The organism is Pseudomonas sp. M5A4_2d, assembly GCF_053345295.1.
The window spans coordinates 56,231-113,901 of sequence record NZ_JBKEZW010000003.1; the positions used below are offsets into that span (position 1 = coordinate 56,231).

Genomic DNA, 57,671 nt, shown 5'->3' on the forward strand with positions numbered 1-57,671 from the left:
AGCTCGCGGCCGAAGCCCAGGAAGGTCTGGAGCAAAAGCTGCCGCTGTTGTTCTTCAGCCTGCACGAAACCGACACCCCGACGCGCCTGGCCGCCGTGCGCGCGGGCGGCCAGGAATTCCTCACCGGCACGCTGGAAGCCTCCAGCCTGCTGGAAAAGATCGAAGTGCTGACCTGCGTCGCGCAGTACGAGCCTTATAAAGTGCTGATCATCGACGACTCACGCGCCCAGGCGTTGCACACCGAGCGCCTGCTCAACAGCGCCGGCATCGTTACGCGCACCCTGATCGAGCCGATCCAGGCCATGGCCGAGCTGGCGGACTTCCAACCGGACCTGATCATCCTCGACATGTACATGCCCGCCTGTACCGGCACCGAACTGGCCAAGGTGATTCGCCACAACGACCGTTATGTCAGCGTGCCCATCATCTACCTGTCGGCCGAAGACGACCTGGACAAGCAGTTGGACGCCATGAGCGAAGGCGGCGATGACTTCCTCACCAAGCCGATCAAGCCGCGCCACCTGATCACCACCGTACGCAACCGCGCCGCCCGCGCGCGCAATCTCAAGGCGCGGATGGTGCGTGACAGCCTGACCGGGCTGTACAACCATACCCACATCCTGCAATTGCTCGAAGACTGCAGCTTTCGCGCTCGCCGCGAGAACAAGCCGCTGAGCTTTGCCATGCTCGATATTGACCATTTCAAACGGGTCAATGACAGCCACGGCCACCCCATGGGCGACCGCGTCATCAAGAGTTTGGCGCTGTTCCTCAAGCAGCGCTTGCGCAAGACCGATTACATCGGCCGCTACGGCGGTGAAGAATTCGCCATCGTGATGCCCGACACCGACCTGGAATCGGCCTGCAAGGTGCTGGATGAAATCCGCGGGCGTTTTGCCGAAATTCACTACCCCGCCCAACCCCAGGACTTGTGGTGTACCTTCAGCGCCGGGCTGGTGGAGCTGTGCGACGACTCCGACAGCCTGATGATGGCCGCTCAGGCAGACGAGGCGCTGTACCGCGCCAAGGGCGCGGGACGTAACCGTGTACAAGCCGCACGCACGTCAAAGCAAAGTGCCACCTTTTCACCGGAATTCACTGAATCCGTCATAACCCTGTAATGAAAACGCAATAACTTCAGGCACTTATCTTTTGCTGTCGGTTGAAACCACGCATGCGCCTGAAGCTGCTGACCAATCTGAATACCCTTCTTCTAGTGGCCGTGTGCCTGGCACTTGGGGCGACGCTGTGGTGGTCGCAACGCGCACTGGAACGACCTTACTGGCTGATGGAACGCTACCTGGGCTTGTCGCAAACCTTCCAGAACCAGGCAGCACGCAATATCGACGACTACCTGGCCAGTGGCGACGCCTTGCGTTTGAGTGGCGCCAGCCAGAGCCTGGAAAACCTCTTGCAGCACCTGGATGAATTGCCCGCCGAGCTGGCGCAAACCCTGCGTCCCAGCCTCGCGGATCTGGATGCCTTCAGCAAAACTGACCTGCTCGCCGCCGGCAAACTGGCCGGCGACCCGCAAGCATTGCTGCTGCAAGCCGAGCGAGAATTGAGCGCGAACCTGGAGCAACTCAGCCAGTACGCCATGGGCGTCAACTCGCCCGAGGCAGCCCGTTACTTGCCGCCACTGCTGGCCGCTTCCCAGCACCTGGGCAAGCTGTCCCTGGCACGCGACAAGCTGGTGAGCAGCGGGCGCGCGGAATTGGCCGATGACGTAGAACGCGAAGTCGCCAGTATCCGCACCCAGGCCGACCTGTTGGCGCAGTTACCGTTGCTTGGCGTAAAGGCCAGCGCGGAATCCAGTTCTGATGACTTTTCAGCCATGATGGGCCTTGAAAACAGCGAAAAAGCCGACGTTCAGGACACGGGGGTCGACCTCAAGCGCGAGCTCAACAGCCTGCTGACCCGCTACCCCGCCGAACTCAAGCGCACCCGTGACCAAATCCAGCAGCGCACCGCACTGGCTGCCGGCACCCACCTGAAAATCGCCGCGGTACAACAATCCATCGCTGGCCTGGAACCCGTGGTGCGCGCGCAACACGCCAGGATCCAGGGTGAAGTACGCCTGATGCAAGGGGTGATGATCGGCCTGATCCTGCTGATCGCGCTGCTGATCGACACCCTGCAACGGCGCCTGGCGCGGGTGCTGACCAACCTGGCACCGGCCCTGTCCACCTGGGCCGAAGGCGACTTCAGCCAGCCGATTGCCCTGGGCAAGACCAACCGTGAATTGCACGATATCGAAGCCTCCCTTAACCGCTTGCGCGCCTACCTGGTGGACCTGGTGGGCACTATTCGCGGCAATGCCGAGGAAGTGGCCGGCAGCAGCCGCGCCCTCGCCGAGCTGAGCAGTGGCCTGCATGACGGTGCCGAGCGCCAGGCCGGTGATACCGCGCAGATCCGTGATTCCCTGGGTGAACTGGAAGCCACCATCCAGCAAGTGGCCGGGGATGCCAGCCAGGCAGCCGGCGCCAGTCGCAGCGCGGGTCAAGCCGTGGAACAGGGCCAACGCGTGATCGGCCTGAGCCTGACCGGTTTGCATGCGCTGGTCGGTGAAGTGCAGCAAAACGCGCAGATGATCGAAAAACTCGCCGAAGAATCCGCCACCATCGGCGGCGTACTGACCGTGATTCGCTCGATTGCCGACCAGACCAACCTGCTCGCGCTCAACGCGGCCATCGAGGCAGCGCGGGCCGGTGAAGCCGGGCGCGGGTTTGCCGTGGTCGCTGATGAAGTGCGCTCACTGGCCCAACGCACCGCCGGCGCCACCGCCGAGATCCAGGGCCTGATTGCCGGCCTGCAATCCGCGGCCCACCAATCGGTGCAAGGTATGCGCGCCCAGGTCGAACACGCCGAAGCCACTGCGCAGCAAGCCCAGGCAGCCGACGGCGCCTTGGATGAAATCGTCGGGGCAATCCAGACGATTTCCGACACGGCAGTGCGCATCGCCGATGTGACCGCTCAGCAGAGTGGTGCCGTCAGTGAAATTCGCGATAACAGCGAACGAATCCATCAGTTGGGTGAGGATAATCTGCTGCGTATTAGCCAGGGCCGTCGCCAGGGCGACCACCTGCTGGTGCTGGGTGGGCAGCTCAATACGGCTGTGCAGGCTTTCCGCGTTTAATCCGCTCCAATGCCATGCACAGATCACAATGTGGGAGCGGGCTTGCTCGCGAATGCGGTGGGTCAGTCAATTCATTTCTTACTGATCCACCGCTTTCGCGAGCAAGCCCGCTCCCACATTGGATCTCCTGAGACTTCAGGACCGTGCTACCAATGACCGGAATCCGGGCCACAGTCACAAATTTCGCGCAATCCTCGCTAATTGTGCTGCCTACTGCATAGAACTGGACAGTCACAAACGCTTTGCGGCATAGTCGCCGAGTTCTGCCGTACCCACATCAATAACAAGGAACAGCCGATGGCGACCTTACTGGTTCTTCACGGACCCAATCTGAACCTGCTCGGCACCCGCGAACCGGGCGTCTACGGGGCAGTCACCCTCGATCAGATCAACCTTGATCTGGAGCGACGGGCACGTGAAGCCGGCCACCATTTGCTGTACCTGCAAAGCAATGCCGAGTACGAATTGATTGATCGCATCCATGCCGCGCGCGGCGAAGGCGTGGACTTTATCCTGATCAATCCCGCCGCTTTTACGCATACAAGCGTTGCATTACGTGACGCGCTGCTGGCGGTGAGCATCCCATTTATCGAAGTGCACTTGTCGAACGTGCACAAACGCGAAGCTTTCCGCCATCACTCTTACTTCTCCGACGTAGCGGTAGGAGTGATCTGCGGCCTTGGCGCCAGCGGTTATCGACTGGCCCTGGAGGCCGCCCTGGAACACATTGAACAACCGGCCAAGCGCCCCTGACCGACCCTTGGGAGTTGATGATTCATGGATATCCGTAAAGTTAAGAAACTGATCGAACTGCTGGAAGAATCCGGTATCGACGAGCTGGAAATCAAGGAAGGCGAAGAATCCGTACGGATCAGCCGTCACAGCAAGACCCCGGCCCAACAGTTCTACGCGCCACAGATGCAAGCTCCAGCGCCTGCTGCCGCTCCGGCCGCCGCACCTGCTGCCGCTGCTCCAGCCGCACCTGCTGCGCCTGTGTTGAACGGCTTCGTGGTCAAGTCGCCAATGGTCGGTACGTTCTACCGCACCCCGGCACCGACCTCGCCAGCCTTCGTTGAAGTCGGCGCAACGGTGAAAGTGGGCGACACCATCTGCATCGTTGAAGCGATGAAGATGATGAACCACATCACCGCTGAGAAAGCCGGCGTCATCGAATCCATTCTGGTAGAAAACGGTCAGCCGGTTGAGTACGACCAGCCGCTGTTCACCATCGTTTGAACCGCGGAGCGCCTTCGATGTTGAAACCTGCGAAGAAACTGCAAAAAGTCCTGATCGCCAACCGCGGCGAGATTGCGCTGCGTATCCTGCGCGCCTGTAAGGAAGAGGGCATCAAGACCGTCGCTGTTTACTCGACGGCCGATACTGAATTGATGCACGTGAAACTGGCGGACGAAAGCATCTGCATCGGCCCGCCACTGGCCACGAACTCGTACCTGAAAGTCTCGAACATCATCGCGGCCGCTGAAGTGACCGGCGCTGATGGCATCCACCCAGGCTACGGCTTCCTCGCGGAAAACGCCGACTTCGCCGAGCAGGTGGAGAAATCCGGGTTTGCCTTCATCGGTCCGAAAGCCGAAACCATTCGCCTGATGGGCGACAAGGTATCGGCCAAAGACGCCATGATCGCTGCCGGCGTGCCAACCGTTCCAGGTTCCGACGGCCCGCTGCCTGAAGACGAGGCAACCGCCCTGCGCATTGGTCGCGAAGTCGGTTACCCGGTGATCATCAAGGCCGCCGGTGGCGGTGGTGGTCGCGGCATGCGCGTCGTGCACAAGGAAGAAGACCTGATCGAAGCCGCCAAGCAGACCCGCTCCGAAGCGGCTGCGTGGTTCGGCAACCCGATGGTCTACCTGGAAAAGTACCTGACCAACCCACGTCACGTGGAAGTGCAGGTGCTGTCCGACGGCCAGGGCCACGCCATCCACCTGGGCGACCGCGATTGCTCGCTGCAACGCCGTCACCAGAAGGTACTGGAAGAAGCGCCGGCACCGGGCCTGGACGAAACGGCTCGCCAGGAAGTCCTGGCTCGCTGCGTCAAGGCGTGCATCGACATCAACTACCGTGGCGCCGGTACCTTTGAGTTCCTCTACGAAAACGGTCGTTTCTACTTCATCGAGATGAACACTCGTGTGCAGGTAGAGCACCCGGTTTCGGAGATGGTCACCGGTATCGACATCGTCAAGGAGATGCTGAGCATCGCCGCCGGTAACGTGCTGTCCTTCACCCAGGACGACGTGAAGATCCACGGCCACTCCCTGGAGTGCCGGATCAACGCCGAAGACCCGAAAACCTTTATCCCAAGCCCTGGCCTGGTCAAGCATTTCCATGCGCCCGGCGGCAACGGCGTACGTGTGGATTCGCACCTGTACAGTGGCTATAAGGTTCCGTCCAACTACGACTCGCTGATCGGCAAGCTGATCACCTGGGGCGCGACTCGCGACGAGGCCATGGCCCGTATGCGTAATGCCCTGGACGAAATCGTGGTTGACGGCATCAAGACCAACATCCCGCTGCATCGGGACCTGGTTCGTGATGAAGGCTTCTGCGAAGGTGGTGTGAACATTCACTACCTGGAACACAAGCTGGCTAACCAGTAAGTGCTCCACCCAACAAAGCCGCCTTCGGGCGGCTTTGTTGTTTGTGGAACACCGTTTTTTTCTGGGCAGACACATTACCCCTGTGGGAGCGGGCTTGCTCGCGAAGGCGGTGGGCCAGCGGGAACATAAGGCGACTGACCCGACGCCTTCGCGAGCAAGCCCGCGCCCACATTTGGACCGAGTGCGGTCAGTGGTGTCGTCTTCTGCCCGCCGCTCGCGTAAACTTGCGCGCTTTCGCGACCCAGCCGTCGCACACTCATTTTTTTCAAAGGTGCCCGCCATGCCTTGGCTGCAAGTCCGTCTCGCCATCAGCCCAGAACAAGCCGAAACCTACGAAGACGCTTTCCTCGAAGTGGGCGCTGTCTCGGTCACCTTTATGGACGCCGAAGACCAACCGATCTTCGAACCCGAACTCAACACCACGCCACTCTGGTCCCACACCCATTTGCTGGCCCTGTTCGAAGACGGCACCGATGCCGCCGCCGTGCTGGCCCATATGGAACTGCTCACCGGCGGCCCGCTGCCGGAGCATCACAGTGAAATCATTGAAGACCAGGACTGGGAACGCAGCTGGATGGACAACTTCCAGCCCATGCGTTTCGGCCAGCGCCTGTGGATCGTACCCAGCTGGCACGCCGCCCCCGAACCGGAGGCAGTCAACCTGCTGCTGGACCCGGGCCTGGCGTTCGGCACCGGCACTCACCCCACCACCGCGCTGTGCCTGGAATGGCTCGACGGCCAGGACCTGACTGACTGCAACGTGCTGGATTTCGGCTGTGGCTCGGGGATCCTGGCGATTGCCGCGCTGCTGCTGGGCGCCAAGGAAGCTGTCGGCACCGACATCGACGTGCAAGCCCTGGAAGCCTCCCGCGACAACGCCGGGCGCAACCATATTCCTGAAGGCAAATTCCCACTGTACCTGCCGGAGCAATTGCCCCAGGTACAGGCCGATGTGCTGGTGGCGAATATCCTCGCCGGGCCGCTGGTGTCCCTGGCGCCGCAGTTGTCGAGCCTGGTCAAGCCAGGTGGGCGTTTGGCGCTGTCGGGCATTCTCGCCGAGCAAGGCGAAGACGTGGCGGCAGCCTATGCTCAGGACTTTGAGCTGGACCCGATCGCGAACCGTGACGGCTGGGTACGCATCAGTGGTCGTCGGCGCTAGAATGGGCGCCTGCCTGAATCGGATGGCCGCATGACTGACAGTTTCGTCACCCAGTGCCCGCATTGCCAAGCCCGCTTTCGCGTCAGCCACGCTCAATTAAGCGTGGCCCGTGGCGTGGTGCGCTGCGGCTCGTGCCTGCAAGTGTTCAACGCCGCTCGCCAGTTGCTGGAGCAGCGTGCCGGTGCAACTGCGCCGCAAGTTACACAGCCAGCTCCCGCCGAGCCAGCCGCAGGACAGGCTCCCGAGGCAGCCCCCCAGACACCGCGAGCCATCAGCCAGAAGCAGTGGACCGCCGAAGAGCTGGACCTGGACAACCTTGACCTGGACGAAGAACTGGCCAAGCTGGAGCGCCGCGAGATTCAGCACACCCTGCCGCCAGGCGCGGAGCGTCGCCAAGCAGGTGCCGACCGTCGGCAAAAGGAAGATGCCCTCAGCGCCAGCCGTGACACCGTCAAGGCCGAGGAAGAAAAGTGGGCCGCCAGCCTGTTCAGCGAACCGCCCGAGGAGCGCGTCCAAGCCCCCGAAGACGAACCCGAACCGGTCAAGGCACCTGCGACCAAGCAGCGTACCGAGCCGTCCATGTCGTTTCATATTGACGACATTGACGATGAACCCTCGCGGCACTCGACGCCTGACGATGACGATATCGACCCGCCGTTCACGCCGCTGACCGCTGCCGCGGACGAGCCTGAACCCGAAGAACGCCCACAACCGCGTCGCCAACGCCCACGCCCGGAAGCCAGCGTTCACGACGATGTACTCCAGGACCTGGAAGACGACCCACTGCATCTTTATGCGCAGAAACGTCCGTCAGGCTGGGGCCGTCGTCTCATCTGGACACTCCTGGTATTGCTGGCTGCCGCTGGCCTGGCGGGCCAGTACGTCGCCTATCAATTCGGCGACCTTGCCCGCCAGGACGCTTACCGCCCCTGGTTCCAGCAACTGTGCCCAACACTGGGCTGCACCGTGCCATCACGGGTCGATATCGCGCACATCAAGAGCAGTAACCTGGTGGTGCGCAGCAACCCGGAGTTTGCCGGGGCGCTGGTGGTGGACGCCATCATCTATAACCGTGCGACGTTCTCCCAGCCTTTCCCGCTGCTGGAGCTGCGTTTTGCCGACTTGAACGGCAGCCTGATTGCCAGTCGTCGCTTCAAACCCGGCGAATACCTGAGTGGTGAACTGGCCGGTGTAAGCGAGATGCCTTCACAGACCCCGATCCATATCTCCCTGGACATCCTCGACCCAGGCAATAAAGCCGTGAATTACAGCCTGAGTTTCCACTCGCCCGAGTGAGCCGGTTCACGCTCCGAGGTTTGACGGCAAATTATTGACTGCCCCGCCACCTACCAAACCGGTGGCGATAAAGAAATAACTGTTCAGATTTTATCCAATTCAGCCTTTATCCAGTCATCGAGAGCGGGTATCATGCCAACCCTTTTTCGAACTCTAATGATCCGGCCCCACAACAGGGAAGTCCTATGTCGGCGGTACGCATCGGCCCATACACATTGCCAAACGGTTTGATTCTCGCCCCGATGGCGGGCGTCACCGACCAGCCCTTTCGTCAGCTGTGCAAGCGTTTGGGCGCGGGTCTAGTAGTCTCTGAAATGGTCACCAGCGACATGAGCCTGTGGAACACCCGCAAATCGCGGATGCGCATGATCCACGAAGGTGATCCCGAGCCCCGCTCGGTACAGATCGCCGGTGGTGATGCACAAATGCTGGCGGATGCAGCACGGGCCAACGTTGAGTTGGGCGCACAGATCATCGACATCAACATGGGCTGCCCGGCCAAGAAGGTCTGCAACAAGGCCGCCGGTTCCGCGCTGTTGAAAGATGAGCAATTGGTCGCCGAGATCCTGCAGGCCGTTGTCGCCGCAGTGGATGTGCCGGTCACCCTGAAGATTCGTACCGGTTGGGACCGGGACAACAAGAACGGCCTGACGGTGGCGAAGATCGCCGAACAGGCAGGCATTACAGCGTTGGCGGTGCACGGCCGCACCCGCGCCGACCTTTACACCGGTGAAGCCGAGTACGACACCATTGCCGCGATCAAGCAGGCGGTGTCGATGCCGGTGTTTGCCAATGGCGATATCGACTCAGCCGAGAAAGCCCGGCGCGTGCTGCACGCAACCGGTGCCGATGGCTTGTTGATTGGCCGGGCCGCCCAGGGGCGGCCATGGATTTTTCGTGAGATCGAGCATTTTCTGCGTACCGGCGAAGTGTTGCCGGCACCGGAGCTGATCGAGGTGGAACGTATTCTGCTAGAGCATCTGGCCGCCCTGCACGCCTTCTATGGAGACGTGATGGGAGTACGCATTGCTCGCAAGCATGTCGGCTGGTATCTCGCAACCTTGCCGGGCGCCAGGGAGTTTCGCGCCCACTTCAATCGTTTGGATGATACGGAAGCACAGTGCGCCAACGTTCGTGAGTTTTTCAGCGAACGTTACAAGAGCCTGGGGACAGGGGACGGAGAGGGGGTGGCCGCATGACGATGATGACCGAGACTTTAGTGAGTGGAACAACACCCGTGAGCGACAACGTCAATTTGAAACAGCACCTGAACACGCCGAGCGAAGAAGGCCAGACCCTTCGCGGGAGTGTCGAGAAGGCGTTGCACAATTATTTCGCCCACCTTGAGGGCGCTTCCGTCACGGACGTGTACAACCTGGTGCTCTCCGAAGTCGAAGCGCCCTTGCTTGAAAGCGTGATGAACTACGTCAAGGGCAACCAGACCAAAGCCAGTGAGCTGCTGGGCCTCAATCGTGGCACCTTGCGCAAAAAGCTCAAGCAGTACGATTTGCTGTAAGCATTCAATCAAACCAGAAAGGCGCCCGCGTAAAAACGGACGCCTTTTTTGCTGACTCCTTTGCTTTAGATGGAAATTGAAATGACCGACCAGACTACCCGCCTGCCGATCCGCCGTGCCTTGATCAGCGTCTCCGACAAGACCGGGATCCTCGAATTTGCCCGGGAGCTGGAAGCCCTGGGCGTGGAAATCCTCTCCACGGGCGGGACCTTCAAACTGCTGCAGGACAACGGCGTGGCCGCAGTAGAAGTCGCGGACTACACCGGTTTCGCAGAAATGATGGACGGTCGAGTCAAGACCCTGCACCCGAAAATCCACGGCGGGATCCTCGGTCGTCGCGGTATCGACGACGCCATCATGACCGAACACGGCATCAAGCCGATCGACCTGGTGGCCGTTAACCTTTACCCGTTCGAAGCCACCATCAACAAGCCAGGCTGCGACCTGCCGACCGCCATCGAAAACATCGATATCGGCGGCCCGACCATGGTTCGCTCCGCGGCCAAGAACCACAAAGACGTGGCCATCGTGGTTAACGCCAGCGACTACGCCAACGTGCTCGAAAGCCTGAAAGCCGGCGGCCTGACCTATGCCCAGCGTTTCGACCTGATGCTCAAGGCGTTCGAACACACTGCCGCCTACGACGGCATGATCGCCAACTACATGGGCACCGTGAACCAGGCCGCCGACACCCTCAGCACAGAAGGCCGCAGCCAGTTCCCGCGCACCTTCAACAGCCAGTTCATCAAGGCCCAGGAAATGCGCTACGGCGAGAACCCGCACCAGAGCGCGGCGTTCTACGTGGAAGCCAAACCGGCCGAAGTCGGCATCGCCACCGCGACCCAACTGCAAGGCAAAGAGCTGTCCTACAACAACGTGGCCGACACCGACGCCGCGCTGGAATGTGTGAAGAGCTTCGTCAAGCCGGCCTGCGTGATCGTCAAGCACGCCAACCCGTGTGGCGTGGCCGTGAGCCCGGACGCTGAAGGCGGTATCCGCCAGGCGTACGAACTGGCCTACGCCACCGACACCGAATCCGCCTTCGGCGGCATCATCGCCTTCAACCGCGAGCTGGATGCAGAAACCGCCAAAGCCATCGTCGAGCGTCAGTTCGTCGAAGTGATCATCGCCCCTTCCGTGAGTGAAGAAGCCCGCGCCATTGTGGCCGCCAAAGCCAACGTGCGCCTGCTGGCCTGTGGCGAGTGGTCGGCTGACCGCGCTGCTGCCTGGGACTACAAGCGCGTCAACGGCGGCTTGCTGGTACAGAGCCGCGACATCGGCATGATCGGCAGCGAAGACCTCAAAGTCGTCACCCAACGCGCCCCGACCGAGCAAGAGATCCACGACCTGATCTTCGCCTGGAAAGTCGCCAAGTACGTTAAGTCCAACGCCATCGTCTACGCCAAGAACCGCCAGACCATCGGTGTCGGCGCCGGCCAGATGAGCCGTGTGAACTCGGCACGTATCGCCGCGATCAAGGCTGAGCACGCGGGTTTGCAAGTCGCCGGTTCGGTGATGGCTTCCGACGCGTTTTTCCCGTTCCGCGACGGCCTGGACAATGCTGCGAAAGCCGGTGTTACCGCCGTGATCCAACCGGGCGGTTCGATGCGTGATGCAGAAGTGATTGCCGCAGCCGACGAAGCCGGTATCGCCATGGTGTTCACCGGTATGCGCCACTTCCGTCACTGATTGATTTGATACCAAGCGGGCACTGGCTTGACAGGGGAGCTGGCTTGCCTGCGATAGCATCACCTCGGTGTGCATGACACACCGAGGTGCCTGCATCGCGGGCAAGCCCGGCTCCCACAGAAAAGCGGCTCACAGTGCTCCCAAGAATTGAGCATCATCCGAGGTTTTTTGAAATGAATGTTTTGATCATTGGCAGCGGTGGCCGTGAACACGCCCTGGCCTGGAAAGTTGCCCAGGACCCGCGTGTCCAGAAAGTTTTCGTCGCACCCGGCAACGCCGGCACCGCCATTGAAGCCAAGTGTGAAAACGTCGCCATCGACGTGCTGGCCCTGGAGCAGCTTGCTGATTTTGCCGAGAAAAACGTTTCCCTGACCATCGTCGGTCCGGAAGTGCCGTTGGTTGCCGGCGTCGTGGACCTGTTCCGCAGCCGTGGCCTGGATTGCTTCGGCCCTACCGCCGGCGCTGCACAGCTGGAAGGTTCCAAGGCGTTCACCAAGGATTTCCTGGCACGCCACAAGATCCCGACTGCCGACTACCAGAACTTCACCGAGATCGAGCCGGCCCTGGCTTACCTGCGTGAAAAAGGCGCACCGATCGTGATCAAGGCCGACGGCCTGGCCGCCGGTAAAGGCGTGATCGTTGCGATGACCCTGCAGGAAGCCGAAGACGCCGTGCGCGACATGCTCGCCGGTAACGCTTTCGGTGAAGCCGGTTCCCGCGTCGTCATCGAAGAGTTCCTCGACGGCGAAGAGGCCAGCTTTATCGTAATGGTCGACGGCAAAAACGTTCTGCCGATGGCCACCAGCCAGGACCACAAACGCGTCGGCGACGGCGACACTGGCCCGAACACCGGCGGCATGGGTGCTTACTCCCCTGCCCCAGTGGTCACCGCCGAAGTACACAAGCGTGTGATGGACCTGGTGATCTGGCCGACCGTGCGCGGCATGGCCGACGAAGGCAACGTGTATACCGGCTTCCTGTACGCCGGCCTGATGATCGACAAAGCCGGTAACCCGAAAGTCATCGAGTTCAACTGCCGCTTCGGCGACCCGGAAACCCAACCGGTGATGCTGCGCTTGCAGTCGAGCCTGGTGCTGCTGGTGGAAGCGGCCCTGGCCCAGGCGCTGGACAAGGTTGAAGCACAGTGGGACCCACGTCCGAGCGTCGGCATTGTGCTGGCGGCCGGTGGTTACCCTGCCGACTACGCCAAAGGCGATGTGATTGAAGGCCTGGACGCAGCTGCTACGCTGGAAGGCAAGGTGTTCCATGCCGGCACCGCGCTCAAGGATGGCAACGTTGTAACCGCAGGTGGCCGTGTGTTGTGCGCCACCGCAATGGGTGCCAGTGTCGACGCCGCGCAACAACAGGCGTACAAACTGGCCGCGAAAATCGACTGGAAAGGTTGCTTCTACCGCACAGACATCGGCTACCGCGCCATTGCCCGTGAACGTGGCGAGAACAGCTGAACAGCTACACTTGAGTAGCTATCCGTTCGGTTAGGCAAGGGCCTCTGGCCCTTGCCCTACACATGTCGCCCCGCGCATAGTTAACCCGTGCATCAACCTACGAAGGGATTTCGCCGTGCGCTGGCTCAGGATCGCCATAGGTTTCACAGTCAGTTTGCTGACCCTGCTCTGCTTGTTCCCGGCCCAGGCCGCCGCGCAAGGCAGTGGTTGGGCAGTATTGCTTGATGAACAGGCCGACCTGCAGTTGAGCGACATTCGCTCCCCCCGCTACACCAATCAATTCAGCCCCATCGAACTGGACCGGATTACCGCCGCGGAGCCGGACGGTGCGTTGTGGGTACGCTTCAAGCTGCAACCCGGCAAGCACGAGCAAGTGCTGCGGGTATTCGCCCCGGACCTGTCCCACCTGAGCCTCTATGTACTGGACGGCGACACCCTGGTGGAACAACAAAGCACCGGCACTCGCCAACCCCAGGCGGAACGCCCGCTGCCCAGCAGCGATTTCATGCTGCCGATGCCCCAGAGCCAGAAGCCTCTGGAGGTGTATCTGCGCCTGGTCTCGGAACACGAGCTGCGCCCCTATATCACCCTGGAACCGGCCGTACTCGCCGCCGCCGATCAGACCCAGACACTGATCTACGGCCTGCTGTTCGGCTGCCTGCTGATGCTGATCCTGCACAACCTCACACGCTTCGCTTACCACCGCTCACGCAGCAGCCTATGGCTGGCGGCCTGCGAGCTGCTGTTGATGCTGAGCCTGGCATTGCTGCTCAACCTGGTGGGGCCGTGGCTGCCGAACTGGCACGCGATCCAGACCCCGGGCGCCTACCTGGCCCTGCTGCTGACCGCCCCCTGCGGGTTGATGTTTGCCTACCGATTCTTCATGCCTTTGGGCCCGCACCCGCTGAACAAGCTGTTGATGGCCGACATCCTGCTGATCGTGCTGTGCGGCCTGCTGCTGTTGTTCGTCAACACCTTGCCGCTGAACATCATCACCTACGCCCTGGTGGCCCTGGCCGGGCTGAGCATGTTGTTTGTCTCGGCCTGTCACTGGCAGAAAGGCTACCGGCCGGCACGCTTGTTCGTGGTAGCGATGGTGGTGTTCAACATCGGTACGCTGATCATCCTCCCTGCCCTGCTCGGCCTGACGCTGGTGGCGCCGCAAGGTTTGATTGTCACGTTGCTCGGGTTTATCTGCCTCAGCGGCCTGCTGATGAGCCTGGCCCTGGGCGAACGCCAGCGCGCGATTGTCGAGGCCCGCTTCAGCCTCAGCCGTGATCTGGCGGCCAGCAATGCCGAAATCGCCGCCAAGGCCGAGTTCCTGGCGAAGATCAGCCACGAAATCCGTACGCCCATGAACGGTGTGCTGGGCATGACCGAGTTGCTGCTGGGCACGCCGCTGTCGGTGAAACAGCGTGACTACGTGCAAACCATCCACAGCGCCGGTAATGAACTGCTGACGCTGATCAACGAGATCCTCGACATCTCCAAGCTGGAGTCCGGGCAGATCGAGCTGGACGACGTGCAATTCGACCTCAACGCCCTGATCGATGACTGCTTGAGTATCTTCCGCGCCAAGGCCGAACAGCAGAACGTCGAACTGATCAGCTTCATCCAGCCCCAAGTGCCGCGAGTGATCAGCGGCGACCCGACGCGCCTGCGCCAGGCACTGTTAAGCCTGCTGGAAAACGCCCTGCAAAAAACCGATGAAGGTGAAGTGCTGATCGTCGTCGCCCTCGACGAACGCAGCACCAAGCCGCGCTTGCGCATTGCCGTGCAGGACAGCGGCCTGCCGATGGAGGCCGCCGAGCGCGACGCGTTGCTGCACAGCGAACTGCACAGCAAGAACTTCCTCTCGGCCACGCGCTTGAGCGGCCACCTGGGCCTGGTGATCGCGCGTCAACTGATCCTGTTGATGAACGGCGAGTTCGGCATCAAGAGTGGCAGCCACCAAGGCAGCACCCTGTGGCTGACCCTGCCATTGGACCCGGAACGCCTGGAGCATCCGACGTCCGACCTCGACGGCCCGCTCAAAGGCGCCCGGGTATTGGTGGTGGACGACAACGACACCTGCCGCAAAGTGCTGGTGCAGCAATGCACGGCCTGGGGCCTGAACGTCAGCGCCGTGCCGTCCGGCAAAGAGGCCCTGGCGCTGCTGCGCACCAAAGCTCACCTGCGCGATTACTTCGACGTGGTGCTGCTGGACCAGAACATGCCCGGCATGACCGGTATGCAACTGGCGGCAAAGATCAAGGAAGACCCGAGCCTTAACCACGACATCCTGCTGATCATGCTCACTGGCATCAGCAATGCACCGAGCAAGATCATCGCGCGCAACTGCGGCATCAAGCGCATCCTCGCCAAACCGGTGGCTGGCTACACGCTCAAGACCACCCTGGCCGACGAACTGACCCAGCGCAGTAAAGGCGCCGTGCAGCCGCGCCCCGCCCTCAGCGCACCGACAGCCGTGACCGTGCCCAGCGACTTCCGCATCCTGGTGGCTGAAGACAACAGCATCTCCACCAAAGTGATTCGCGGCATGCTGGGCAAGCTCAACCTTAACCCGGACACCGCCAGCAACGGTGAAGAAGCGCTGGAGGCGATGAAAGCCCAGCGTTACGACCTGGTGTTGATGGACTGTGAAATGCCGATCCTCGATGGCTTCTCCGCCACTCAGCAACTGCGGGCGTGGGAAGTCAGCCACCAACGCATTCGCACACCGGTGGTGGCACTCACCGCACACATCCTCTCGGAACATAAAGAGCGCGCGCGCCAGGCCGGGATGGATGGGCATATGGCCAAGCCAGTGGAGTTGTCGCAGTTGCGCGAGCTGGTTGAGTTCTGGGTGGCGCAGCGTCAACAAAAACAGGAACACAGCACCGTTTCCTGACCTGAAATGCAACCGCCCCTGTGGGAGCTGGCTTGCCTGCGATAGCGGTGTATTAGCGACAAGCCAGTTGCTTGACATACCGCTATGGCAGGCAAGCCAGCTCCCACATTTGCCCGGTTGCGCCTGATAGACTCCGCAGACTTCTCCCATCGCGAGCCGCCCCCCATGCTCCATGTGTTATTCAGCGTTTACCTGAAGATGCTGGTGCTCTACAGCCCGTTCTTTGTGCTGTCCTGCTTTATCAGCCTGACCCGTGGTTATTCCAGCAAGGAACGCAGGCGCCTGGCCTGGAAAGTGGCGTTGGCGACGCTGGTGTCGAGCGTATTGCTCTACCTGTTTGGCCGGGTGATTTTCAGTGTGTTCGGCATCACCGTGGACGCCTTTCGCATCGGTGCCGGCAGCGTGCTGTTTATCTCGGCTCTGGGCATGGCCCAGGGCAAATCAGCGGTGCAGACCGACAATGTGCAGCAAGACGTGACCATCGTGCCGCTGACCATCCCCCTCACCGTTGGCCCCGGCACCATCGGTGCGCTGCTGGTGATGGGCGTCAGCCAGCCGCATTGGGATGACAAGATCACCGCCATCCTCAGCATCGCCCTGGCCAGCCTCACGGTGGGCGTGGTGCTGTATTTGTCCAACCGTATCGAACGCATTCTCGGCGACCAGGGCTTGCAGATTGTCAGCCGGTTGATGGGGTTGTTCGTGTGCGCGCTTGCCGCGCAGATCATCTTTACCGGGGTACGCGGCTACCTGGTGCCTTAAATCCGATACTGGGCGATTGCCGACTGCACCTTGTCTCCCGCGCTTTCGCGCATCAACTGGAGGGTCTTTTCGTTGACCACCGAGGTATTCAGCACCAGGCAGGTCTGCCCGCTGAAGGCCTCGAACGAGGCGCTGTCCCACTCCAGAAACGGCAAGCCGACCTGCTTGCTCACCCCGTGACTGCTGTAAGTCACTAACACCATCATCACTTCGCCGTCGGTCTCGGCACAGGAGGCCAAGCCGAAATCACCGCCCTGATGCACCGTGCTGTTGCGCTTGAACAGCTCGAATGAAGCGGGTTGCTGCTTCATGGCCTCCAGTGCGTCGGCCGCCAGCTTCGGCAACGCCGCGAGCAGCGGCCCGGCCAGTGATGTCGACGCCAGCATGGCCGCGATGATATTAAGCGCCGCCAGTTGCACCGTCAGGCCCTTGCCCGAGCTTTTGACCCGCTCGAAGCGGCTGCGCACCGGCAGCCAGCCCAAGCTGATCATCACCTTGATAAACTCGTCGTACCACGCCTCCGTGCCGCGGTTTACTTTCAACACATCGCTGACATAACCACTGGCCAGCAAGTAGCTTTTGCGGATGTACTCGCGGTTCAGCGCAGACATACCCTCGATAAACGAGATCACACCATTGTTCACCACTGCCGCATTGCAATCATCCTCAGTGTCCAACGCCAAGGAGGGCGTGATTGCCGGTGCCCCTGGCAGCTTGTAGGCGGCAATCAACTTGCGCCTCTTCGCACTGATGATCCTTTTGTGATATCGCTCCATTTCCCGTTCTCCACAAGCACCCCACATGGGGCTTGCTCCCACACTAGTCGAGTGGCAGGTGGGCTTGCCAGACGACAAACATCGCTTGGCACACCCTCCGAAAAAGCGCCCCCCAGCAATAACGAGGCGCCCGCGCGGGCCTTCCGTCTTTCAGCGACAAAAAAAGAAAAAGCCCCGAATAACGGTAGGTTTTCACCCAGCGTTACTCGGAGCTTTCTTGCGTACGACAGACCGCTTTCAGCAGGCAGGTTTCTCGCCATACCAACGCGGCGTGTACACCCACTCCCCGCCACCGGCCCGCGCAAACACGCAGGTGGTGGACGAGCCAATCAGCACCATGGTGCGCATGTCGACCTGCTCAGGCGTCAGTTGCCCAAGCGTGGTGACACGCAGGGTCTGGCCTGGGCGGCCGATGTCACGCCCCAGCACTACCGGCGTCTGCGGCGTGCGATGCAAGGCGACGATTTCCAGGGCGCGCCCCAGTTGCCAAGGCCGCGAGCGCGAGATGGGGTTATAGAACGCCAGGGCCAGGTCGGCCTGGGATGCAAGGTCCAAGCGCTTTTCGATGATCGACCAAGGCTTGAGGTTGTCCGACAGCGACATCACGCAGAAGTCATGCCCCAGCGGCGCACCCGCTTGAGCGGCGGTGGCCAGCGAGGCCGAGACGCCCGGCAGAATCTCCAGGTCGACTTGATGCCAGGCCGGGTCGCTCGACTCGTGCAAGGCCTCGATGACAGCAGCTGCCATCGCAAACACTCCGGGGTCGCCGGACGACACCACCACCACTGAGCGCCCTTGCGCAGCCAGCTCAAAGGCATGACGCGCGCGCTGCATTTCTTCGCGGTTATCGGTGCAATGCTGCACCTGGTCATCGCGGAACGGCCCGGCCATGCGCACGTAGGTTTCGTAGCCCAGCACATCGGTGCAGCGTGCCAGTTCAGCCTTGACGGCCGGGACCATCAACTCGGCCGCGCCCGGGCCCAGGCCAATCACCGCGAGACGCCCACGCGGACGGCCGACGAGCGAAAGGTCCAGAGGTTGTTCTGCAACGCTGATAACGATGTCCGCGTCTTGCTCCACGTCAGCGAAACGCAACGGCACCCCTAATTCCAATGCAGCGTCGGGCAAGGAAGCGTCGGCCATTTGCGTAGCGCTGGCCAACAGGCAGGCCAGGGATTGCACAGCAATGCCGGCATGGTGCAACGCCGCACGCACACGCTCGGCCAACTGCGCACCAGGCTTACAAGTGACGCACACCGTCTTCGGGTAAATCAGTAATTCGTTGTCCGCCGGCACACGCAGGGCGCTGCCCACGTGAATCGCCAAGCGTGCGTGCTGATCCTGCGGCAGATTGGCCTGGTCCAGCCAGGGCGCCGCGCCTTCAATGCGCACGCTTTCTCCGGCGAGCAGGTCGGAGACGAAGCGTTTGCCCAGCTCCAGGTCGGCCAGTTGGTAACCCGCGGGCGGGTTGAGCAGGCAAGTGCCGAAACGCAGCTCGCCGCTGGTAGTGATTGCAGCGGCTACGCCCAACGCTGCCGCGATGTCTCGCGCCATGACGTTCACACCGCCCAGGCCACCGAGCAACGGCACCACGGCACTGCCATCTTCAGCGACGGCCAGCACTGCTGGTTCTTCACCCTTTTCGAGCAATAGCGGCGCCAGGGTGCGGATGACGATGCCGGCCGCGCACAGGGCGATCAACGGCGTGCCTTGTTGATAAAGCTGGCGCAAGGTTGCGCCGAACTCGCTGTACGTGTGGTCCGCACCTTCAACCCGTCCGGCCAGGCCATGGATCAGCGCGCCCGGGTAAACCTGTTGAATCTTGCGCGCAGTCGCCAGGCTGCCCTGGCCCAGAATGACAATCGCCGGGCACATCAACCTTGCCACCTTTCACCCGGCACGATGATCAGCGAGAAGTACGGCGAAGACGCCGGGTCGACCTGATCCAGTGCCACGATTTTCTGGTTAGCCATGGTCGCGCGCTCCACGTAGAGCGCGCGCTCGGCCAAACCGAGTTCTTCCAGCACCTGGCGCACCTTGGGGAAGTTGCGGCCCAGCTTCATGATGACCGCCGCATCGGCATCCGCCAGGCGCCGCTTGAGGTCGTCAGCGGGCAACACACCGGAGAGCACCGACAGACTCTGATTGCGATACACCAACGGTGCGCCGAGCACCGAGGCGCCGCCGAGCATGGAGCACACGCCAGGGATAACTTGCGCGTCATAACGCTCGGCCAGACGGTCGTGCAGGTACATGTAAGAACCGTAGAAGAACGGGTCGCCTTCGCAGATCACCGCCACATCACGGCCGGCGTCCAAGTGCGCGGCCACGTCCATGCTGGCAGTGTCGTAGAAGTCGCTGATGATTTGTTCATAAGACATCGGTGCCGGCAGCACTTCCGTGGTCACCGGGTACACCAGCGGCATCAGGGTCTGCTGCGCCACCAAGTGGTCTTCGATGATGCCGAAGGCATTGCCCTTCTTGCCCTTGGCCACGAAGTACGCAACCACCGGCGACTCGCGTAGCAGGCGCAGGGCCTTGAGGGTAATCAGTTCCGGGTCGCCGGGGCCCACGCCCAGGCCAATCAACCGTCCACGTGCCTGCATTATTCGACCTCCGTGGCCAAGGCGTTGACCGCGGCGGCGGCCATGGCACTGCCGCCAAGGCGGCCTTGCATGATCACGAACGGTACGCCACGGCTGTCGGCCGCCAGCATCGCCTTGGATTCGGCGGCGCCGACAAACCCCACCGGGAAACCCAGGATCAATGCCGGTTTCGGCGCGCCGGCGTCGAGCATTTCCAGCAGGTAGAACAAGGCGGTCGGCGCGTTGCCGATCACCACCACGCTGCCTTCCAGGTGCGGGCGCCACAGCTCCAGCGCAGCGGCCGAACGGGTGTTGCCCAATTCCCGCGCCAACTCCGGCACGCTGTCGTCGCGCAAGGTGCAGATCACTTCATTGTTGGCTGGCAGGCGCGCGCGGGTCACGCCTTCGGAGACCATTCGCGCATCACACAGAATCGGCGCGCCGGCGGCCAGCGCCTCGCGCCCGGCCTTGCCGGCACCGATGGAGAACTGCAGGCCGTCGATGGCCTCGACCATGCCGCACGCATGAATCACCCGCACCGCGAGTTTTTCCAGGTCGGCCGGGATGCGGTCCAACTTGGCTTCCGCGCGAATAATGGCGAAGGAGTTGCGATAGATCTCCTGACCGTCGCGGATGTAATCAATCATCGGTGTTGCTCCGTGAGCGTGCGCGTAACAGGGCGCCCGCCGCTTCAATGGAAAGAGTGCGTGCGTGCAGCCGGCCGAAACCTTGCTCGGCTGCATCGCGAAAATAGAGGTCGTAGTGGCCGGGACTAACCGCCAGCAAGGTGACCGGCGCGACATGCGCCGCGGCGCAGGAACGCAGGCAGCCGGACAGGTGCACGTCATGACCCGGTTGCAGGGCGGCCAGTTGCACGGCGTCGGCCTTGGTGTCGGCCAGGCCTTTGCCGCAGCCGCTTGAGCCGGTGCAGGCGATCATGCGTGCCAGCGGTTGCTCGACTGAGCAGAGAAAGCCCAGCTGCTGCAGGCGATCTGTGACGGTGGCGGCGTTATCGGTGTGTACGTTGGGCAGCAGCAGACCTTGCCAGGGCGTGAAACGCAGCGTGCCGTCGCCGTAGTCACTGGCCAGTTTGGCGGCGCCCTTGAGCATGCTCGAGTCCAGCCGCCCCAGCGGTGCAACGGCGGCGACGTAGACGTAATCTTTTTGCCTCTGTGGATAAGTACCCAGATGCAGCAGAGCCCCACTGGCCGGGCGCTTGAAACCATCAACCGGCAGCAACGGCAGGTTCAGACGGTTCAGGAAGTTATCCACAGGCAAATGCCGCATCCGGGTTTGCGCAGGCGTCGCCAGGTCGAGAAACAGCTCCAACACCGCCACCACCAACGCATGGCCCTGCGCCAACGGCACGGCGGCCAGCGGCGCATCCAGCCCAGGGCAGCCGGCCAGACCGAACGCAAGCAGTGTCTCGCCCTCGCGTTCAAAGGCCGACAGCCACAGGTCATGGTGGTGTTCAAGCATGGCCAGGGCTTCGCCGCCATCCAATTGCACGGCGAACTTGGCCGACAGCTCATGGAAGCGTGGATGGTTTTGCAGCGTGGCGAGGATCTGGTCGGCCAGCGGGCGGGTGTCGAACAGCATGTACGGGTCGATACCGGCGCTGGGGCTGAGCATCAGGTTGCGCACGTCGTCACCGGCGGCGTTGTTCGGCCCCAGGTCTGCAGCAAGGAGCATTGCAATCAAGGCGTCCTGCTCGGCGCCGATCCCGCGAATCTGCACGTTGGCGCGGTTGGTCGCCTCGATCACCCCGCCCGCATAGGCCTGGGCGGCGTCCGCCACCGCATGGGCCTGGAGGACGCTGATCGAACCGCCGGCCAATTTGATCCGGCAAATGCCGCCATCCAACGCCTGGACGATACGCAGCAACCCCGGACAAGCCGAGGGGCGCAAGGTATTCAGAGCAGGCGTTGGGTTCACGGGGCTACCGGTTGACGGGTAAAGGCGCGGTATTATGCCTGCTTTGTCCGGCGGCATGAAAAGCCTGCCCGTCGGATGTCGTTCAAGGAATTCATATGTCGCCCTGGCTGACGGTAGTAGGCATCGGTGAAGACGGCTTCAAGGGGCTGGGTAAAAATGCCCGGCATGCCTTGTTGCGCGCCTCTCGAATTATAGGCGGCCAACGTCAGTTGGATCTCTTGCCGGTGTGTATTCGTGGTGAACGCCAGCTGTGGCCGAGCCCGTTTTCCCTGGAGCCGGTGCTGGCACGGCGAGGCGAACCGGTGTGTGTACTGGCCAGCGGCGACCCAATGTTCTACGGCGTGGGAGCCAGCCTGGCGCGGCAGCTGGCGGCTGAGGAGTTGCTGATTTTGCCGGCGCCATCTTCCGTGTCCCTGGCGGCGGCGCGGTTGGGTTGGCCGTTGCAGGAGGTGGTGATCGTGTCTGTGGTCGCTCGGCCGCTGGCGGCGCTGAATGCGCACCTGGCCAGCGGTGTGCGCCTGCTGGTGTTGAGCAATGACGGGCGCAGCCCTGCGGCGATTGCCGCGCTGCTGGTTGAGTCCGGGTTCGGGCCAAGCCGTATCAGCGTCTTCGAACACCTCGGCGGTGCGGATGAGCAGCGTATTAATAGCGTGGCTCAGGACTGGCAGCAGGCCTCGGTGGCCGATTTGAATGTGGTCGCCATCGATTGCCTCGCCGACGCCAATACCCCACGCCTGTCGCGCCTCGCCGGTCTGCCGGATGCGGCGTTCAAGCACGACGGCCAACTGACCAAGCGCGATGTGCGGGCCATGACGCTCGCGCGCCTCGCGCCCATGCCCGGCGAATTGCTCTGGGATGTAGGCGCGGGGAGTGGCTCCATCGGTATCGAATGGATGCGCGCGCACCCCAGTTGCCGTGCGCTGGCCATCGAAGCCGACGAAGGCCGCCAAGGCCTGATCGAACACAACCGCGACGCACTCGGCGTACCCGGTTTGCAATTGATTCGTGGCAAGGCGCCGGACGTGCTGCACGGTTTGGAAGCACCGGACGCGATCTTCATCGGCGGCGGCGTCACCCGCGACGGCGTGCTCGACACCTGCTGGCAACACCTGCGCCCCGGCGGGCGCCTGGTCGCCAATGCCGTGACCCTGCAAAGCGAAATGACCCTGATGGCCTGGCGCGCCCAACAGGGCGGCGAACTGACCCGCATTCATGTGGCGCAGGCCCAGCCGCTGGGTGAGTTCGACACCTGGCGCCAGGCGTTGCCAATCACCCTGCTGGAAGTGATCAAGCCACTATGAAACGCATCCTGCTGCTGGGCGGCGTGACTGAAGCACTGGCCATTGCCCGAACCCTGGGCCCGGAGCACATCTATAGCCTGGCGGGCGTGGGCCGCGTGCCGACGGACCTCACGTGCCAAGTGCGTGTCGGCGGTTATGGTGGTGTTGAGGGCCTCGCGCAGTTTGTTCGTGATGAACACATCAGCCTGATTCTCGACGCAACCCATCCGTATGCCGCCCAGATCAGCCGGAACGCCGCCGAGGCTGCAAGGGTGTGTGGCATTCCTTGCTGGGCGTTGCGCCGCCCGGCGTGGCAACCGCAGGCAGGCGATGACTGGCGTGAGGTCAGTGATTGGGCTGAGCTGGTTGACGCGTTGAAGCCCTTCAAGCGCCCGTTGTTTACGCTGGGGCGCGAGCCGTTACAGCATCTTGATGAAATCCCCGCCGACCAATTCTGGACGCTGCGCGCATTGGATGTATATCCGGGAAATGCGCGCTGTGAAGTCATCGGCGCGCGTGGGCCGTTTCTGATCGAGGACGAGCGCGCGTTGTTTGAGCGGCGTGGGATTGATGTGCTGATCAGCAAGAACAGTGGCAGTGCGGCCACTGAGCCGAAGCTGGAAGTGGCGCGCGAGTGTGGGGTGCCGGTGCTGGTGTTGAAGCGGCCGGTGCTGGCTTCTGTGGATCGGGAGCTTTTGTCGCCCCAAGAAACCATCGATTCGTTGGCAGATTTCATTCTATAGATCAGGATCATCCGCCAGCCTCTGTCACATCTATTTGTTACCTCAAGGGATGGCAATGAACCAACCACCTCTCGCTTTGGGCCATCCAGGTCAAATGCAAGGTTGCAACTTAGCGCATTGGCCGAGGCGAGTGTTTCGCTGAGGTTGACCAACAGGTCTTCGGTGCTTGTTCCGTCAACCACGGTGAATAGCCGTACAGGGGGATTCGATGTGAGTGATGTTTTAGTCATGGTGACGCTCCGTAAAAATGGATAGAGGCGTCTGGAGATGCGGGCCGCGACGCCCGACCGCTGAGTGTGCAGCGGTGTACGGAGACTAGAGATGCACCTTCCTAGGGACAACCTTAAATCCTTGTCGGAGGTTTCTGTAGAAGGCTCCCACATTCGGGTTATATGGAGGCTCAACAAGATGCTTCCTACATGAGTACCGGAACCTGCTGACTACCGAGAAGCGCATATCCTTGGCGATGATCCTCAACCTTTCGTCTATCGACGTTAAACATGAGGTTCACCCTATGGCTAAAAACCCCCGCGCGCGGCGCTCAACTCGGCCTGTTGAACTCAGGATTATCGAACACATAAGCGCGAACCCCGAGTTGGCGCACGCGCTAGGCCTGGAACCCAACGCCATGGATTGGGTTGCTCCTGAAGTTACTGCTCGACGCCATCAACGGCTGGAAAAAGCGCCACCCCACTGCGATCGAACAATAACGTTCAGCCCTTTCAATGTTCTTGACCATCTTCATACACAGGAGGATATGGAGGCTTATCTGCAAGCGTGCGTCGAAGAGGACCCAGGCGATGGCTCATTGATCAGGAAAGCACAGGAGAACATTGCTCGTGCGACTCGCAAAAAATCATCCCAAAGCTAACGGGCGCCTGACACTGGCGAGTTTGCAGCTAATATGAGACTGCGACACCAAACCACACCGCGCTTTTTTACTTATCGTTACCGATCAGGCTAAATACCCACCTGATCGCTTAACCCTACGGATTGTCCGCCATGGCCCGTCAACGCTTTGCAATTGCCTGGATCGCCTGCTTTGCAGTGCTGTTCAACGCCTTTGCCATGCCGATGGCCAGCGCGATGCAGCAGTCTAAAGACCCTATCCAGCAATTGCTGTGGGGCAGCTTTTGTTCGTCCAATGGCGCCAGCCTGAAAACCATTGCCCTGGGCAAACTGGAAATTCCGGCGCCGCAGCAGGACGATCATTCCACCATGCAGCATTGCTGGTGCTGCTCGGGCTCACCGCCGCTGGTGGCGTTGCCGGGGCATGTGCCGCAGTTGTATGTCACACGGTTCGACCCGGTGCAGAGCTTGCCGCCGCCGTCACTGCAAGCCCCTACCCCGCGCCAGCAATGGCCGAGCCTCAACCCGCGCGCCTCTCCAACGGTCTGATTTCTTCGCAAGTGAACTGCGTTTAGAACCGTTCTGGAGAACTGCCATGCTCAAATCTTCCCTGCTTCTGGCTGCGTTGTTGCTGCCGGTGTGTGTTGCTGCCAATGCCGATGACTACAAGGCCGGCGACCTGCTCGTCAGCGCCCCCTGGTCCCAGGAGTTGCCACCCAATGCGCCCACAGTTGCGGCGTATTTCGTGATTCATAACACCGGTGTTGCCCCGGACCGCCTGCTCAGTGTCGAAACGCCAGTAGCGGACAAGGCCGAGCTGCATGAGCATGTGATGCAGGGCGACTTGATGAAGATGCAACAAGTGCCCAGCGTTGCCGTACCGGCCAAGGGTGACTTGACCTTCGCACCGATGGCGTATCACGTGATGTTACTGGGCCTTAAGGACCGCAGCCTGTTGGTCGATGGCAAGCAATTCCCACTGACCCTGACCTTCGAAAAAGCCGGCAAGGTACGCGTGGAAGTCTCGGTACAGAAAGCGCCGCCGATGGCTGGCCACGAGCATATGCACGCTCAATAGGCCAACCTCGATGGGCGCCCCACGCGCCAGGTTATCCCCGCAGCGCCGCAGGCCCATGAGCCTGATGCGCGGCAGTTGGATCAGCCTGTTCGCCATGCTGATGATCTTTATCGGTCCGCTGATTTCCCAAGCGATGCCGATGGATCATCACGCCGGTATGTCGATGAGCATGTCCATGGACATGCCCGGCTGCCATGGCGAACCCAAGCCAAGCAAAGCGCCGGACGAACACCACGTCCTCTGGGAAAAGTGCGGCTATTGCAGCCTGCTGTTCAGTTGCCCGGCCCTGCCAGGCAGTGTGTCCTATGTCACCCTCGGCACCCCGCCGTCGGCTACCGCCCTCACTCCCGCCCCGCGCCTGGGCCATGCCCGGCAGAGCATCTTCCCCGGCGCCCGCAGCCGCGCCCCGCCCATCGCCTCGTAAACACCTCATCGCGTTACTTCACCCCGGCCGACTTTAGACAGACAGCCGCAGGCTGCTGGCCGTGTTGTTTACGAATGATTGATGGAATTTTTCATGTCCAGGTTTTCTGCTGACACCCGTTTGGGATGCACCCCTGTTTTTGCTGTTCTGCTTGGCACATTGTTGGTGCCACATGCACAGGCTGAAGATCACGAACTAAGCCCCACCGTCATCACGGCGATCGCTCCCAGCTCGCCGCTGACCGTTATTACCAACCCAAAAGACCCACGCCAACCGGTGCCGGCCAGTGATGGCGGCGACTACCTCAAGACCATCCCGGGCTTCGCCCTGGTGCGCAACGGCGGTACTAACGGCGACCCGGTGCTGCGCGGCATGTTCGGCTCGCGCCTGAATATCCTCACCAACGGCGGCGTGATGCTCGGCGCCTGCCCGGGCCGAATGGATGCGCCCACCTCATATATCTCGCCGGAAACCTACGACAAGCTCACCGTGATCAAAGGCCCGCAAACCGTGCTCTGGGGCCCGGGCGCGTCGGCCGGCACCATCCTGTTCGAGCGCGAGCCGGAGCAGTTCGGCGAGTTGGGCACGCGGGTCAACGCCAGTGTGCTGGGCGGTTCCAACGGGCGCTTCGATAAAGTCATCGATGCCGCCGCCGGTGGCCCATTGGGTTACGTGCGAGTGATCGGTAACCAGGCGCACGCCGACGATTACAAAGACGGCAATAACCACACCGTCGCCTCGCGCTACGACAAGTGGAACGGCGACGTCGCCGTCGGTTTCACCCCTGACGCCGACACCCTGCTGGGACTCACCGCCGGGCGTGGCGATGGCGAAGCACGCTACGCCGCGCGCGGCATGGACGGTTCGCAGTTCCTGCGGGAAAGCCTGGGGCTGCGCTTCGAGAAGTCCAACATCGGTGAGGTGCTGGATAAGGTCGAAGCCCAGGTTTACTACAACTACGCCGACCACGTGATGGACAACTACAGCCTGCGCACACCGTCGGGCACCGGGATGATGGCTGGCCCCATGGCCTCCAACGTCGACCGGCGCACCTTGGGTGCGCGGATCAAGGCAACCTGGCGCTGGGCCGATGTGCAACTGATCGGCGGCCTGGATGCGCAGACAGACGAACACCGCAAACGCATGGGCATGGGCGTCGATACCTATAAGGATGTGCCGCGTAACAAGGACGCCAATTTCCATAATTACGGTGTGTTTGGCGAACTGACCTGGTACGCCGCGGACCGCGACCGCCTGATCACCGGCGCGCGCCTGGACCGCGCCTCAGCCAAGGACTTCCGACAAACCAGCGGTTCGGGAACGATGGCCCGGCCCAACCCGACCGCCGACGACACACGCGCCGACACCTTGCCATCGGGCTTCGTGCGTTATGAACACGACCTGGCCGACACGCCCACCACCGTCTACGCCGGCCTGGGCCACTCGGAACGTTTCCCGGATTACTGGGAGCTGTTTTCCCCCAACACCGGCGCGGTGGGTTCGGTGAATGCCTTCGACGGCGTGAAGCCAGAGAAGACCACCCAGCTCGACTTTGGCGCCCAATACAAAACCGCCGACCTCGAAGCCTGGGCCTCGGGTTATGTCGGCCAGGTGCGCGATTTCATCCTGTTCGACTACAAGCCCGGAATGATGGGCACCACTTCCCAGGCTCGCAATGTCGACGCGCGGATCATGGGCGGCGAACTCGGTACGGCCTACAAGTTGACCCGTCACTGGAAGGCCGACGCCACGCTCGCCTATGCCTGGGGCAAGAACAGCAGCGACGGCAAGGCACTGCCACAGATGCCGCCGTTGGATGCACGTTTCGGCCTGACTTATAGCCAGGATGACTGGAGCGCCGGCGCCTTGTGGCGAGTGGTCGCGGCGCAAAACCGCATCGACCAGAACAAAGGCAACGTGGTCGGCAAGGACTTCGATAAAAGCGCCGGCTTTGGCGTGTTCTCGCTGAACGCCGCGTACCGCATCAATAAAAACTTCAAGGTCAGCACCGGCGTCGACAACCTGTTCGGCAAAGCTTACGCCGAGCACCTGAACCTGGCCGGCAATGCCGGGTTCGGCTACCCGGCCAACGACCCGCAAGCCATCAAGGAGCCGGGACGCACGCTCTGGACCAAAGTCGATATGAGTTTCTAACAGCATCGGGAGCAAGCCCCCTCCCACATTTGAATGTATTCACAAATCAAAATGTGAGAGGGGGCTTGCTCCCGATGGCGGCATAACTGACCCAAAAAAAATAATGCCTTGCGGAGCACCCTGATGACCACTCAAAAGATTTCCTTCTACAACCTCGCTTGGCGCTGGCACTTCTACGCCGGGCTCTTCGTTGCCCCTTTCATGGTGCTGCTGGCCCTGACCGGCATCATCTACCTGTTCAAACCCCAGCTAGACCCATTGATGTATGGCGACCTGCTCAAGGTGCAAAGCGCCGAGCACGCCTTGAGTGCCGACGAACAATTGCAACGGGCACAGGCAGCCTTCCCCCAAGGCAAAATCAGCAAGTACCTGCCGCCTGCCGACGCCACCAGCAGCGCGCAATTTGTGATGCATGAGGGCGGGCGCGAAGTGACGGTGTTTGTTGACCCGTATCGCGGCACCGTACTCGGCGAACAAGATGCAAAAAACAACCTGCAAGCCATCGCCCGGGCACTGCACGGTGAGCTGATGATCGGCACCGTGGGTGATCGCCTGGTGGAGCTCGCCGCCGGTTGGGGCGTGATGCTGGTGGTGTCCGGCGTGTACCTGTGGTGGCCTCGCGGCACGTCGTCGGCCGGTGTGTTGTGGCCACGGTTCAGCCGTCGCGGCCGTGTGTTCTGGCGCGACATGCATGCGGTTGCAGGCTTCTGGGGCGCGGCGTTTTTGCTGGTGATGCTGCTCAGCGGCATGACTTGGACCGGCTTCTGGGGCAAGCAATACGCCGACCTGTGGAACACCTTCCCGGCGGCGATGTGGAACAACGTGCCGCAGTCCGACCAGCAGGCACGCATCCTCAATACCGCCAGCCAACAAACCGTGCCCTGGGCCATGGAAAATACGCCGATGCCGATGTCCGGCGACCACGCCGAACACATGAAGCACGGCGCCATGAGTAACGCGCCGGCCGCCCCTACTTTGCGCCTGCAACAAGTGGTCGACCTGGCCACCGCACGCAAGGTCGAGCCCGGCTACAGCATCACCTTCCCGACCACTGCCGACGGCGTGTTCACGGTCGCGGTATTTGCCAATGACCCGCGCAACGACGCCACCCTGCACGTGGACCAGTACACCGGCAAGGTGCTGGCCGATGTGCGTTGGGAACATTACAACACGGTTGCCCGCGCCACCGAGACGGGCGTGATGCTGCACGAAGGCAAGATGTTCGGCTGGGTGAACCAGCTGATCGTGCTGCTGATTTGCCTGATGATTTTGCTCAGTGCGGTCAGTGGCGTAGTGATCTGGTGGAAGCGCCGGCCACAGGGCGGGCTGGGTGTTCCGCCGTTGCGCCATGACCTGCCGAGGTGGAAAACCGCGATGGTGATCATGCTCGCGCTGGCGATTATTTTTCCCTTGGTGGGCGCCTCGTTGATCGTGGTATGGGCTTTGGATCGCCTGGTGTTGGCGCGCTTTTTCAACCCACATGAATCCGCCTCAGGTTCGGCATGAAGCAGGCGAGATGCCCAGGACAGAGCCCTTCTGTAGCCTTGCGCGACTTTTGTCCCGCAGCCGATAAGTGTTAACTTATAACACTTTCTGCGTTATCGTTGCTCGCCGCGCCCTGCGGCGAGCACCTCTTCAAGAAGCGATTGATCGACCGATGAACAAGTACTTTGCGTGCGGCCTGTGCCTGCTTGCCTTGCATAACAGCGCCCAGGCCCTGACCCTGCCCGCCAGCCCCGTGACCGCGCCGGCCGTGGATGATGAACGCGTCGACTTGAATACCCCGACCACCGCCGGCTCGCGCCTGAACCTCACGGCCTTGCAAACGCCGGGCAGTGTCGAGAGCCAGACCGGCGAAAAAATCCGCGAACGCGGCGACGCCAGCGTGCAGGACGCCATCTCCCGCGCCACCGGCATCAGCCGCACCGGCACGCCGGGCGACGGCGGTACCTCGTTGCAGGCGCGCGGTTTTACCGGGCAAAGTTCGGTACTGCAGCTGTACGACGGCCAGCGCATGTTCGAGGGTGCGGGCACTTCCACCTTCCCGGTGGACACCTGGTCGGTTGAGCGCGTGGACGTTCTGCGCGGCCCCGCTTCGGTAATGTATGGCCAGGGCGCCACGGGCGCGGTGATCAACACCGTTTCGAAGAAGCCGTTTGAAGGCGAAATCGAAAACCACATCCGCCTCGGCTACGGGTCCTATGACCGCCAGCAGGAAGCCCTGGACAGCGGCGGCTCGCTGACCGACACGCTGAGCTATCGCCTGAACATCAACCGCCTGCGCAGCCACGGTTTCATCGACCGTGGCGACTCGGCCAGCGACTTCGTCAGCGGCGCCCTGCGCTGGCAGCCGGCCGACAACCTCAGCTTCACCCTGGCCCACGACTATGGCGACCAGAGCCCACAGAACGACTACGGCACCCCGCTGATCAACGGCCAGTTACACAAAAGCCTGCGCGAAAAGAACTACAACGTCAGCAACAACACACTGCACTACAACGACCAATGGACGCGCCTGACCAGCGAGTGGCAGATCAACGACAACGTCACCGCCACCAACGAACTGTCGTACCTGAAAAACCAGCGCCGCTGGCAGAACGCCGAGAGCTATAACTTTGTGGCGGGCGGCTTGGTGCGCCAGAACTACCTGGGCATCAAGCACAACCAGGAGCAGGTCGGCGACCGCCAGACCTTTACCTTCGCGCACAGTCTGTTTGGCCTCGACAGCCGGACAGTGACGGGTGTCGAGTACAACCGTATTCGCTTCCGCCTGGCCAGCAACGCGCCATTCACCGATGCCACGGACCAAGGCCAACCGGTGGATATCAACCACCCGGTGCCGCAGCCGTTTGAAAGCGCCAGCGCGTTTGTCCCGCAGTCCGTCAGCACGACTAAACAGCTCGCCGCCTTCGCGGAAAACCGCCTGCAACTGACCGATAAACTGTCGCTGATCACCGGCGTGCGCCGTGACTACCTGCACATCGACAGCGATGATCTGACAGTAGAGAACAACGACGCCAACAAGACCCTGACCGGCAATAACTGGAAAGCCGGCCTGGTCTACGCAATCACCCCGGACACTTCGGTTTACGGCCAGTACGCCACCAGCACCGATGGCGTCGGCAGCCTGATCAGCCTGAGCCCGAGCCAACAGCAGTTCGGCTTGTCTACCGCCAAGCAGGCCGAAATCGGCTTCAAACAGGCGTTCTGGGATTCGCGTGGCGAGTGGACCCTGGCGGCCTATCACATCGTAAAAAAGAAACTGTTGGTGAGCATTCCCGGCACCGACCTCAAGGAACAAGTCGGCCAACAATCTTCCAACGGCCTGGAAGCCAGCCTGGACCTGCAACTGCCCAACGCCTGGCAGCTGCAAGCCAATGCCGCCCTCGTGCGGGCGCAGTACGACGATTTCTCTGAAGTCGTCAACCAACAGCCGGTGTCCCGCGATGGCAACCGACCGGTAGACGTGCCAAACCGTACCGCCAACCTTTGGTTGAGCAAGGCCGTGAGCGACGACATCCGCGCCGGTGCCGGTGTGCGTTACGTCAGCGCACGGTATGCCAACACCGCTAACACCCGCGAAGTACCGAGCTACACCGTGGTCGACGCCACGGTATCGTGGAAAGCCATGCGCAACACCACGTTGGGCCTGCAACTGAATAACCTGTTCGACCGCACCTACGCCGTCAGCCAATACAACGATGGCCAGCAGTGGATCCTGGGGGAACCGCGTTCCTTCTTCGTCACGGCGGATTACACCTTTTAACAGAACAACACGCGCTCCAGTGTGGGAGCTGGCTTGCCTGCGATAGCGGTGGGTCAGCCACTCAATCAGTGCCCGGCAGACAGCTATCGCAGGCAAGCCAGCTCCCACATTTGAATTGTGCTGAACAAGAGAACACTGATGACTTCACTCACCCTCGCTGGCCTGACCTGGACCCCACCCGGTCACGACCACTGCAATCACCGGTTCCAACTGCATGACGCCAGTTTGCAAGTCGGTGCGGGCGAGTTTGTCGGGCTGATCGGCCCCAATGGCAGCGGCAAGACCAGCCTGCTGCGCTGTGCTTATCGCTTCAGCAAGCCGCAACACGGCGACGTGCTGCTCGAACACCAACAGGTGTGGAAGCAACGTGCAAAGTGGTGCGCGCAACGTATCGCTGTCGTGTTGCAGGAATTCCCCGACGCCTTCGGCCTGCGTGTGGATGAAGTCGTCGCCATGGGTCGCACGCCTCACAAAGGCTTGTTCGACAGCAATACGCTGCACGACCTGGAATTGATTCGGCAAGCGCTGGCCTCGGTCGGCATGCAGAACTTTGAAGAGCATGCTTTCGCCACTCTCTCCGGAGGTGAAAAACAGCGGGTGATCCTGGCCCGTGCATTGGCGCAGCAACCTCAGTTGTTGATCCTCGACGAGCCGACCAACCACCTCGACCCGCGCTATCAACTGGAGCTGCTGAGGCTGGTCAAGCGGCTGAACATCGGCACACTGGCCAGCATCCATGACCTTAACCTGGCCGCCGCCTTCTGTGATCGCCTGTACGTGATCAACCATGGGCGCATCGTCGCCAGTGGTACGCCCCACGAAGTCCTCACCGCCGAGTTGCTGCGCGACGTGTTTGGCGTCGAAGCACTGATCGATACTCACCCCTTGTCCGGCTACCCTCGAATCACCTGGATAACCCAACCATGATCCTGCGCTCCCTGCTGTCTCTCGCTCTATTACTCGGCACTGCTCAAGCGTACGCCGACGCCACCCGCTACCCGGTGACGGTCAAAAGCTGCAACCGCGATGTGACCTTCCAGGAAGCGCCGAAACACGCGGTCAGCCACGACATCAACATGACCCAGATGATGCTCGCCCTGGGCCTCAAATCGCACATGGCAGGCTACAGTGGTGTGACCGGCTGGAAGTCAGTGACACCGGAAATGGCCAAGACCCTCGACGGCCTGCCGGAGCTGGCGAGCAAGTACCCCTCGGTGGAAACCCTGCTCAACGCCAACGTGGATTTCTTCTTCGCCGGCTGGGACTACGGCATGCGCGTGGGTGGCGACCTCACGCCGCAAACCCTGCAACCGTTGGGCATCAACGTCTACGAGCTGACCGAATCGTGCGCCTTCGTGATGAAGCGCCCGGCCGCGACCCTGGAAGACACCTATACCGACCTGCGCAACCTGGGCAGGATTTTCGACGTGCAAGATCGCGCCAATGCCCTGATCGCACAGATGCAAGCGCAAATCGCTGAGGTGCAAAAGCACCTGCCCGAAGGCAAACCACGGGTGTTTCTCTATGACAGCGGCGAAGACCGCGCCATGACCTCCGGCCGCCTGGGCATGCCCCAGGCGCTGATCGCCGCTGCGGGTGGGCGCAATATCCTCGATGACATTGACGCCAGCTGGACCCGCGTCAACTGGGAAACCGTGGTAGAGCGCAACCCGCAGGTGATCGTGATCGTCGACTACAGCGAAATCACCGCCGAGCAGAAGGAACAGTTCCTGCTCAACAACCCGGCGCTGCAATCGGTGGACGCTATCAAGAACCAACGTTTCATCGTGATTCCTTACGTGCAGGCCACGCCGGGTATCGACAACGTGCTGGCCGTTGAAACACTGGCCAAGGGGTTTCACGGCGAATGATCAACCGTCGCTACGTCCTGTTGCTAAGTGCCCTTGGCGCCTTGTTGCTGCTCTCTTGCGTGATCTCGCTGGGGTTCGGCTCAGCGCCGGTGCCGGTGGACGTGGTGTGGCGGATTCTGCTGAACAAGGCGTTCGGTGTCGGTGAGGTGAACTGGAGCGCAGGCCAGGAACATATCGTCTGGCTGATTCGCGTACCGCGCATGTTGCTCGGTGCACTGGTGGGCGCCGGGCTTGCGCTGATCGGCGCCGTATTGCAGGCGGTGACGCGTAACCCGCTGGCCGACCCCCACCTGCTCGGCGTGACTTCCGGCGCCACCCTCGGCGCAGTGATCGTGGTGCTGCATGTGGGCGAAGTCATTGGCCTGTTGACCCTGCCCATCGCCGCATTTATCGGCGCCTTGCTGAGCATGCTGGTGGTGTTGGCGGTAGCCAGCCGCAATGGGCGCCTGGAGAGCGATCGCCTGTTGTTGTGCGGCGTGGCGGTATCGTTCGTGATGATGGCGGTGGCCAACTTGCTGCTGTTCATGGGCGACCACCGAGCAGCCTCGGCGGTGATGTTCTGGATGCTCGGCGGCCTGGGTCTGGCGCGTTGGGAACTGCTGGCGATTCCGGCCGCCACCGTACTGTTGGGGCTGCTGCTCTTGCTCGGTATGGCGCGCCCTTTGAATGCGTTGATGGCCGGCGAGCAGACTGCCGTGACCCTGGGCCTGAACGCGCGCAACGTGCGGCTCAAAGTGTTCCTGGTCGCCTCGTTGATGACGGGTGTACTGGTGTCCATCAGCGGCTCCATCGGCTTTGTCGGCCTGATGGTGCCGCATATCGCCCGGCGTCTGGTCGGGGCCGAGCACCGGCGATTGCTGCCGGTGTGCGTGCTGCTGGGCAGTGTATTCCTGGTGTGGGTCGACGTCGCGGCACGCACCCTGATCGCCCCCGAAGACCTGCCCATTGGCGTGGCGACGGCGGCGATTGGCGGGCTGTTTTTTATCGGCTTGATGCGCAAGCGCTGAGGTCAGAGTTCATCACGGTCATACCAGAACTTGCTGACATCAGGCTCCGCCTGCATATCGTGGACCTTCCACTCTTCACCCAGCACTCCTGGCCGTGACCAGAAGGCGTCGATGACCAGCACTGACAACGTGCCCAGGCCCTGCAATTGACTAACCAGTACACTGGGGGTTGGCGCCGCCACTGGGCCCAACAGCCTGGCTTCAGCCGGATCCAACCCCGGCTTGTACTTGAGCAGAGCACCACCCCGGCAAGACAAGTAACAGCTCTCGGCATCGGGAAGATTGCTCCTGACCACCGACACGTAGTCGCTCAAGTCATCCTTGGAGACGAAGTTTTTCAACAGGTTTTTGTCCAGCGGCCCCAGGCTGGAAGTCGTAGGAATAGCCTTATAAAACGCCTGCACAGCGGCGATTTTGTAGGTCTTCAGCACATTGCCGTCAGGCACGTCGAACCCGGCATGATCGATCCAGAACAACAGTTCCAGGGTACTTGCACCTCCCGTGCCCTGATCCTCCACCGGATCAATCGCGACATACCCCTGCGTTTGCCCTGGCGTCAGTACCGCGCCCAAGTATTGCTTGCCCTTGTAAGGTGCCACCAAGCCTTGGGCATAACGCGCCGCATCATCGGGATAAGAAAACAGCGGCCCGCAGAACGAATGAAAATAGGGGTCGTCTGCAAACGCGTGGGGTGCTTTTTTGGGCACCCATTGCGCCGTGACCCGCTCTTTCCTGCCCCACACCTCGCTGGTGACCCTGATGTGCAGCTCACCCGCTACGGCGAGACGGCGCACATAGTCGCGCACTGTGAGGGAGCCTTCGAGCAATTTCGAGCGGTCGAGGTGCTCATTGCTCATCCATTCGTACAACGACACCGTCTTGGGTAACACATACGTGAGTAACGCACCGTCGCGGCACAACAAATACAGCGGCAGCGTCGTGCCATTGCGTGCGCTGGTGATGAAGCCCAGGGCTTTGTTGATATATGAAAGGGGAAAGAAGCTCTGCGCCATTTCATCAGTGGTGGCAGCGATTGAGGCGTTGGAAGCACAGAGGTACACGCCATCCAGTACATACCCTTGGGGCAATTGGCCGTTGCTGAACACTTGCTTGAAATCGGCAAAGTTCTCCCTGACCAGCGCCAGGGTCGTCATGTAGAGCGGCTCGTTCCTCGACTTGAGTACGTAACCGAAGGCCACCTCGTCTTGCGGCGTCCACAAGCGCTGGGCGTAGCGCACGGCATCGAGCGCCCGGGTAAAGATCGGGCCGCAGGGCGAGTCGAAAGGTACCTGGCGAATCTCCCGGGCTTGGAGTTCACCTACTCCGGCCAAAAACTCCGTCTTTATCTGCCTGGACATGCCCCATACAGGGTCGCCCTTCACCACATACAAATGCCCCGCCTTCGCGACTTCAGTCACAAATGCTTGCGGCGAAAGCGCGCCGCTGCGCAGTTGCTGTTCAATGAGGTTGTCGCCGTAATCACCCTTGACCAGGTTCAGGGGCGCCAGACGGTCTTTGAGCAACGCCTGCGCAGCAGAGTCCGACAGTTGGTAACTGAGGATCGAGCCATTGGCACCGAACGCATATTCACGCTTGATGTGGGCTTCACGGTGCAACAGGTTCGACAATACCGCACTGGGTATCATGGTTTTGTAGATGGCTTTCTGAGTGGCGGACAGCAGCAACGGCACCTCTTGGTTCACCACCGACCGGTAGCGCGCAACAATGGTACTGCCCCCCGGATAAAGCCTCATATCGGCAGCCACTTCAGGGTAGATCCAGTGCAATGCAAGCCCCCGAGGCGGCAGCGCCAGCGGCTCAGTCGAGGCAAACAGCCCATTGACCAATCTGAGGATCACCCCACCATAAGCACGACGGTAGCCGTTGCCTACTAAGGCCGCGGCATGGCGGGCCGCGTCATCGGGGTTGGCAAACGCTGGGCTTAAACGCCGCGGCATTAAGGTTGCGTAGCTGGCCCAGGCATCGCCGACCCACCCGGCTTTATCCCAGAACAAGCTGGTTCGGAGCACATGGAGATTTCCTCTCATCGCCCACTCTTTAACGAAGTCCCTGGGACTCTTCTGGCCGGAGTCCAGCTCGGCACGTGCTTGAGTCAGCAGCCTGTCGACCAGGCCGCCACTTTTTACGTCCATCAAGCCAGGCACATACTGCAACAGCGCGCCATCAAGGGTTGAGAAATAGATCGGCAGGCCATTCACGCCACTGCGGTTCGCTTCATAGAGGGCAACGTACAACACCTCAGGCATCACAAAATACAGGGTCAGCCAAGCGCTCGACGTATTCAGCCCCGCAGGCGACCATTGCTGCGACCGAAACAACCCATGCAATACAAAGCCGTCGGGCAGCTGGTAGCCGCCTCCGGCTTCTCGCTCAAAAAGGCTGCCGAGATTGAAGGGCTTTTGCAGAGCGGTAGCCCCCACTACTTCACTCGCAACATACTGCTCCCGATCCCGGTGCCGGAGGATGAATGCAAAGCAGTCCTTATTCTTGAAGTTGCGACCATGCACTCGCCCATGCAGGTTACGGGCAGCCTCATCGGCGCTGGCGAACAGCGCACCGTAGGTAGCGTAGTCGGGGGGACCGGACTTGGGGGCGTAGCTATAGTTGGGCGACCAGTCGTTGTAGACCACCGAGCGCGGGCCCCATAGGGGGTTGCCCTGGATGATCTTGAAGTCCCCCGCCGCGGCCACTCGCCGGACCCAATCGGCCGGCCGGATCTGCCCGCTGTCGAGGCGCTTGCCAAGGCTGTTGTCACCGGCCTGTGGGCCAATATTGGCCAGTAGCAGTTTTTCCTCGGGCGAATTGTTTGGGGTGTACTCCAACAAGCAGTCCTGCGCGCCCGACAGGTACGCCACCCGTCCGGCCGGGATGATCGAATACATTTCATCGTCGGAAAACACTTGCAGGTTGATCTGCGCCTCCTCCCGCGTCCAGCCGCGCCGTGCGACCCTGGCCGGGTCGACCATCGACAGCGCGGTGTGGGAGCCGTAACGCCCGTGCAGCACAAAAGGTTCCGGCGGGATCAACGGCCCTTGGTTATTGTTTGGAAAAAACAGCGTGAAGGCAAAAGGATTGACCGCACTGACAATGGGCTCAGAGATGACAAAACGACCGTCTTCGCCCTTGAGGATATAACCGCCGTAGTAGCGGTCCCGAGTGTTGCCAATTTGCTCATGGGCATACACCGCCGCATCGCGTGCCGAGAGAAACGAACGGCTCAACGTTGCCTTGAAAAACGACATCAGCAGGTTGGAACGGTTTTCCACCCTGCCGACCGTACGCCACAAGCCACCGGCCTGAACCACCGACAGCTCGGTCGCTGCAATCACCCTGCGCACATAATCGCGCGGGCTCAATGTCCCGGCGACCATTGCCGCTTGTGCGCCGTTATCGTCAAGCTCACCCGTGCTGTTTTGCCTGACCAGCTCGGTCGTGGCGGTGGCCTCGGGCACCTTGAGCGTCAACAAGGCGCCATCCGAGGCGTGCATGTACAGGGACAACCCACGGGCCGAATCCTGGATGCCCAGGGTCACACGCGCCTGGCGGGTTGCGGCGACCACTTGCGCAGGCGTAAAAAAGGTACTGGCCAGCCATTTTTCCCGCGCCGCAACTTCGTCCTGCTCGTACCAGCTATTGAAATAAATCGCCTCCAGCCGGTATTGGGAAGGCAATCGAAGGTTGCCGTCAGTGCGCTTTGGAAACACGTCGTTGGGCGTAAACAGCGGATCACGCTTGGGCTGGGCCAACGTCGCCACGTAGGCATCCTGACGGGTGTGCTTGAGGACAAACCCCATCGCGCCCTCACCTGCTGCGCCCGCGAGCAACAGCGCACGCAGCACGGCGGTTTCCGGGCTTGGAAACACTGAGGTGAAAAAGGGTTGTTGCAGTACGGCGCTGCTGCTGGTCACGGGTGTGTTGATTCGCCAGCCGGTGTTCACCCGACCGCGCACGCCCCCCCAAACCGTATGTGCAATCAGTACAGACAGCTCCCCCGCCTCGGCCAGCTTCCAGACAAGGTTCTCGAAATCATTGCTGGCTTCAACTGTCCCAGCGCGAAGGTGTTGCTCCCAGGTTTTTTCCACCGCCGAGCCACTGCTGACGTACTTGAGCAGCACATTGTCCGGCCCGGAAAAATAGTGAGCCTTGGCGAACGTTCGGTGCTTGAAGCTGAAGAGCTGATCCGCCACGGAGTAGAAGTTGTTGAACAGCAGTACCTGGTCAGCCGTGAAACTGGGGAACATGCCCTGGATTTGTGCGGCATCCGCCGGATGGGAGTGATAAAACGCCTCGGCGCTGTAATCATCAGGGGCGATGAAGTTGCCTTCGCGGTCCTTGGCCAGCACCAACCCATGATCAAAACTATTGCGTTGGTCCGCCACCGGGTGAGTGGCGTAGTAGCGGCCGCCGCGTTTGAGAATCACACCACCGTACTCGACATCGCGACGCTGTCCGATAAGCAGGTGCGCCCAGCGGGCTGCGTCGTCGGCTGTTATAAAGGCCGGGCTGAACTGGGGTTCGGGAATCTTCGAGTATGGGCGCCAGTCATCGCCGACCGGGCCGATCTTGTCCCACAAGGTGCTCGTCCTGAGCACCTCCAATCGACCTGCTGCCGCCAGACGCAGAACAAAATCACGAGGGCGAAGGCTGCCTGCGATCAAGGCCGTATCGATGCCGTTATCCACAACGGCCCCATCGGGCTCAACCCGATAAAGCGCCGCCTCGGCAACCGAGAAGGTGCAGGTGTATTTCAACAACGCGCCATCCGGGGTGGCATGGAAGATAGCCGGGGCTTCTTGCTTGAGTAACTCAGGCGCCAACCGTGCCTGGGAAAGATGCCAGGCCAGTTCTGGCGGCGAAAAAAAGCTGCGGTATAACCAAGGCTGCTTGGTTTGCGCAAGTGCCACATAGGCACCCTGCCCCAAGTAGATGCCGATCAAATGAAAATGGGCAGGCAGGCGATGCTTGCCATCTTTATCGACAGGAAATACGTGTTGCGCGTAGATCTGTTGGCCGCTTGTGCCCGACGGCTCGGTCACTGCGTAAAGGTCCTTGTCGTCATGCTTGAGCACAAAGGCTTGCTGAATCGCCTGGGCCGTAGCCGTCAACCGCGCCTGGGCATAACTGAGCGCGTCGCCAAGGCTTGCCTGCACCGGACCGCAGGCCGGCAGGTCCTGGTTTGGAGAGGTAAAGGCTTGATAGGGCTTCCAGTTATCGGGCACCTCTCCGGTAGACCCACCCCACACAGCATTGGACACCACAATCGACAGTTGGCTGACACTGGCCACTTTCTTGAATAAATTCTCCACCACACCGTCATAGCCGTCAGGCCGGCCGAACGGCTCCTTTTGCTCCAGCCAAACACCAAAACGGCGCTCAGCCTCCGACCGGGTAGGGACATGTTTTAACAGCGAACCATCAGGACCGGATAAATAGGACGCGGTAAAAAAAGGCGGTTCCAGAATATTGGCCGCCAGGTCTGCTTCTGAGTAAAAGCTGTTCAACGCCTTGATCCGGCGATCTGAAAAGTCGGGGTGGTTTTCCTTATACTCAGTGAAAAAATCCGGGTGCGAGTGAAAATCCGCTACACACCGATAACCGTCGGGGTGCAGGAGCTGCTTATTGCTGTCCCGATTCAACACCGTGGTCACGTCAAAAAAATTGCCGCCCCCTTCGATAGGGTCGGTCGCATAAAAAAGCTCATCGGCCAAGCTCTGCAAAATCACCCCGCCATATTCCTGATCCCGCTTGTCGCCCACCTGCTCATGGGCGTAGCGAGCCGCATCGTCCATGCTGATAAACCCCGGCCCTATCGGTGGCAGCTGCACCGGTTTCACCGGGTCCGCCCCAAACCAACCACGCTTGACTCGCTTCATATCATCTGTTCCCGCTCAAGTCCCCAGGCGCCAGAGATTGGCGACCGCAGCGCCCATGTTCGGTAGCAATGGATGACGCGGGGGGCTAAATAGGCACCCCATGCGCCGAGCGCTCTTTTTAAGGGCCGGCCGTGCACTCGACAGCCTTTGCGGCGCCAATTTGGTGCGCAGCTCCACCTGTGTTGCCGGCCAACGCCCTTGGATGCGCACGTTGTGTGCAGCAGGCACAGCCTTTGCAAAGTCCTGTGTATCTGCCCCATAAAAACTATCGGTTTACGGAGATCGCACCATGCAGCGTCGTAGCTTGATCAAGGCTTTAACTTTGTCGGCATCCATTGTCGCCATGGGGTTAACCTGGACCGTACAGGCCGCCGAGACCATCAAGGTCGGCATCCTGCACTCGCTGTCGGGGACCATGGCCATCTCCGAAACCTCGCTTAAAGACATGGCGCTGATGACCATTGACGAGATCAACGCCAAAGGCGGTGTGAACGGTAAAATGCTCGAGCCGGTGGTGGTGGACCCTGCCTCGAACTGGCCGCTGTTTGCCGAGAAAGGCCGCCAGTTGCTGACCCAGGACAAGGTTGCCGTGGTGTTCGGCTGCTGGACGTCGGTGTCGCGTAAATCGGTGTTGCCGGTGTTCGAAGAACTCAACGGCTTGCTGTTCTACCCGGTGCAGTACGAAGGCGAAGAAATGTCGCCAAACGTGTTCTATACCGGTGCGGCGCCGAACCAGCAGGCGATCCCGGCGGTGGAATACTTGATGAGCGAAGAAGGCGGCGGCGCCAAGCGTTTCTTCCTGCTCGGCACCGACTACGTGTACCCGCGCACCACCAACAAAATCCTGCGTTCATTCCTGCACTCGAAAGGCGTCGCGGATAAAGACATCGAAGAGGTCTACACCCCGTTCGGCCACGCCGATTACCAGACCATTGTTGCCAACATCAAAAAATTCTCCGCCGGCGGCAAGACCGCCGTGATCTCCACCGTGAACGGCGACTCCAACGTGCCGTTCTACAAAGAGCTGGCCAACCAGGGCTTGAAGGCCACCGACGTGCCGGTGGTAGCGTTCTCGGTGGGTGAAGAAGAGCTGCGCGGCATCGACACCAAGCCGCTGGTGGGCAACCTTGCGGCCTGGAACTACTTCCAGTCGGTGGAGAACCCGGTAAACAAGAAATTCGTCGCCGACTGGAAGGCTTACGCCAAGGCGCACAACCTGCCAGGCGCGGATAAAGCCGTGACCAACGACCCGATGGAAGCCACCTATGTAGGCATCCACATGTGGGCGCAAGCGGTTGAGAAAGCCAAGTCCACCGACGTCGACAAGGTGCGCGAAGCCATGGCCGGCCAGACCTTCGCCGCGCCGTCGGGCTTCACCCTGACCATGGATAAAACCAACCACCACCTGCACAAGCCGGTGATGATCGGTGAGATCCAGGCTGACGGGCAGTTCTCGGTGGTGTGGCAGACCGAAAAACCGATCCGCGCTCAGCCGTGGAGCCCGTACATTCCAGGCAATGACAAGAAGCCGGATTACGCCGTGAAGAGCAACTGATCCGAGGGGTGTCGACACCTGAGTGTCGACACAAACCCTGTGGGAGCTGGCTTGCCTGCGATGCAGACGACTCGGTGTATCTGAAACACCGCTATCGCAGGCAAGCCAGCTCCCACATTTGTCCGCGTAAGGCCGACCAATATGCCCACTGCCCTTTACCGTTTCATCTTCGCTGCCTTGCTGTTGCTGCCTTTCGCAGCACAGGCAGGCGATGCCGAAGACTTCCTCGCTGCCAACCCGACGCAACAAGCCAAGCTGCTCCAGGATTGGGCCGCCCAGCCCGACCCCGCGCGCATCGAACTGGTGGACGCCCTGCAACAAGGCCAGCTCACGCTCAACGGTGAAACCAAAACCGTACGCCTGAACAACCGCCTGCGCGGGCTGATCGACAACGTCCAAGCCAGCCAGCAACTGCTCGCCGCCGACCCCAAGGTGCGCCTGGCAGCGGCAAAAACCCTGCAAAAAAGCGCGCAACCTGCGCAACTCAAATTCCTCGACCAGCAAGTTGCCGCCGAAACCAACGAGGACGTGCACACCGCCCTCAGCCTGGCCCTGGCCAACCTGCAACTGGTCGACACCGACCCCGTCGTGCGCCTCGCCGCCGTGCGTTTGCTGGGCGGCACCGGCGACCCGCTGGCCCGCACGCGTCTTGAGGCGTTGCTCGCGCCGGGTGTCGAAACCGACGCCGCCGTGCACACCGCCGCCGAGACCAGCCTGGCTCAGGTCAAACGCAAACTGATGTTCGGCGAAATCCTCGGCCAGGCCTTCAGCGGCATGTCCCTGGGCTCGATCCTGTTGCTTGCCGCCTTGGGCCTGGCGATTACGTTCGGCCTGCTTGGCGTGATCAACATGGCCCACGGAGAGATGCTGATGCTCGGCGCGTATTCGACCTACGTGGTGCAACTGATGATGCAGCGCTACGTACCTGCGGCCATCGAGTTCTACCCGTTGATCGCGCTGCCAGTGGCGTTTTTTGTCACCGCCGCCATTGGCATGGCCCTGGAGCGTACGGTGATTCGCCACCTCTACGGCCGGCCATTGGAAACCCTGCTCGCCACCTGGGGCATCAGCCTGATGCTGATCCAATTGGTGCGTCTGGTGTTCGGTGCGCAGAACGTCGAAGTGTCCAATCCCGAATGGCTGTCCGGTGGCATTCAAGTGCTGCCCAACCTGGTGCTGCCATACAACCGCATTGTGATCATCGCCTTCGCGCTGTGCGTGGTGGTGCTGACCTGGCTGGTGCTGAACAAGACCCGCCTGGGTCTCAACGTGCGCGCCGTCACCCAGAACCGCAACATGGCCGCCTGCTGCGGCGTACCCACCGGGCGCGTGGACATGCTCGCGTTTGGCCTGGGCTCCGGTATCGCAGGTTTAGGCGGCGTTGCTTTGAGCCAGATCGGCAACGTCGGCCCGGACCTGGGCCAGAGCTACATCATCGACTCATTCCTGGTGGTGGTGCTCGGCGGTGTCGGCCAGTTGGCCGGCAGCGTCATGGCCGCCTTTGGCCTGGGCATCGCCAACAAGATTCTGGAGCCACAGATCGGCGCCGTACTCGGCAAGATCCTGATCCTCGCGCTGATCATTCTGTTTATCCAGAAACGCCCGCAAGGACTCTTCGCACTGAAAGGACGGGTGATCGACTGATGAACCAGCCATTGATGCTTACGGCCACGCAAAAGGCCGGCCCCAAAGTGACGATAGCGGTGGGCGCGGTGATCCTGATCCTGCTGCTGGCCCTGCCCGTATGCTCGCTGCTGTCGCCTGAACATCCGCTGCATGTGTCGGCCTACACCCTGACACTGATGGGCAAGATCCTCTGCTACGCCATCGTCGCCCTGGCCCTGGACCTGGTGTGGGGTTACGCAGGGATGTTGTCCCTCGGCCACGGCCTGTTCTTTGCCCTGGGCGGTTACGCGATGGGCATGTACCTGATGCGTCAGGCGTCCGGGGACGAGCTACCGGCGTTCATGACCTTCTTGTCGTGGACTGAGTTGCCTTGGTATTGGATGGGCACCGAACACTTCCTCTGGGCCATGTGCCTGGTGGTGCTGGCGCCGGGTTTACTGGCGCTGGTGTTCGGGTTCTTCGCCTTCCGCTCGCGGATCAAGGGCGTGTATTTCTCGATCATGACCCAGGCCCTGACCTTTGCCGGGATGCTGCTTTTTTTCCGCAACGAGACCGGGTTTGGCGGCAACAACGGCTTCACCAATTTTCGCAGCATCCTGGGCTTTGGCATTACCGAGCCAGGCACGCGAGCGGTGTTGTTTTTTGCCACGGTGGTGTTGCTGGTCGCCAGCTTGTACACCGGCTGGCGCCTGGCGCAGAGCAAGTTCGGCCGGGTACTGACGGCATTGCGCGACGCCGAAAATCGCCTGATGTTTTGCGGTTACGACCCGCGCGGTTTCAAGTTGTTTGTGTGGGTGTTGAGCGCCGTCTTGTGTGGCCTGGCCGGGGCGCTGTATGTGCCGCAGGTGGGGATCATCAACCCCAGCGAAATGTCGCCGACCAACTCCATCGAAGCCGCTGTGTGGGTGGCCTTGGGTGGGCGCGGCACACTGATCGGCCCGCTGCTGGGCGCCGGCGTGGTGAACGGCATGAAGAGCTGGTTCACCGTGGCGTTTCCGGAATACTGGCTGTTCTTTCTCGGGGCGCTGTTCATCATCGTCACCCTGTATTTGCCCAAGGGTGTCATCGGCCTGTTGAAGAAACGGGGTGAGCAATGATGCATCTAGAACCGAGAGCCACTGCGACGGCGGAATTTATGCTCGAACCTATTCTTGAGCCGAACAAAGATGCGGGCAGCAGCCGCGATGCGATCGGCATCGGCCAGGCCGCAGGCAAGGGTCTCAACACCCGCCACGGCACCCTCCTGACCCTGGAAGACATCAGTGTCAGCTTCGACGGTTTCAAGGCGCTCAATGACCTGAACCTGTACATCGGCGTCGGCGAACTGCGCTGCATCATCGGCCCCAACGGCGCGGGCAAAACCACGCTAATGGACGTGATCACCGGCAAGACCCGCCCCAGCCACGGCAAGGCCTGGTTTGGCGAAACCCTCGACCTGACCAGCATGAGCGAAGTGCAGATCGCCCAGGCCGGCATCGGCCGCAAGTTCCAGAAACCCACGGTATTCGAAGCCCTGAGCGTGTTCGAAAACCTGGAACTGGCGCAGAAAACCGACAAGTCCGTGTGGGCCAGCCTGCGCGCACGCCTGAGCGGCGAGCAGAAAGACCGTATCGATGAAGTGCTCGAGACCATCCGCCTGACCGCTTCGGTACAGCGCCCGGCCGGGCTGCTGTCCCACGGCCAGAAGCAGTTCCTGGAAATCGGCATGTTGTTGATGCAAGACCCGCAGCTGTTGCTGCTGGACGAACCGGTAGCGGGCATGACCGACGCCGAAACCGAATTCACCGCCGAACTGTTCAAGCGCCTCGCGGGCAAGCACTCGCTGATGGTGGTGGAGCACGACATGGGCTTCGTCGGCTCGATTGCCGACCACGTGACGGTGTTGCACCAGGGCAGCGTGCTGGCCGAAGGGTCGCTGGAACAGGTGCAGGAAAATGAGCGGGTGATCGAGGTTTATCTCGGTCGCTGATGCTGACGTGAACTGCTTTATGTGGGCGCTGGCTTGCCTGCAATACAGGCGATTCGGTCTACCCGTGGGACCACGGTGATGCCATCGCAGGCAAGCCAGCTCCCACATTGATCCGGTTCCCACAAGGGAATTGAGGAGAACTCCAGAATGCTGCAAGTCGACACGCTGCATCAGTACTACGGCGGTAGCCACATCCTGCGCGGGCTGTCATTTGACGTAAAAATCGGCGAAGTCACCTGCCTGCTCGGCCGTAATGGCGTGGGCAAGACCACCCTGCTCAAATGCCTGATGGGTTTGCTGCCGGCCAAAGAGGGCGCGGTGAACTGGGAAGGCAAGGCCATTACGGGGCTCAAGCCGCACCAGCGCGTGCATGCTGGCATTGCCTACGTGCCTCAGGGCCGGGAGATTTTTGGGCGCCTGACCGTGGAAGAAAACCTGTTGATGGGCCTCTCACGTTTTCCCGGTTCCGAGGCCAAAGAGGTCCCGGCGTTTATCTACGAACTGTTCCCGGTATTGCTGCAGATGAAGCACCGGCGTGGCGGTGATTTGTCCGGCGGCCAGCAGCAACAGTTGGCAATCGGCCGTGCGCTGGCCAGCCGCCCGCGCCTGTTGATTCTCGACGAGCCTACCGAAGGCATCCAGCCGTCGGTGATCAAGGAAATTGGCATGGTGATCAAGAAACTCGCGGCACGCGGCGACATGGCAATCCTGTTGGTGGAGCAGTTCTACGACTTCGCCGCCGAGCTGGCCGACCAGTACCTGGTGATGTCACGCGGTGAAATCGTCCAGCAAGGCCGAGGTGAAAATATGGAAAGTGAGGGTGTGCGCGGGCTGGTTTCTATATAAGTAAGAATCTAATCTTTAGCGTCCGAAGATAAGCAAACAGCCATGAACCTGCCCGTTACTCCCGCCCTGTTCACCCCCAGCTGGCACGCCGAGCTGGAGCTCGGCTACGCGCGTTTCGGCGACACCACGCGCCCGGTGATGCGCCGCCACCTCGGCCCGCTGCGCGTGCAAAAGCACCTGTACGCCGAAGGCCCCGAGGTGTGCCAGCACATCATCGTGCACCCGCCCGGTGGGATTGCCGGCGGTGATCGCCTGGACATCAGCGCCCATGTCGGCGCCAATGCCTGGGCGCAATTGACCAGCCCCGGCGCGGCCAAGTGGTACCGCGCCAGCGGCCCGGCCTTTCAAAAGCTTGAACTGACGGTAGAAGCTGGCGCCACGCTGGAATGGCTGCCTCAGGAAACCATCGTGTTCAGCGCCGCCCAGGCCGAACTCACCACGCGTATTGATCTGCAAGGCGATGCCCGGCTGTTCTACTGGGACGTGGTCGCCCTCGGCCGCCCGGCCAGTGGCGAGCGTTTCGACCTCGGCCACTTCCAATCGCACCTGGACATTCGCCGCGACGGCCAGTTGCTCTGGCATGAGCGCCAGCGCATTGTAGGCGCCGACGGTTTGCTCGACTCACCCATTGGGCTGGACGGCCAGCCGGTGTTTGCCACGCTGTTGCTCACTGGCGATATCGACCCCGAATTACTGGAACACTGCCGCGCCTTGCCGCACGCGGTGCGCGGCGACCTGACCCAATTGCCAGGCCTGCTGGTGGCCCGCTGTTTGGCCAGTGAAGCCTTGCTGGCACGGGGCTGGTTGATTGATTTATGGCGGCTGTTGCGCCCGGCCGTGCTGGGGCGGGAAGCAGTCGCCCCGAGAATCTGGAGCACATGACGATCAAAATGTGGAAATCAGTTTGTGTGGGAGCTGGCTTGCCTGCGATGGCATCACCTCGGTACATCAGATACACCGAGTTGCCTGCATCGCAGGCAAGCCAGCTCCCACACAAGCCCGCTCCCACTCTTGGGTCTCTGTTGTATTTAAGCATGCTATCTGTGAAGGACCTTGAACCATGGATTTGACCCCACGGGAAAAAGACAAACTGCTGATCTTCACCGCCGGCCTGGTGGCCGAACGCCGCTTGGCACGGGGTGTGAAGCTCAACTACCCGGAAACCATCGCCTACATATCCGCCGCGCTGATGGAAGGCGCGCGCGATGGCCGCACCGTCGCCGACCTGATGCACTACGGCACCACCCTGCTCAGCCGCGAGCAAGTGATGGAAGGCATCCCGGAAATGATCCCGGATATCCAGGTGGAGGCCACCTTCCCCGACGGCACCAAGCTGGTCACCGTCCACCAGCCCATCGCGTGAGGCCCGGCCATGATTCGTGATGCAACCGCGCAAGACCTGCCGGCCATTCGAGACATCTACAACGACGCCGTATTGAACACCACGGCGATCTGGAACGAACAACCGGTCGACCTGGCTAACCGTCAGGCCTGGTTCAGTGCGCGCCAGGCCCAGGCCTATCCGATTCTGGTGGCAGTCGAAAACGATGAGGTCACCGGCTACGCCTCATTCGGCGACTGGCGGCCTTTCGAAGGCTTTCGCTACAGCGTCGAGCACTCGGTGTACGTGCGCAACGACCAGCGCGGCAAAGGCCTCGGCCCACGCCTGATGCAAGCCCTGATAGAACGTGCCTGCACCTGCGGCAAACACGTGATGGTCGCAGCCATCGAAAGCGGCAACCAGGCGTCTATCCGCCTGCATGAGCGCCTGGGATTCGTCACGACCGGGCAAATGCCACAAGTGGGCATCAAGTTCGGTCGCTGGCTGGACCTGACCTTTATGCAACTGACATTGAATCCGGGCGCCGAACCGCCCAAGGAGTGAGATCGATGAACACCGCCCAACTGCGTCGAGTGAATGCTGAAAGTTTTGCCCATTACCGCCTGGGCTTGATCGAGCTGTTGCTGGACGCGGTGAAGCACGGTGCTTCGGTCGGTTTTATGGCCGACTTCGATGAAGCCCAGGCCCGTGCCTATTTGAATGGCGTGCAGGCGAGTATCGAAGACGCCAGCCTGCTGTTGTGGGTAGTGGTGCGAGACGAGCAGGTGATCGCCAGCGTACAACTGGCGCTGTGCCAGAAAGCCAATGGCCTGAACCGTGCTGAAGTGCAAAAGCTGCTGGTACACAGCAGCGCCCGGCGCCATGGCCTGGGCCAGCAATTGATGAGCGCCCTGGAACTCGCCGCGCGCCAGCACAAGCGCGGCCTGTTGTACCTGGACACCGAAGCCGGCTCCGGCGCCGAAGCGTTTTACCAGTCGCTGCGCTACACCAAAATCGGTGAATTGCCCGATTACTGCCAAAGCCCGGACGGGCGCTACAGCCCGACCGCCATCTACTTCAAGACCCTGGGGCAACCTGCATGATTCCTGGTGAATATCAGATCCAGCCTGGCGACATCGAGCTCAATGTAGGCCGGCGCACCATCACCCTCAGCGTGGCCAACAGCGGCGACCGGCCGATCCAGGTGGGCTCGCATTATCATTTTTTCGAAACCAATGACGCGCTGACCTTTGATCGCGCCGCGAGCCGTGGCATGCGCCTGAATATTCCGGCGGGCACGGCGGTGCGGTTTGAGCCGGGGCAGAGTCGAGAAATCGAGTTGGTGGATTTGAGCGGTGGGCGCCGGGTGTTCGGCTTCGCCGGGCGGATTATGGGTGACCTTTAGGGCCTCATCGCGAGCAAGCCCGCTCCCACAGGGGAATGCATTCCAAATGCGGGAGCGGGCTTGCTCGCGAAAACGATTTCACATTCAACACATTTTTTCTCAGGGCTCACACACATGAAAATCAGCCGCCAAGCCTACGCCGACATGTACGGCCCCACCGTCGGTGACAAGGTCCGCCTGGCCGACACCGAGCTGTTCGTCGAAGTGGAGCAGGACTTCACCGTCTACGGCGAAGAAGTGAAATTCGGCGGCGGCAAGGTGATTCGCGACGGTCAGGGCCAAAGCCAGTTGCTCGCCCATGAAGTGGTGGACACGCTGATCACCAACGCGCTGATCATCGACCACTGGGGCATCGTCAAAGCCGACGTCGGCCTGAAGAACGGCCGCATTCACGCGATCGGCAAGGCCGGCAACCCGGATATACAGCCGGGCGTGACCATGGCCATCGGCGCCAGCACCGAAGTGATTGCCGGTGAAGGCATGATCCTCACCGCCGGCGGCATCGACTCCCACGTGCATTTCATCTGCCCGCAGCAGATCGAAGAGGCGCTGACCAGCGGCGTCACCACCATGATCGGCGGCGGCACCGGCCCGGCTACCGGCACCAATGCCACTACCTGCACCTCGGGCCCGTGGCACTTGGCGCGCATGCTTCAAGCCAGCGATTCGTTCCCGATGAACATCGGCTTCACCGGCAAGGGCAACGCCAGTTTGCCGGAGCCGTTGGTCGAGCAGGTCAAGGCCGGCGCCATCGGTTTGAAGCTGCATGAAGACTGGGGCACCACACCGGCCAGCATCGACAACTGCCTGAGCGTTGCCGATGAATACGACGTGCAAGTGGCGATTCACAGCGACACGCTCAACGAATCCGGCTTTGTCGAAACCACCCTCGCCGCCCTCAAGGGCCGCACCATCCACACCTACCACACCGAAGGTGCCGGTGGCGGCCACGCGCCGGACATCATCAAGGCTTGCGGCTTCCCTAACGTGCTGCCCAGCTCCACCAACCCGACCCGGCCGTTCACCCGCAATACCATCGACGAGCACCTGGACATGTTGATGGTCTGCCATCACCTGGACCCGAGCATTGCCGAAGACGTGGCCTTCGCCGAAAGCCGCATCCGCCGCGAAACCATCGCCGCCGAAGACATCCTGCACGACCTCGGTGCGTTCTCGATGATCAGCTCCGACAGCCAGGCCATGGGCCGCGTCGGCGAAGTGATCACGCGCACCTGGCAGACCGCCGACAAGATGAAAAAACAGCGCGGCGCCCTGCCCGGCGACGGCCCCGGTAATGATAATTTCCGCGCCAAACGCTACATCGCCAAGTACACCATCAACCCGGCGATCACCCACGGCATCAGCCATATCGTCGGCTCGATTGAAGTGGGCAAGTGGGCCGACCTGGTGCTGTGGCGCCCGGCGTTCTTCGGCATCAAGCCGACCCTGATTCTCAAGGGCGGCGCAATTGCCTCAAGCCTGATGGGCGACGCCAACGCGTCGATTCCCACGCCGCAGCCGGTGCATTACCGCCCAATGTTTGCCAGCTTCGGCAGCGCGTTGCATGCCACCAGCCTGACCTTTATCAGCCAGGCGGCGCAGGCAGCCGGCTTGCCCGAAGCCCTGGGTTTGAAAAAGCAGATTGAGGTGGTCAAGGGCTGTCGCAACGTGCAGAAAACCGACCTGATCCACAACGATTACCTGCCGGATATCGAAGTGGACCCACAGACCTATCAGGTCAAAGCCGATGGGGTGTTGCTGTGGTGTGAGCCCGCAGAGGTGTTGCCAATGGCCCAGCGCTACTTTTTGTTCTAGCGAAAACAACTCAGCCCCGAAGGCGAACCTGACGGTTCGTCTGCGGGGCTGAGTCGCGGTGACTGATCAAATTGCCGCAGGCCTCGGGTTCAAGCGGCCAGCAGTCACGACAGCCTTACGAGAACATATTTTTTATTATCGAGTCGCTGTACCCATAATCCATTCGCAGCTCGGCACCCGCCGGAATATCTTCGATCGCAAATACCGCACTCAGCATAAAGTTCTTTGTTTTTGTTGTTGCCGCAGGCCCCATTCCCAGCCACATATCCGCCTCAACGGGGAAGGCCACGGACTCAACGTTGTACCCCCCAGCAGCCTGACGTATTGGTTTGTCATTCGCGCCATACTCAAAGTGGGTGTTTATTCTGGAGATGATATTGTCCCCCGACAGGTGAACCGGCACCGTGACGAGTCGACCGCCCTCCAAGGTCGATTGAGTGCCGATGAGGATGGTGTAGGTTTGACCTCCGGAGCCGAAAAACCCAGAGGGTAGGACGGTGCCGCCGTAAACGCCGACGATCTCCCCTTTGGCGATACGCTTGTTGGCTACCACCATCGACTGTCCTATCAGCGACTTTTCCTGGGGCACCTTCATATCCTGCGCAGTGAACGTACGCCGCTGCAGTTTCTCTTCATAACGTGCGCCCACCTCCTCATACCCTTCAAACTTGATGTAAGGTTTGACTTGATCGGAGGTGTATTGAGTACCGGACTCCACCAGTTCAACGCGTCTTTGCAGCTTTCGAATACGTATCGGTCTGCCCTGATAATCCCTGAGTGGGTACTTACCGTTATTCGCTCGGTTATAACTCCCGACTGGATTGGGGGCGGCCGTGAAATGAACTTCACGCCTCATGGTGCTGAGCTCGTCCGCCGTATAGGGAACCACAGGCATAGACTCTGGAGCCTCTTCAAACTCATCCTCAGAACCACCCGGCGTAGACTCTGATGCGTCTTCAAACTTGTCCTCAGAACCACCCGGCCTCATCCCTCCTGGCGTACGTGGACGTTTCCACACCCCCGCGATATCGGGCTTGGCGATGATCCCGCTACTGACCAGGGCAAACGGGTTATCCGGTGCCTGCACCCACAATAGGTAGTGCTCGCCCTCCGCATCGGGCAGGCTCGCGACAAAATACTGTTTCCCATTGAAGTCGATGGCGCGTGCCTGCGAGAGCTGCAACTCGCGCGTGGTGCTTTTGCCTGGCTCAACCAGCACTTCAAGCGGTTCCCGTGGCAACAGAATCTGTGCGACTTCCTGTCGGCTCAGCGTCTCGATCAATGCGCTTTCCTTAATCGCCAGCTGTGCCTGCAAGTCATCGGCTTTGGCCTTATAGACCGTCTCGGACAACGCCTCTGCAAGGCGACTCTCATGCAGCGTGGCCAACTGCTGATGATAGGGCTCGCCCTGTGCATCAAATTGCGCGCGGTACTTGTGGGTGACATAGTCCTGCCAAAACTCTCGGGACAACAGCGCCTGATACTCCTGGGTAGATTTGTCCAGTTTGATGATTTTTTCATACGCGGTATCCAGCATTTGCGGCGTGACACCGGCCAGGTTGGTGAACCTGACGTTCTGCGGCTGCCCCGGCAATTGCAGCCGGTCCTTGAGGCCGTAGCGATACGCCAGCCTGACCTCCACCTCTTCAGCCAAGCGCGTGATATGGGGCAACTTGTCAGCCATCGAGACCGTAGGGTCATTGACGATGGCCTCGCTGCGCTGGATGTCCTGAGATGCAAACGTGTCGACTTCATGCAAACGGAACAAGCCTTTGGACAAGTTCGACAACTGCGCCGCTTGCGCCTGCCCCGTGGCCTGTGTACGCGCCCTGTAGATCAGCGTCGTGACTTCCAGGTTGCTGAAGGCGAACGCCGCGCGATCACAGCAACCGGGCTCGCCGGCCCGGTCGAACAGCTCGTTGCGGTGGTTTTCCGATTCCGGGGTATTTTCGCTGATGCTGTCGATCACCTCCCAGACGCGACGTTGCAAGTCGGCATGCCCCGGACCCGCCGGCTCCAGCCGGTTGAGAATGTCGAAGAACGGCCCCGCGCGCTCATTGTCGCGCAGCACCTGCCACTGGGCTCTTTTGGCTGACACCTGGTCCTCGGACAACCCTTGGGTCCAACGCAGCAGCGGCTGCTGCGCACCCGCGTCGTGCACACGCGCAGTACGGGTGTTGAGCGCGGTGGTCACCAAGGCGTTCGGATTGTTCGCGGACGCCAGCCCCGCCTGTTCAAGGCGCTGGTTGTATTGCCTGACCTGTTGCAGGGTGTCCGGGGTCAAAGGATTACCGGAGACCGTCGTCAGATTATTAATCCGGGCCGTCTGCGCCAACTGTTCGTCAGGTGGCGCAATGACTGAGGCCGGGATAGTCGTGATGTTGTTATTACTGAGTTCGACCTGATCCAGCAACGGTTGCTCACCCAAGCCGGTAGGCCAGGTATCGATGCCGGCGTTTCTCATACTCAGGGAGCGCATGTCAGTGATCAGGCTGAAGTCCGGCGTGATGCCCAGCGAGTTACCGTGCAGCCATAACGCCCGCAGCCTCACCCGCTGCGACAGGATTTGCGCCGTTTGCGGGGTGAGGCGGATCAGGTTGTTATTCAAAAACAAACGGGTCAGGTTGTGCATTTCACCCAGGGCCGGCGGCAGCACCCTGAGCTGGTTATTCGACACGTCCAGCCAACGCAGATGCCGATAGCGTGTCAGGAATCCTTCCGGCGAAGCGCTGAGGCCCATGTTGCTCAATTTCAGTGAGCCTACATGGCTGAAATCAATGTCCAGGTCCGGCAAGCTCGGCAGCCTAAGGCCACTCAAGTCCAGCTCCAAGCCAATCTGCTCTCCGTCATTGGCAAGCATTTGCGGGGTCTCCCGACGCCAGCACGCGAGAATACGTTGCTGAGCCTGATGACGATCCTCAAGGCCCGCCGCGTTGGCTTGTCGTTGGCCCGCGCGAACGTAGCGTTGGTGTTCGCCGCCGCCCGAAAACGCCCAGGCGTTCAACTGCTGTTGCAGGGTGTTGAACTCTTGTTCGAGCCTGGCCAGTTCAGCGTCGGCACCGCCGCCCAAACGCCAGACCCACTCCCTGGCTTCTTGCATGCGCTTGTTCGGGTACAGGCGTCGCAGCTTTTCGAGCCTGGGGTTACCACTGTCAAATGCGCCATCACGGGCGCTTTTCACCAGGTCCGGTCGGGCCTGATTCAAACGTTGCCAATAGCCATCAAATTTGCGCCAGTAATCCGGAGGAAATCGGTTGCCCTCAAGCAGGGTGACGCCATTGAGTTGGGCACTCGCGTCGAGCTGCTCGTCTGCCGGATTGAGGAGTTCCTCGGGCACCTCCCGTAAAAGATTGTGGCTCAAGTCGACGAATTCCATCCCCGCGCGTGCCCGCAATCCCGTTGGCCACCGGTCCAGCTGCGTATTCCTCAGGTTCAGGCTTCTCAACCGGGGCATGACACTCACATCCGGCGCAATCCTCAGCGGGTTATTGGTGAGGTAAAGCGCTTCAAGGTTGCTCAGCGCACTCAGCGTTCTGGCGCTTTGTGGGGTCAACCGAATGTTGTTGCCTGTCAGGTTCAACGAAGTCAGATTGTTCATTGCACCGATAGCGTCGGGTAACTCGGTCAGCCTGCAACGGCTGATGACCAAGTCTTTAAGGCGGGGGAATTTTCCAAGGAAAGCATCAGCGCTACCTGACCACTTGACTCCGACGAGCTCAAGCTTCTCGATATGGCTGAAGTCGGCGCTCAGTGCCGGTAACTCCATCACACCATCCATCAGCAACCGCAGAGGGCCTTTACCCGTACGCTGCCAGTGGCTCAAGATCTGCCTGGCGATGCCAGACGCTCGGGCGTCCACCGGTCCCGCAGCGGACTGCGGGGAATTCGCCTGAACCCAAACCTGCAATTCCCTCTCCAGCGTTTTGAACTCAGCTTCCCGAAGCGTCAGCCCACCCCGCACATTCGTACCCAATGATTGGATAAAGGCAGTGACCTCACCCTCCTCCATTGAAGGGTACAGCTTAAGGACTCGGGCTTTTACCGAAGTCTCTGAAGGACCAAAAACACTGGCTACCATCCGTCGAAACCCACGGCCACCGCCCAGCAAGCGCAGTGCAGGATCAATGGTCGGCTTGCGGACCGGGTGCTCCAACAACACCGTGCGCAGGCGCGCACGTGGCAGAGGCGCTTGCGCAATCGCGGCTTTCATTTGCAGCGCGTCGGTGAACCCCAGGGCCTGGCGCTCAGTGGCGGACAACAGGTCCCAGTTTGCGGCAAAAAAATCCCTGGGCATGGTCGCCTGGAACAAGCCGTTATCCATCTGTACCAGAACCCTGGCCGTTGCGTCTGGAGAACCGATGGCATCCAGTATCGCGCCCTGCGACGAATACTGACGCAGCTCCACCCGAGTACCCCGGCGCCATCCGGGCAAGGTTTCCAGGGTGCGCAAAGCCAGGCGCTGACTGTCGAGGTTCGCCAGGGTGTCCAGGTGCAGCCCCTCGTAAGCGCGTGCTACGCGTGTTTCCTGTTCACACCATTTCGCGTGTTCGGTCTGTGCTTCGGGCAGCAGCCCGGTGCTGCGCCAGGTTTGCAGTTGCTCGGAACTCAGGCTCTTGAGCAGGTGCGCCGCCATCGAGGTCGGTAACTCGGGATAATCCGCCAGTAGCCGCTGCACATCGGGGTCAACCGCGGCGGTCAACGCCCTGTAGCGTTCCTCCACCAGCGGGCCTTTGTAAGTGTCCACCGTGTCGCCCAGGTACTGGCGTAGCTTGCCCGCCCGCACATCCAGTGAGTCTTCGGCACTTCCGGGGATGTCGGTGAGCGCCGGGTCAACGCCTTGCAACGTGTTCAACACCTCTTTGAGCAACTCGCCACGCGCCAGTTGGCCTTCGTTGAGGACCACCACCCGTGTGGCGGACGACGAAGGCTCCGTTTCCCAGATGACTCTGGCACCACTGCCCAGCACCCGAAGACCGAGGTTTTGCGGCAACATCCCACGACGACGCATCATGTTCAGTTGCAGCGCCGGATCAGCCTTGGCGTAGACCGCCGGGTTGCTGCTATGCATGTGCTCGACAAAGGTCGTCAGCGCCTGATGGGCCTTGAAGTGCTGGATCGAATCCTCCAACAGCAAAGGCACCGGTTCATGCTCGACAAAGGTCTGGCGCAAGGTGTCCTCCTCTACACCGCTGGCGATGCGGGCTTGCTCCAGTGCCTCAGTGCCCAGCCCACGTTGCTCCAGCCCCAGGCGCCTCATCAGGGTCGGCTTGTCCCAAGTCAGCGGCTCCTCGACTTCATGGCTCCAGGCGCCGGCATGGTTATGTTCCAGTTGCGGCTCATAAGCACCGGGACGGCTGGGGTGCTGGATGCGGTACTGGCCGGTCTCGGGCTCCTGCCGGACCTGATAGTGGTCACCTTCATGGGGCAACACTTTCTGCCCGTTGTGCGGGTAGAGGCCCAAGGCGTCCGGCTTGGCCTCCGGAGGCAGTTCGACGGGCACCTTATAGGGCGTCATGTCCGGGTTCCACAACACCTGCCTGCCGGTGGGCAGCGTGACCGGTTTGAGGTTGTCGACCATGCTCGCCAGCTTGATGGCGGGCAACACCTTGGCCCCGGTGCCCAGCATCGCCGCATTGAGGGCCACGCTGGAAAAATGCGCCCACATCGTCTTCAGATCGCTTTGCTCGTAGGCTTCGATGCCTTCATACACTTCAGTGCACATCTGCGCCGCCCCCACCGCCAGCATGATCGGCCCCAGCCCCGGCACCACGAAAGCACCGAGGTTGAACACACTGATCACCGCGTCCAGGTAGCTCGACAGTCGGTCCATGCGCGCCTTGCGGTCTTCGTCACCGGTGGGCACGGCCACGGCGCGGGCATCCGACAAAATCTTGCGCGCCTGTGCCTCGCGCAGTTGCGCCCATAAGTTGGCTCCGATTGCCAACTCATCCAGGGGCAGCCTCGGCGGCCTGGATACCAGCGGGTAATCGCCGGCCGCGCCATTGCCGTTGGCGGGTTTGTACAACCCATTAAATTGCTGAAAAAAGAGGCCCTGCTCGCGCTGGGGCACGAACCGGCTGAAAAAGCGCCGGTACGAGGCGCTGTGCAAGCGGGTCCTGAGGTCGGCCATGAACTCGGCGCTGGAGGCGTACTCCCTGAGCGGCTGCTGGGGGTCGTTGGGGATGAACACCACCAGGCGCTCGACACTGTCACTGTCTTTACGGGCCGGACCGATCAGCAACG

Annotated in this window: 42 protein-coding genes and 1 pseudogene (2 of these 43 running past the window's edge); 35 read left to right on the forward strand and 8 right to left on the reverse strand. The window is 61.1% G+C overall.

The genetic code is table 11. The features are described from left to right. The 13 genes from ACLBW8_RS10885 to ACLBW8_RS10945 all read left to right on the forward strand — a co-directional run. On the forward strand, positions 1 to 1,121 hold the 3' portion of the coding sequence (locus ACLBW8_RS10885; protein ID WP_064450487.1) for a response regulator. 550 nt of this gene lie to the left of the window's left edge; the window shows 1,121 of its 1,671 coding nt (coding positions 551-1,671); the start codon falls outside the window, past its left edge; it ends in the stop codon at positions 1,119 to 1,121. 53 nt (positions 1,122 to 1,174) lie between these two features. After that, positions 1,175 to 3,136, forward strand: a complete 1,962-nt coding sequence (locus ACLBW8_RS10890) for a methyl-accepting chemotaxis protein (protein ID WP_447805346.1) — start codon at positions 1,175 to 1,177, stop codon at positions 3,134 to 3,136. 297 nt (positions 3,137 to 3,433) lie between these two features. Further along, positions 3,434 to 3,889 carry a type II 3-dehydroquinate dehydratase gene (gene aroQ / locus ACLBW8_RS10895; protein ID WP_016972516.1) on the forward strand — a complete coding sequence of 152 codons (456 nt, stop codon included), beginning with the start codon at positions 3,434 to 3,436 and terminating at the stop codon, positions 3,887 to 3,889. Between the two features lie 24 nt (positions 3,890 to 3,913). After that, positions 3,914 to 4,372 carry an acetyl-CoA carboxylase biotin carboxyl carrier protein gene (accB, locus tag ACLBW8_RS10900; protein ID WP_064450485.1) on the forward strand — a complete coding sequence of 153 codons (459 nt, stop codon included), beginning with the start codon at positions 3,914 to 3,916 and terminating at the stop codon, positions 4,370 to 4,372. A gap of 17 nt (positions 4,373 to 4,389) precedes the next feature. Beyond that, positions 4,390 to 5,751: an acetyl-CoA carboxylase biotin carboxylase subunit gene (accC, locus tag ACLBW8_RS10905; RefSeq protein ID WP_017136745.1), complete on the forward strand. Its 1,362-nt coding sequence runs from the start codon at positions 4,390 to 4,392 to the stop codon at positions 5,749 to 5,751. 280 nt (positions 5,752 to 6,031) lie between these two features. Continuing rightward, the gene (prmA, locus tag ACLBW8_RS10910; RefSeq protein ID WP_064450484.1) at positions 6,032 to 6,910 is read left to right on the forward strand and encodes a 50S ribosomal protein L11 methyltransferase; all 879 of its coding nucleotides are present in this window, start codon (positions 6,032 to 6,034) and stop codon (positions 6,908 to 6,910) included. Between the two features lie 30 nt (positions 6,911 to 6,940). Continuing rightward, complete coding sequence (locus ACLBW8_RS10915) at positions 6,941 to 8,206, forward strand: DUF3426 domain-containing protein (RefSeq protein WP_447805347.1); 1,266 nt, start codon at positions 6,941 to 6,943, stop codon at positions 8,204 to 8,206. A 185-nt stretch (positions 8,207 to 8,391) separates the two neighbouring features. Then, the gene (dusB, locus tag ACLBW8_RS10920) at positions 8,392 to 9,405 is read left to right on the forward strand and encodes a tRNA dihydrouridine synthase DusB (protein ID WP_064450482.1); all 1,014 of its coding nucleotides are present in this window, start codon (positions 8,392 to 8,394) and stop codon (positions 9,403 to 9,405) included. Continuing rightward, entirely contained in the window at positions 9,402 to 9,722 is a 321-nt protein-coding gene (gene fis / locus ACLBW8_RS10925; protein WP_002555375.1) for a DNA-binding transcriptional regulator Fis, read from the forward strand. Before dusB ends, fis begins: the two co-directional genes overlap by 4 nt. A gap of 81 nt (positions 9,723 to 9,803) precedes the next feature. Beyond that, on the forward strand, positions 9,804 to 11,411 hold the full coding sequence (gene purH, locus ACLBW8_RS10930; RefSeq protein ID WP_447805348.1) for a bifunctional phosphoribosylaminoimidazolecarboxamide formyltransferase/IMP cyclohydrolase: 1,608 nt from the start codon (positions 9,804 to 9,806) through the stop codon (positions 11,409 to 11,411). A gap of 173 nt (positions 11,412 to 11,584) precedes the next feature. Further along, on the forward strand, positions 11,585 to 12,877 hold the full coding sequence (gene purD / locus ACLBW8_RS10935; RefSeq protein WP_064450480.1) for a phosphoribosylamine--glycine ligase: 1,293 nt from the start codon (positions 11,585 to 11,587) through the stop codon (positions 12,875 to 12,877). Between the two features lie 115 nt (positions 12,878 to 12,992). Next, a complete protein-coding gene (locus ACLBW8_RS10940) occupies positions 12,993 to 15,767 on the forward strand; it encodes a response regulator (RefSeq protein ID WP_447805349.1) in 2,775 nt (924 codons plus the stop codon). 165 nt (positions 15,768 to 15,932) lie between these two features. Continuing rightward, positions 15,933 to 16,529: a MarC family protein gene (locus tag ACLBW8_RS10945; RefSeq protein WP_003217330.1), complete on the forward strand. Its 597-nt coding sequence runs from the start codon at positions 15,933 to 15,935 to the stop codon at positions 16,527 to 16,529. Here ACLBW8_RS10945 and ACLBW8_RS10950 read toward each other — a convergent pair. From ACLBW8_RS10950 to cobG, 5 genes are all read right to left on the reverse strand, one after another. After that, positions 16,526 to 17,305: a hypothetical protein gene (locus tag ACLBW8_RS10950; RefSeq protein ID WP_064450478.1), complete on the reverse strand. Its 780-nt coding sequence runs from the start codon at positions 17,303 to 17,305 to the stop codon at positions 16,526 to 16,528. The genes ACLBW8_RS10945 and ACLBW8_RS10950 overlap by 4 nt on opposite strands. A gap of 237 nt (positions 17,306 to 17,542) precedes the next feature. After that, a complete protein-coding gene (gene cobJ / locus ACLBW8_RS10955; RefSeq protein ID WP_447805350.1) occupies positions 17,543 to 19,180 on the reverse strand; it encodes a precorrin-3B C(17)-methyltransferase in 1,638 nt (545 codons plus the stop codon). Continuing rightward, positions 19,180 to 19,911, reverse strand: a complete 732-nt coding sequence (locus ACLBW8_RS10960) for a precorrin-2 C(20)-methyltransferase (protein WP_128591455.1) — start codon at positions 19,909 to 19,911, stop codon at positions 19,180 to 19,182. The genes cobJ and ACLBW8_RS10960 overlap by 1 nt, the downstream gene beginning before the upstream one ends. Continuing rightward, a complete protein-coding gene (locus tag ACLBW8_RS10965) occupies positions 19,911 to 20,537 on the reverse strand; it encodes a precorrin-8X methylmutase (protein WP_447805351.1) in 627 nt (208 codons plus the stop codon). Before ACLBW8_RS10965 ends, ACLBW8_RS10960 begins: the two co-directional genes overlap by 1 nt. Beyond that, complete coding sequence (cobG, locus tag ACLBW8_RS10970; protein WP_407015853.1) at positions 20,530 to 21,882, reverse strand: precorrin-3B synthase; 1,353 nt, start codon at positions 21,880 to 21,882, stop codon at positions 20,530 to 20,532. Before cobG ends, ACLBW8_RS10965 begins: the two co-directional genes overlap by 8 nt. A gap of 38 nt (positions 21,883 to 21,920) precedes the next feature. Between cobG and cbiE the strand changes: the two genes are divergently transcribed. Next, the gene (cbiE, locus tag ACLBW8_RS10975) at positions 21,921 to 23,126 is read left to right on the forward strand and encodes a precorrin-6y C5,15-methyltransferase (decarboxylating) subunit CbiE (RefSeq protein WP_447805352.1); all 1,206 of its coding nucleotides are present in this window, start codon (positions 21,921 to 21,923) and stop codon (positions 23,124 to 23,126) included. Continuing rightward, positions 23,123 to 23,848: a cobalt-precorrin-6A reductase gene (locus tag ACLBW8_RS10980; RefSeq protein ID WP_447805353.1), complete on the forward strand. Its 726-nt coding sequence runs from the start codon at positions 23,123 to 23,125 to the stop codon at positions 23,846 to 23,848. The genes cbiE and ACLBW8_RS10980 overlap by 4 nt, the downstream gene beginning before the upstream one ends. A 68-nt stretch (positions 23,849 to 23,916) precedes the next feature. Here the strand turns inward: ACLBW8_RS10980 and ACLBW8_RS10985 are convergent. Next, positions 23,917 to 24,078: pseudogene (locus ACLBW8_RS10985) on the reverse strand (DUF6124 family protein); the annotation flags it as partial. Between the two features lie 772 nt (positions 24,079 to 24,850). Between ACLBW8_RS10985 and ACLBW8_RS10990 the strand changes: the two are divergent. The 9 genes from ACLBW8_RS10990 (at position 24,851) to ACLBW8_RS11030 (ending at position 34,997) form a co-directional block, all read left to right on the forward strand. Then, entirely contained in the window at positions 24,851 to 25,246 is a 396-nt protein-coding gene (locus ACLBW8_RS10990; protein ID WP_447805354.1) for a DUF2946 domain-containing protein, read from the forward strand. Positions 25,247 to 25,292: 46 nt separating this feature from the next. After that, positions 25,293 to 25,775: a copper chaperone PCu(A)C gene (locus tag ACLBW8_RS10995; RefSeq protein WP_447805355.1), complete on the forward strand. Its 483-nt coding sequence runs from the start codon at positions 25,293 to 25,295 to the stop codon at positions 25,773 to 25,775. A 64-nt stretch (positions 25,776 to 25,839) separates the two neighbouring features. Beyond that, positions 25,840 to 26,199 carry a DUF2946 domain-containing protein gene (locus ACLBW8_RS11000; RefSeq protein WP_064450469.1) on the forward strand — a complete coding sequence of 120 codons (360 nt, stop codon included), beginning with the start codon at positions 25,840 to 25,842 and terminating at the stop codon, positions 26,197 to 26,199. A 93-nt stretch (positions 26,200 to 26,292) separates the two neighbouring features. Next, positions 26,293 to 28,353: a TonB-dependent copper receptor gene (locus tag ACLBW8_RS11005; RefSeq protein ID WP_447805356.1), complete on the forward strand. Its 2,061-nt coding sequence runs from the start codon at positions 26,293 to 26,295 to the stop codon at positions 28,351 to 28,353. Positions 28,354 to 28,476: 123 nt separating this feature from the next. Continuing rightward, the gene (locus tag ACLBW8_RS11010) at positions 28,477 to 29,859 is read left to right on the forward strand and encodes a PepSY-associated TM helix domain-containing protein (RefSeq protein WP_432751178.1); all 1,383 of its coding nucleotides are present in this window, start codon (positions 28,477 to 28,479) and stop codon (positions 29,857 to 29,859) included. A 151-nt stretch (positions 29,860 to 30,010) separates the two neighbouring features. Continuing rightward, positions 30,011 to 32,119: a TonB-dependent receptor gene (locus tag ACLBW8_RS11015; protein ID WP_447805357.1), complete on the forward strand. Its 2,109-nt coding sequence runs from the start codon at positions 30,011 to 30,013 to the stop codon at positions 32,117 to 32,119. A 138-nt stretch (positions 32,120 to 32,257) separates the two neighbouring features. Beyond that, entirely contained in the window at positions 32,258 to 33,046 is a 789-nt protein-coding gene (locus ACLBW8_RS11020; RefSeq protein ID WP_447805358.1) for an ABC transporter ATP-binding protein, read from the forward strand. Continuing rightward, positions 33,043 to 33,990 carry an ABC transporter substrate-binding protein gene (locus ACLBW8_RS11025; RefSeq protein WP_447805359.1) on the forward strand — a complete coding sequence of 316 codons (948 nt, stop codon included), beginning with the start codon at positions 33,043 to 33,045 and terminating at the stop codon, positions 33,988 to 33,990. The genes ACLBW8_RS11020 and ACLBW8_RS11025 overlap by 4 nt, the downstream gene beginning before the upstream one ends. Next, positions 33,987 to 34,997 (forward strand): FecCD family ABC transporter permease, encoded by a 1,011-nt coding sequence (locus ACLBW8_RS11030; RefSeq protein ID WP_447805360.1) that lies wholly within the window; start codon positions 33,987 to 33,989, stop codon positions 34,995 to 34,997. Before ACLBW8_RS11025 ends, ACLBW8_RS11030 begins: the two co-directional genes overlap by 4 nt. A gap of 2 nt (positions 34,998 to 34,999) precedes the next feature. On the opposite strand, the gene ACLBW8_RS11035 is transcribed toward ACLBW8_RS11030, so the two are convergent. Next, positions 35,000 to 40,891: a DUF4329 domain-containing protein gene (locus ACLBW8_RS11035; protein WP_447805361.1), complete on the reverse strand. Its 5,892-nt coding sequence runs from the start codon at positions 40,889 to 40,891 to the stop codon at positions 35,000 to 35,002. 289 nt (positions 40,892 to 41,180) lie between these two features. On the opposite strand from ACLBW8_RS11035, the gene urtA reads away from it, so the two are divergent. The 11 genes from urtA (at position 41,181) to ureC (ending at position 51,428) form a co-directional block, all read left to right on the forward strand. Further along, entirely contained in the window at positions 41,181 to 42,446 is a 1,266-nt protein-coding gene (gene urtA, locus ACLBW8_RS11040; protein WP_064450462.1) for an urea ABC transporter substrate-binding protein, read from the forward strand. A 141-nt stretch (positions 42,447 to 42,587) separates the two neighbouring features. After that, positions 42,588 to 44,090, forward strand: coding sequence for an urea ABC transporter permease subunit UrtB (gene urtB, locus ACLBW8_RS11045; protein ID WP_447805362.1), 1,503 nt, complete (start codon positions 42,588 to 42,590; stop codon positions 44,088 to 44,090). Beyond that, positions 44,090 to 45,169 carry an urea ABC transporter permease subunit UrtC gene (gene urtC, locus ACLBW8_RS11050; RefSeq protein ID WP_064450460.1) on the forward strand — a complete coding sequence of 360 codons (1,080 nt, stop codon included), beginning with the start codon at positions 44,090 to 44,092 and terminating at the stop codon, positions 45,167 to 45,169. The genes urtB and urtC overlap by 1 nt, the downstream gene beginning before the upstream one ends. Next, entirely contained in the window at positions 45,169 to 46,041 is an 873-nt protein-coding gene (urtD, locus tag ACLBW8_RS11055) for an urea ABC transporter ATP-binding protein UrtD (protein ID WP_447805518.1), read from the forward strand. Before urtC ends, urtD begins: the two co-directional genes overlap by 1 nt. 147 nt (positions 46,042 to 46,188) lie before the next feature. Beyond that, a complete protein-coding gene (gene urtE, locus ACLBW8_RS11060; RefSeq protein ID WP_447805363.1) occupies positions 46,189 to 46,887 on the forward strand; it encodes an urea ABC transporter ATP-binding subunit UrtE in 699 nt (232 codons plus the stop codon). Between the two features lie 42 nt (positions 46,888 to 46,929). Beyond that, entirely contained in the window at positions 46,930 to 47,769 is an 840-nt protein-coding gene (locus ACLBW8_RS11065) for an urease accessory protein UreD (RefSeq protein WP_128591434.1), read from the forward strand. 178 nt (positions 47,770 to 47,947) lie between these two features. After that, positions 47,948 to 48,250 carry an urease subunit gamma gene (ureA, locus tag ACLBW8_RS11070; protein ID WP_003171437.1) on the forward strand — a complete coding sequence of 101 codons (303 nt, stop codon included), beginning with the start codon at positions 47,948 to 47,950 and terminating at the stop codon, positions 48,248 to 48,250. A gap of 9 nt (positions 48,251 to 48,259) precedes the next feature. Then, the gene (locus ACLBW8_RS11075; RefSeq protein WP_447805364.1) at positions 48,260 to 48,772 is read left to right on the forward strand and encodes an N-acetyltransferase family protein; all 513 of its coding nucleotides are present in this window, start codon (positions 48,260 to 48,262) and stop codon (positions 48,770 to 48,772) included. A 5-nt stretch (positions 48,773 to 48,777) separates the two neighbouring features. Further along, positions 48,778 to 49,311, forward strand: a complete 534-nt coding sequence (locus ACLBW8_RS11080) for an N-acetyltransferase family protein (protein WP_447805365.1) — start codon at positions 48,778 to 48,780, stop codon at positions 49,309 to 49,311. Continuing rightward, entirely contained in the window at positions 49,308 to 49,613 is a 306-nt protein-coding gene (locus tag ACLBW8_RS11085) for an urease subunit beta (protein ID WP_447805366.1), read from the forward strand. Before ACLBW8_RS11080 ends, ACLBW8_RS11085 begins: the two co-directional genes overlap by 4 nt. Positions 49,614 to 49,727: 114 nt before the next feature. Further along, on the forward strand, positions 49,728 to 51,428 hold the full coding sequence (ureC, locus tag ACLBW8_RS11090; RefSeq protein WP_064450452.1) for an urease subunit alpha: 1,701 nt from the start codon (positions 49,728 to 49,730) through the stop codon (positions 51,426 to 51,428). Between the two features lie 115 nt (positions 51,429 to 51,543). Here ureC and ACLBW8_RS11095 read toward each other — a convergent pair whose 3' ends face one another. After that, positions 51,544 to 57,671, reverse strand: the 3' portion of a protein-coding gene (locus tag ACLBW8_RS11095) for an NEL-type E3 ubiquitin ligase domain-containing protein (RefSeq protein WP_447805367.1). It continues 913 nt past the right edge of the window; only the last 6,128 of its 7,041 coding nucleotides appear in the window; the start codon falls outside the window, past its right edge — the gene reads right to left on this strand; it ends in the stop codon at positions 51,544 to 51,546.

Coding starts and splice junctions, on each gene's coding strand:
- urtA (WP_064450462.1), top strand. CDS start 41,181: ATGCAGCGTCGTAGCTTGATCAAGGCTTTAACTTTGTCGGCATCCATT.
- urtD (WP_447805518.1), top strand. CDS start 45,169: ATGCATCTAGAACCGAGAGCCACTGCGACGGCGGAATTTATGCTCGAA.
- ACLBW8_RS10950 (WP_064450478.1), bottom strand. CDS start 17,305: ATGGAGCGATATCACAAAAGGATCATCAGTGCGAAGAGGCGCAAGTTG.
- ACLBW8_RS11075 (WP_447805364.1), top strand. CDS start 48,260: ATGATTCGTGATGCAACCGCGCAAGACCTGCCGGCCATTCGAGACATC.
- ACLBW8_RS11080 (WP_447805365.1), top strand. CDS start 48,778: ATGAACACCGCCCAACTGCGTCGAGTGAATGCTGAAAGTTTTGCCCAT.
- accB (WP_064450485.1), top strand. CDS start 3,914: ATGGATATCCGTAAAGTTAAGAAACTGATCGAACTGCTGGAAGAATCC.
- ACLBW8_RS11010 (WP_432751178.1), top strand. CDS start 28,477: ATGACCACTCAAAAGATTTCCTTCTACAACCTCGCTTGGCGCTGGCAC.
- ACLBW8_RS11005 (WP_447805356.1), top strand. CDS start 26,293: ATGTCCAGGTTTTCTGCTGACACCCGTTTGGGATGCACCCCTGTTTTT.
- prmA (WP_064450484.1), top strand. CDS start 6,032: ATGCCTTGGCTGCAAGTCCGTCTCGCCATCAGCCCAGAACAAGCCGAA.
- purD (WP_064450480.1), top strand. CDS start 11,585: ATGAATGTTTTGATCATTGGCAGCGGTGGCCGTGAACACGCCCTGGCC.
- ACLBW8_RS10980 (WP_447805353.1), top strand. CDS start 23,123: ATGAAACGCATCCTGCTGCTGGGCGGCGTGACTGAAGCACTGGCCATT.
- accC (WP_017136745.1), top strand. CDS start 4,390: ATGTTGAAACCTGCGAAGAAACTGCAAAAAGTCCTGATCGCCAACCGC.
- purH (WP_447805348.1), top strand. CDS start 9,804: ATGACCGACCAGACTACCCGCCTGCCGATCCGCCGTGCCTTGATCAGC.
- ACLBW8_RS11025 (WP_447805359.1), top strand. CDS start 33,043: ATGATCCTGCGCTCCCTGCTGTCTCTCGCTCTATTACTCGGCACTGCT.
- aroQ (WP_016972516.1), top strand. CDS start 3,434: ATGGCGACCTTACTGGTTCTTCACGGACCCAATCTGAACCTGCTCGGC.
- cbiE (WP_447805352.1), top strand. CDS start 21,921: ATGTCGCCCTGGCTGACGGTAGTAGGCATCGGTGAAGACGGCTTCAAG.
- urtB (WP_447805362.1), top strand. CDS start 42,588: ATGCCCACTGCCCTTTACCGTTTCATCTTCGCTGCCTTGCTGTTGCTG.
- ACLBW8_RS11085 (WP_447805366.1), top strand. CDS start 49,308: ATGATTCCTGGTGAATATCAGATCCAGCCTGGCGACATCGAGCTCAAT.
- cobG (WP_407015853.1), bottom strand. CDS start 21,882: ATGCCGCCGGACAAAGCAGGCATAATACCGCGCCTTTACCCGTCAACC.
- ACLBW8_RS10965 (WP_447805351.1), bottom strand. CDS start 20,537: ATGATTGATTACATCCGCGACGGTCAGGAGATCTATCGCAACTCCTTC.
- ACLBW8_RS10915 (WP_447805347.1), top strand. CDS start 6,941: ATGACTGACAGTTTCGTCACCCAGTGCCCGCATTGCCAAGCCCGCTTT.
- ACLBW8_RS11030 (WP_447805360.1), top strand. CDS start 33,987: ATGATCAACCGTCGCTACGTCCTGTTGCTAAGTGCCCTTGGCGCCTTG.
- urtC (WP_064450460.1), top strand. CDS start 44,090: ATGAACCAGCCATTGATGCTTACGGCCACGCAAAAGGCCGGCCCCAAA.
- ACLBW8_RS11015 (WP_447805357.1), top strand. CDS start 30,011: ATGAACAAGTACTTTGCGTGCGGCCTGTGCCTGCTTGCCTTGCATAAC.
- ACLBW8_RS10890 (WP_447805346.1), top strand. CDS start 1,175: ATGCGCCTGAAGCTGCTGACCAATCTGAATACCCTTCTTCTAGTGGCC.
- ACLBW8_RS11020 (WP_447805358.1), top strand. CDS start 32,258: ATGACTTCACTCACCCTCGCTGGCCTGACCTGGACCCCACCCGGTCAC.
- ACLBW8_RS10995 (WP_447805355.1), top strand. CDS start 25,293: ATGCTCAAATCTTCCCTGCTTCTGGCTGCGTTGTTGCTGCCGGTGTGT.
- ACLBW8_RS10990 (WP_447805354.1), top strand. CDS start 24,851: ATGGCCCGTCAACGCTTTGCAATTGCCTGGATCGCCTGCTTTGCAGTG.
- ACLBW8_RS10960 (WP_128591455.1), bottom strand. CDS start 19,911: ATGCAGGCACGTGGACGGTTGATTGGCCTGGGCGTGGGCCCCGGCGAC.
- ureC (WP_064450452.1), top strand. CDS start 49,728: ATGAAAATCAGCCGCCAAGCCTACGCCGACATGTACGGCCCCACCGTC.
- dusB (WP_064450482.1), top strand. CDS start 8,392: ATGTCGGCGGTACGCATCGGCCCATACACATTGCCAAACGGTTTGATT.
- ACLBW8_RS11000 (WP_064450469.1), top strand. CDS start 25,840: ATGCGCGGCAGTTGGATCAGCCTGTTCGCCATGCTGATGATCTTTATC.
- ACLBW8_RS10945 (WP_003217330.1), top strand. CDS start 15,933: ATGCTCCATGTGTTATTCAGCGTTTACCTGAAGATGCTGGTGCTCTAC.
- fis (WP_002555375.1), top strand. CDS start 9,402: ATGACGATGATGACCGAGACTTTAGTGAGTGGAACAACACCCGTGAGC.
- ureA (WP_003171437.1), top strand. CDS start 47,948: ATGGATTTGACCCCACGGGAAAAAGACAAACTGCTGATCTTCACCGCC.
- ACLBW8_RS11065 (WP_128591434.1), top strand. CDS start 46,930: ATGAACCTGCCCGTTACTCCCGCCCTGTTCACCCCCAGCTGGCACGCC.
- cobJ (WP_447805350.1), bottom strand. CDS start 19,180: ATGTGCCCGGCGATTGTCATTCTGGGCCAGGGCAGCCTGGCGACTGCG.
- urtE (WP_447805363.1), top strand. CDS start 46,189: ATGCTGCAAGTCGACACGCTGCATCAGTACTACGGCGGTAGCCACATC.
- ACLBW8_RS11035 (WP_447805361.1), bottom strand. CDS start 40,891: ATGAAGCGAGTCAAGCGTGGTTGGTTTGGGGCGGACCCGGTGAAACCG.